Annotated in this window: 41 protein-coding genes and 1 tRNA gene (1 of these 42 only partly in view); 26 read left to right on the forward strand and 16 right to left on the reverse strand. The window is 39.1% G+C overall.

What is annotated here, in order from left to right; all coding sequences use genetic code 11:
• The first annotated feature begins 116 nt into the window (after window positions 1-116).
• The gene (locus BM179_RS03980; RefSeq protein ID WP_229632893.1) at window positions 117-1,529 is read left to right on the forward strand and encodes a vanadium-dependent haloperoxidase; all 1,413 of its coding nucleotides are present in this window, start codon (window positions 117-119) and stop codon (window positions 1,527-1,529) included.
• A gap of 66 nt (window positions 1,530-1,595) precedes the next feature.
• Here BM179_RS03980 and BM179_RS03985 read toward each other — a convergent pair whose 3' ends face one another.
• Genes BM179_RS03985 through BM179_RS03995 form a run of 3 tightly spaced genes read right to left on the reverse strand, consistent with a single transcriptional unit; the run spans window position 1,596 to window position 5,603 of the window.
• Window positions 1,596-3,191 carry an MFS transporter gene (locus BM179_RS03985; RefSeq protein ID WP_092012567.1) on the reverse strand — a complete coding sequence of 532 codons (1,596 nt, stop codon included), beginning with the start codon at window positions 3,189-3,191 and terminating at the stop codon, window positions 1,596-1,598.
• On the reverse strand, window positions 3,184-4,257 hold the full coding sequence (locus BM179_RS03990) for an HlyD family secretion protein (protein ID WP_092012569.1): 1,074 nt from the start codon (window positions 4,255-4,257) through the stop codon (window positions 3,184-3,186). The genes BM179_RS03985 and BM179_RS03990 overlap by 8 nt, the downstream gene beginning before the upstream one ends.
• 2 nt (window positions 4,258-4,259) lie before the next feature.
• Window positions 4,260-5,603, reverse strand: coding sequence for a TolC family protein (locus BM179_RS03995; protein ID WP_092012572.1), 1,344 nt, complete (start codon window positions 5,601-5,603; stop codon window positions 4,260-4,262).
• A 101-nt stretch (window positions 5,604-5,704) separates the two neighbouring features.
• On the opposite strand from BM179_RS03995, the gene BM179_RS04000 reads away from it, so the two are divergent.
• Complete coding sequence (locus BM179_RS04000) at window positions 5,705-6,487, forward strand: helix-turn-helix domain-containing protein (protein ID WP_092012575.1); 783 nt, start codon at window positions 5,705-5,707, stop codon at window positions 6,485-6,487.
• A gap of 274 nt (window positions 6,488-6,761) precedes the next feature.
• On the opposite strand, the gene BM179_RS04005 is transcribed toward BM179_RS04000, so the two are convergent.
• Together BM179_RS04005 and BM179_RS04010 are read right to left on the reverse strand one after the other, a co-directional pair.
• Window positions 6,762-8,732, reverse strand: a complete 1,971-nt coding sequence (locus BM179_RS04005; protein ID WP_092012578.1) for a M56 family metallopeptidase — start codon at window positions 8,730-8,732, stop codon at window positions 6,762-6,764.
• Between the two features lie 21 nt (window positions 8,733-8,753).
• The gene (locus tag BM179_RS04010) at window positions 8,754-9,149 is read right to left on the reverse strand and encodes a BlaI/MecI/CopY family transcriptional regulator (protein WP_092012581.1); all 396 of its coding nucleotides are present in this window, start codon (window positions 9,147-9,149) and stop codon (window positions 8,754-8,756) included.
• Between the two features lie 357 nt (window positions 9,150-9,506).
• Here BM179_RS04010 and BM179_RS04015 point away from each other — a divergent pair, with 357 nt between their 5' ends.
• The 9 genes from BM179_RS04015 to BM179_RS04055 all read left to right on the forward strand — a co-directional run bounded on the left by BM179_RS04015 (window position 9,507) and on the right by BM179_RS04055 (window position 22,408).
• On the forward strand, window positions 9,507-10,016 hold the full coding sequence (locus BM179_RS04015) for a hypothetical protein (RefSeq protein WP_092012584.1): 510 nt from the start codon (window positions 9,507-9,509) through the stop codon (window positions 10,014-10,016).
• 124 nt (window positions 10,017-10,140) lie between these two features.
• Complete coding sequence (locus BM179_RS04020; RefSeq protein ID WP_143095150.1) at window positions 10,141-11,307, forward strand: hypothetical protein; 1,167 nt, start codon at window positions 10,141-10,143, stop codon at window positions 11,305-11,307.
• Window positions 11,308-11,454: 147 nt separating this feature from the next.
• Window positions 11,455-12,519: a hypothetical protein gene (locus tag BM179_RS04025; protein WP_092012590.1), complete on the forward strand. Its 1,065-nt coding sequence runs from the start codon at window positions 11,455-11,457 to the stop codon at window positions 12,517-12,519.
• Window positions 12,520-12,584: 65 nt separating this feature from the next.
• Window positions 12,585-13,559, forward strand: coding sequence for a hypothetical protein (locus BM179_RS04030; RefSeq protein WP_092012593.1), 975 nt, complete (start codon window positions 12,585-12,587; stop codon window positions 13,557-13,559).
• A gap of 58 nt (window positions 13,560-13,617) precedes the next feature.
• Complete coding sequence (locus tag BM179_RS04035; protein WP_092012596.1) at window positions 13,618-15,210, forward strand: vanadium-dependent haloperoxidase; 1,593 nt, start codon at window positions 13,618-13,620, stop codon at window positions 15,208-15,210.
• Between the two features lie 260 nt (window positions 15,211-15,470).
• Window positions 15,471-16,781, forward strand: a complete 1,311-nt coding sequence (locus BM179_RS04040) for a hypothetical protein (protein WP_092012599.1) — start codon at window positions 15,471-15,473, stop codon at window positions 16,779-16,781.
• 128 nt (window positions 16,782-16,909) lie between these two features.
• Complete coding sequence (locus BM179_RS04045; protein ID WP_092012602.1) at window positions 16,910-19,336, forward strand: TonB-dependent receptor; 2,427 nt, start codon at window positions 16,910-16,912, stop codon at window positions 19,334-19,336.
• A 117-nt stretch (window positions 19,337-19,453) separates the two neighbouring features.
• Window positions 19,454-19,963, forward strand: coding sequence for a hypothetical protein (locus BM179_RS04050; protein WP_092012605.1), 510 nt, complete (start codon window positions 19,454-19,456; stop codon window positions 19,961-19,963).
• 192 nt (window positions 19,964-20,155) lie between these two features.
• Window positions 20,156-22,408: a CRTAC1 family protein gene (locus BM179_RS04055; RefSeq protein ID WP_092012608.1), complete on the forward strand. Its 2,253-nt coding sequence runs from the start codon at window positions 20,156-20,158 to the stop codon at window positions 22,406-22,408.
• 155 nt (window positions 22,409-22,563) lie between these two features.
• Here BM179_RS04055 and BM179_RS04060 read toward each other — a convergent pair whose 3' ends face one another.
• On the reverse strand, window positions 22,564-23,619 hold the full coding sequence (locus tag BM179_RS04060; RefSeq protein WP_092013636.1) for a sugar phosphate isomerase/epimerase family protein: 1,056 nt from the start codon (window positions 23,617-23,619) through the stop codon (window positions 22,564-22,566).
• Window positions 23,620-23,736: 117 nt separating this feature from the next.
• On the reverse strand, window positions 23,737-24,873 hold the full coding sequence (locus BM179_RS04065; RefSeq protein ID WP_092013639.1) for a Gfo/Idh/MocA family protein: 1,137 nt from the start codon (window positions 24,871-24,873) through the stop codon (window positions 23,737-23,739).
• A 284-nt stretch (window positions 24,874-25,157) separates the two neighbouring features.
• Between BM179_RS04065 and BM179_RS04070 the strand changes: the two genes are divergently transcribed.
• The 3 genes from BM179_RS04070 to BM179_RS04080 all read left to right on the forward strand — a co-directional run bounded on the left by BM179_RS04070 (window position 25,158) and on the right by BM179_RS04080 (window position 27,972).
• Window positions 25,158-26,378 carry an MFS transporter gene (locus tag BM179_RS04070; RefSeq protein WP_092012611.1) on the forward strand — a complete coding sequence of 407 codons (1,221 nt, stop codon included), beginning with the start codon at window positions 25,158-25,160 and terminating at the stop codon, window positions 26,376-26,378.
• 125 nt (window positions 26,379-26,503) lie between these two features.
• The gene (locus BM179_RS04075; protein WP_092012614.1) at window positions 26,504-27,373 is read left to right on the forward strand and encodes an alpha/beta fold hydrolase; all 870 of its coding nucleotides are present in this window, start codon (window positions 26,504-26,506) and stop codon (window positions 27,371-27,373) included.
• Window positions 27,374-27,384: 11 nt separating this feature from the next.
• Window positions 27,385-27,972, forward strand: a complete 588-nt coding sequence (locus tag BM179_RS04080; protein WP_092012617.1) for a peptidylprolyl isomerase — start codon at window positions 27,385-27,387, stop codon at window positions 27,970-27,972.
• A 31-nt stretch (window positions 27,973-28,003) separates the two neighbouring features.
• On the opposite strand, the gene BM179_RS04085 is transcribed toward BM179_RS04080, so the two are convergent.
• A complete protein-coding gene (locus BM179_RS04085; protein WP_092012620.1) occupies window positions 28,004-28,543 on the reverse strand; it encodes an NUDIX hydrolase in 540 nt (179 codons plus the stop codon).
• 110 nt (window positions 28,544-28,653) lie between these two features.
• On the opposite strand from BM179_RS04085, the gene BM179_RS04090 reads away from it, so the two are divergent.
• Entirely contained in the window at window positions 28,654-29,511 is an 858-nt protein-coding gene (locus tag BM179_RS04090) for a DUF2911 domain-containing protein (protein ID WP_092012623.1), read from the forward strand.
• Between the two features lie 80 nt (window positions 29,512-29,591).
• Here BM179_RS04090 and BM179_RS04095 read toward each other — a convergent pair whose 3' ends face one another.
• The gene (locus BM179_RS04095; protein WP_092012626.1) at window positions 29,592-30,461 is read right to left on the reverse strand and encodes an aldose 1-epimerase family protein; all 870 of its coding nucleotides are present in this window, start codon (window positions 30,459-30,461) and stop codon (window positions 29,592-29,594) included.
• Window positions 30,462-30,582: 121 nt separating this feature from the next.
• The gene (locus BM179_RS04100; protein ID WP_092012629.1) at window positions 30,583-32,274 is read right to left on the reverse strand and encodes a sodium:solute symporter family protein; all 1,692 of its coding nucleotides are present in this window, start codon (window positions 32,272-32,274) and stop codon (window positions 30,583-30,585) included.
• A gap of 522 nt (window positions 32,275-32,796) precedes the next feature.
• Here BM179_RS04100 and BM179_RS04105 point away from each other — a divergent pair.
• The 4 genes from BM179_RS04105 to BM179_RS04115 all read left to right on the forward strand — a co-directional run bounded on the left by BM179_RS04105 (window position 32,797) and on the right by BM179_RS04115 (window position 35,347).
• Window positions 32,797-33,564, forward strand: a complete 768-nt coding sequence (locus BM179_RS04105; RefSeq protein ID WP_092012632.1) for an SDR family NAD(P)-dependent oxidoreductase — start codon at window positions 32,797-32,799, stop codon at window positions 33,562-33,564.
• 66 nt (window positions 33,565-33,630) lie between these two features.
• Window positions 33,631-33,786, forward strand: a complete 156-nt coding sequence (locus tag BM179_RS25205; protein WP_177219296.1) for a hypothetical protein — start codon at window positions 33,631-33,633, stop codon at window positions 33,784-33,786.
• A tRNA-Leu gene (locus tag BM179_RS04110) sits at window positions 33,765-33,846 on the forward strand. Before BM179_RS25205 ends, BM179_RS04110 begins: the two co-directional genes overlap by 22 nt.
• 160 nt (window positions 33,847-34,006) lie before the next feature.
• Window positions 34,007-35,347 (forward strand): trigger factor, encoded by a 1,341-nt coding sequence (locus tag BM179_RS04115; RefSeq protein WP_092012634.1) that lies wholly within the window; start codon window positions 34,007-34,009, stop codon window positions 35,345-35,347.
• Window positions 35,348-35,426: 79 nt separating this feature from the next.
• On the opposite strand, the gene BM179_RS04120 is transcribed toward BM179_RS04115, so the two are convergent.
• Window positions 35,427-35,804 carry a helix-turn-helix domain-containing protein gene (locus tag BM179_RS04120; protein ID WP_092013642.1) on the reverse strand — a complete coding sequence of 126 codons (378 nt, stop codon included), beginning with the start codon at window positions 35,802-35,804 and terminating at the stop codon, window positions 35,427-35,429.
• Window positions 35,805-36,118: 314 nt separating this feature from the next.
• Between BM179_RS04120 and BM179_RS04125 the strand changes: the two genes are divergently transcribed.
• The 4 genes from BM179_RS04125 (at window position 36,119) to BM179_RS04140 (ending at window position 39,866) form a co-directional block, all read left to right on the forward strand.
• Window positions 36,119-36,829, forward strand: coding sequence for a ClpP family protease (locus BM179_RS04125; RefSeq protein ID WP_092012637.1), 711 nt, complete (start codon window positions 36,119-36,121; stop codon window positions 36,827-36,829).
• A 197-nt stretch (window positions 36,830-37,026) separates the two neighbouring features.
• Window positions 37,027-38,271 carry an ATP-dependent Clp protease ATP-binding subunit ClpX gene (gene clpX / locus BM179_RS04130; RefSeq protein WP_092012641.1) on the forward strand — a complete coding sequence of 415 codons (1,245 nt, stop codon included), beginning with the start codon at window positions 37,027-37,029 and terminating at the stop codon, window positions 38,269-38,271.
• 225 nt (window positions 38,272-38,496) lie between these two features.
• Window positions 38,497-39,084, forward strand: a complete 588-nt coding sequence (locus BM179_RS04135) for a F0F1 ATP synthase subunit delta (RefSeq protein ID WP_092012644.1) — start codon at window positions 38,497-38,499, stop codon at window positions 39,082-39,084.
• A gap of 59 nt (window positions 39,085-39,143) precedes the next feature.
• The gene (locus BM179_RS04140; protein ID WP_092012647.1) at window positions 39,144-39,866 is read left to right on the forward strand and encodes an alpha/beta fold hydrolase; all 723 of its coding nucleotides are present in this window, start codon (window positions 39,144-39,146) and stop codon (window positions 39,864-39,866) included.
• 69 nt (window positions 39,867-39,935) lie between these two features.
• Here the strand turns inward: BM179_RS04140 and BM179_RS04145 are convergent, their stop codons facing one another.
• From BM179_RS04145 to ade, 5 genes are all read right to left on the reverse strand, one after another.
• A complete protein-coding gene (locus BM179_RS04145) occupies window positions 39,936-41,384 on the reverse strand; it encodes a SusD/RagB family nutrient-binding outer membrane lipoprotein (RefSeq protein ID WP_092012650.1) in 1,449 nt (482 codons plus the stop codon).
• Between the two features lie 48 nt (window positions 41,385-41,432).
• Complete coding sequence (locus BM179_RS04150; RefSeq protein WP_092012653.1) at window positions 41,433-44,684, reverse strand: SusC/RagA family TonB-linked outer membrane protein; 3,252 nt, start codon at window positions 44,682-44,684, stop codon at window positions 41,433-41,435.
• A gap of 657 nt (window positions 44,685-45,341) precedes the next feature.
• On the reverse strand, window positions 45,342-46,784 hold the full coding sequence (locus BM179_RS04155) for a SusD/RagB family nutrient-binding outer membrane lipoprotein (protein WP_092012656.1): 1,443 nt from the start codon (window positions 46,782-46,784) through the stop codon (window positions 45,342-45,344).
• A 12-nt stretch (window positions 46,785-46,796) separates the two neighbouring features.
• Complete coding sequence (locus BM179_RS04160; protein WP_092012658.1) at window positions 46,797-50,060, reverse strand: SusC/RagA family TonB-linked outer membrane protein; 3,264 nt, start codon at window positions 50,058-50,060, stop codon at window positions 46,797-46,799.
• A gap of 633 nt (window positions 50,061-50,693) precedes the next feature.
• Entirely contained in the window at window positions 50,694-52,340 is a 1,647-nt protein-coding gene (ade, locus tag BM179_RS04165; protein ID WP_092012661.1) for an adenine deaminase, read from the reverse strand.
• A gap of 293 nt (window positions 52,341-52,633) precedes the next feature.
• On the opposite strand from ade, the gene cmk reads away from it, so the two are divergent.
• From cmk to BM179_RS04180, 3 genes are all read left to right on the forward strand, one after another.
• Complete coding sequence (cmk, locus tag BM179_RS04170) at window positions 52,634-53,317, forward strand: (d)CMP kinase (protein ID WP_092012664.1); 684 nt, start codon at window positions 52,634-52,636, stop codon at window positions 53,315-53,317.
• A 15-nt stretch (window positions 53,318-53,332) separates the two neighbouring features.
• Window positions 53,333-54,421, forward strand: a complete 1,089-nt coding sequence (locus BM179_RS04175) for an NAD(P)/FAD-dependent oxidoreductase (RefSeq protein WP_177219297.1) — start codon at window positions 53,333-53,335, stop codon at window positions 54,419-54,421.
• Window positions 54,422-54,514: 93 nt separating this feature from the next.
• Window positions 54,515-57,671 carry the 5' portion of a hypothetical protein gene (locus BM179_RS04180; RefSeq protein WP_092012670.1) on the forward strand. 38 nt of this gene lie beyond the right edge of the window, so the window shows 3,157 of its 3,195 coding nt (coding positions 1-3,157); the start codon lies at window positions 54,515-54,517; its stop codon lies off the right edge, out of view.

A 57,671-nucleotide genomic window follows, 5' to 3' on the forward strand; every position in this document is an offset into this window, starting at 1 on the left:
GGTTACAACCCATGACCTGATTTCTGGCAATGTTTTTGCTTTTATCAATAAGCAAAGCATTTTCTTTTCCCGCCGCCTGAAACCAATTCTTTATGAATAATCTGTATTAAAGTATTATGAAACAAAATCGACAAAATCTTTTCTCTCATTCCGGCCGCGGTAAGGAAAGTATTATTTATCATTACTTTTTTCTGGCAGTTATGATTTTATGGGTAACTGCCTGTAAACCCTCAGAAGATGCAACGAAAGAAGTACAGCCGAAAGTTTTGGCAAGTAGTTTTGATATGGGTGTGGCATCTTATTGGGTAAAGACGCAATTATATCTTTGTAAAAAAGGAACTGGATTTACACCGCCTGTCACATCAAGAGCATTTGGATATGCTGGCGTAACACTTTATGAATCGGTGGTAGGAGGGATGCCTTCCAATAATTCTTTGTCAGGACAATTGTCGGGTCTAAGCAATGTTCCGAAGGCAGATGCTGCCAAAGAATATAACTGGGCACTGGCTGCTAATGCCGCAGAAGCATTTATTGTAAAGAAACTGTTTGTAAACCCTGTTGATTCCACAAAGTATTATCCTAAAATTGATTCACTGGAACAAGCATTAAATGTGCTTTATAAAGTAAACGTAACCACAGAAGTGCTGGAACGATCAAAAGCATATGGAAAAGCTGTTGCTGCTGCGATTTACAATTGGTCGAAAACGGATGGAGGGGATGAAGGATACAAGCGAAATTTCCCGACTTCCTATAAAGTTCCGGTTTTTGTAGGAGCGTGGCAGCCAACTGAAAATAACATTCAGAATCCGATGCAGCCTTTTTGGGGTGCAAACCGTTTATTTGTAGAAGCGAATGGCAAATTGGCAATGCCCAAACCAATAGATTATTCTACTAAATCAAATTCTCCGTATTTTATCCAGTATAACGAGGTTTATCAGAAAAATAAGATCCTGACCCAGGAGGAAAAAGAAATATCGGTATGGTGGTCTGATAATCCTGGAGATACTTCGACACCTCCGGGGCATTCAGTTTCAATTGCAAATATTGCTTTGCAGAAAGTCAATGCTAAATTGGATAAAGCGGCGGAAGGTTTTGCGAAAACCGGCATAGCCGTTGCCGATGCTTTTATTCTGTGCTGGAAATGTAAATTCACCTACAATAATGAGCGCCCGTACACTTACGTAAGATATGCCATTGATCCTTCCTGGAAACCTTTCTGGCCGGCTCCGCCGTTTCCGGGTTTTCCTTCAGGACATGCCACACAGGCCGGAGCAGTTTGTGAAGTGCTGACAAATCTTTTTGGGGACAACTTTGCTTTTACAGATGATTCCTACGAAGGCAGAGCCAATGATCCGCTGACAGGTACGGCATTTAAAAGCCGCTCCTTTGCAAGTTTCAAAGACTTTGCCGTAGAATGTGCCAATTCAAGATTTTATGGTGGAATTCATACGCATCAGGATAATGATGAAGGGATGAAAAATGGTGTATTGGTAGGGAAAAATGTAAATGCCTTAAAATTTAAGAAATAATATTTTAGCCTGAATTTTCCGGGAGTTATCGACAAAGTGTTTGTTGATAACTCCCGTTTTTGTTCGTTAAAATGAAGCAGGGGAAGGGAGTTTGTTTCTCACATTAATGACTGTTTTATTGATAAACGGAGCTAATGAAATAATCAATAAAAGTGCAGTAATTCCCATGCAAACCCATAAATAGTAATCCATCGCAAAATGCAGGAAAGCCTGATTCTGAGTGCTTTTACTGATTAATCCCAAAGCAGCTTTATTGGCCTCAGATGAAGATACTCCCCTGGAAATTAAACCGTTACGATAAATGGATAATCTAGAAATGGTTTCCGGATTAATCAACGAGATCTCTTCACTTAAACGGGTATAATGAATACTGTCCGATTTTATCTGAAAAAAATTAATCATAGAAATACTTAAGCTAAAGCCCAGAAACCGGATAAATACTCCGGTAGTAGAAGCTGATTTACTCAGATTTTCCGGAACCGAGGAAATAATGAATAAAACAATCGGGGTCATCAGCATTCCGGCACCTAATCCTTGAACAATCAGCGGAATAATGAATGTCTCTGCCTCAGCCTGGGTATTGAAAAGCCAGTACATCCAGGCATGAAAAACCAGCAGTAACATGAAGCCGTAAATCCAGATGACCCTTATGGATTTTTGAAGAATAATCAATCTGGAAGCTAATGTAGCACTGAGTATAATGCCTGAAAGATTGGCCAGCATCATCAGGTTTACATGAATAGGATCCATCCCAAGCACTTTCGCGAAGTAAAGAGACGTAATATTAAAAGCTCCTCTGATCAGATAAAAAGCCAGCAGAAAGATTATCCCGATCCGGAAGTTCCGGTATTTAAAAACATCCAGGTGCAGAAAAGGTCTTTTCAGACTTTTCTGACGGAAAACGTGCAATAAGGTTAAGAGCAGAATCATGAACAGACAAAATCTGATGCTGTCATTTTCAAGCCATTCTAATTGTTGTCCGTAAACCAGTACCCAACCGATAAGCATCAGTAAAATTGAATATAAAACAAAACTGACCCAGTCGGTCTGATATAAAGGCATTTTTTTGCTGAGTCTGACATTGTTCATGATACCCAACAGTAAAATTGCACCGGGAATGAAAGCAAAAATTGCAAATTTATAAACTGCATTGAACTCATAATTATCTACAATCGGAGCAGTCACCAGAGAAGTAAACGGAGCCATGCAGAGAATGAGTGTATAAAAGAGAGAATATCCGATTTCTCGGGCTCTTTCAGTCCCTAACTTGCTGAAAATTAAAGTTAAACAGATACTCGTAATGCCACAGTTAAGCACTCCCTGAATAAATCTCAGGACAAACAGCAGATAAATATTTCTGGTTAAATAACAGATGAGAGTAGAAATTACTTCCAAAGACAGGCAAAGCAGAAAATAAGGTCTGGTATTCATATAGGAGAAAAACCGGCGTTCCAGCGGAACTGCTGTTGCTACAGCTACATAAAACAATAACATAGAGTATTGAATATCAGCTGGTTCTGCTCCGTAATAACCTGCCGCCGCATTTATGTTTACGGTTGAAATGGCAAATAACATGGTACTTGGTAAAATCACCAGAAAAATAGTGATTTTGATCAGCCAGCCGGGTACCCAGGACTTGAAGATAGCAGTTTGATTATCCATTTTGATGATTTCTCCCTTTTTTTACAGAAACATTCGCACTCATTCCGGCACTGAGAATTCCTAAGCCCTTTTTATCTCCTTCTAATCTGATTCTTACCGGAATACGCTGGGCAATTTTCACAAAGTTTCCTGTTGAATTATCAGGGGGAAGTAATGAAAATCTTGATCCGGTTGCGGCAGAAAGTGATTCTATCTTACCTTTGAAAATTTCATCAGGAAATGCGTCTATTTCAATCTCCACATTCTCCCCGACATACATATTTCTTACCTGTGTTTCCTTAAAATTGGCGATGACCCATTTCCCGGCTTCATGATCTACAATAAACCCAAGTGTTTGCCCAATCAGGATTAACTGACCGGGTTGTATCGTTCTCCTGCCCATTTTCCCGTCATAAGGAGCCGTAATTATCGTATAGGAAACATCCAGTTTGTTTTTACCTACAATAGCTTCCCTTCTTTTGATTTCTGCAGAGGCAACGTCTTTTTGTACCTGTGTATCATGTACTTTTGCAAGTGAAGCACTATAGGCATCAAGTGTTGCCTGGTATTCAGATTTAGCTACATCCAATGCGGTTTTTACATTCTCAAACTGTTGTCCGGTTACAGATTCTGCCTCAAAGAGATTTTTATAGCGAATATATTCCTGTTCCTGTTTCCAGAGCCGGGCTTTAGCAGCTTCTATTTGAGATTTACTTACTTTTGCCACCTGATTCATCGTATTTGTATTACTTTCCAGTACAGAAATCTGAGCTCTGGCATTAACCAGTGCCGCTTCAGCTTCCCGCTGCTGGACGATATAATCACTGTTGTCAATTACCAGCAAAGTGTCTCCGCGATGTACTTCCTGGTTTTCCTCAAATTTTATTTCTTTGATATAACCGCTTACTTTCGCCGTAACCGGATTGATATATTCATCTACCTGTGCATCATTGGTTTCTTCGTATTTATTCATGAAAAGCAATGTTCTGGTACCCCAAACCGCTAATGCTACCAGTATTACCGAAGCCAGTATGGCTGTAATATTGGTAATGATTTTGTCTGTTCTGTTACTTTTAGGAGTGTTCATAATTAGAGATTTCCAATGGTTTTTTGTAATTGATAATATTGTTCCTGTGCAATAATCTGAGCAGAAGTCAGGTCAAATCTTGCCTGAAGCACCTGCGTTTCTGCATCAAGTAAATCAGTAAGTAATGCCAGCTGATTAAAATAAGTATTGTTGATAATTCTGAGGTTTTCAGTGGCCTGTACTATATTATTTTTAGCAACTTCAATTCTGCTCAATGATTCTTTATAACGGACGTAGGATTCATGAACCTGCTGACGAATTCCATCTCCCAGGTCAGAATGTGCCAGTTCATGTTGCAGGATATTGAGTCTGGCAGCTTCTTCCTTATGTTTGTTCTGATATAATGCAGAAATCGGAAATGAAGCTTTTACTCCATACTGACCCAAAGCATAAGCTGCATTCGCATAAGGATAAAACTGAATCTGAGGATACGCATAGGTGTATTCTGCAAAAAGCCCGATTTTAGGAGCAGCGTTTGTTTTTACCTGTTTTAACTTCAGGAAACTGAGCTCTGTTTCTTTTTCTGAAATTTTGTAGGAAAATGCCTGTTTCAGTGCCTGTGCCAGATATGTTTCATATGATTCCGGTAAAAAATCACTGACATTTGTCGAATCAGATTGAACCATAATTCTGGTATTATCAGGTAAGCCTGTTATGATAGCCACTTTCCGGGAAGTAATATCTATGCTGTTCTCTATTTCAAGCAGATTCATTTTTTGTCCTGATAATTTCAGCTCCGCTCGAAGCACGTCTGTTTTCAGTACCACTCCGTTTTTATGCAGTTGTCTGATCTGTACCAGTAATTTTTCCTGTTCCGCAATATCCTGTAAAAGCAACTGTTTAAACATATAGCTCCTCTTAAGGTCAAGGAAATAAATAGCTGCTTTAAAACGGATTTCAGAAACCGTAAGATGTTGAAATTCTAAAGCAATCGCATGTTTAACTTCTTCAGCTTCAATGTTATTTCTTACTTTTCCACCGTTGTAAACATTCAGGTAAGCATCCCCTGAAATCTTATAAAAATTGTGTATTACCGGGAATTGATCTGGTGTATGAAATAAACCGTTCTCAAAAACAGGCATATTTGAAATACGGGCATATGTTCCCGATGCTCCGATTTCCGGGAACCGCTCTGTAAGCGCATCCTTTACTTCCTCTTCACTGGTTTTGATTTTAAGTTTCTGAATTTGAATTAATTTGCTGTTTTTTGAGGCTTTTTCCCAGATTTCAGAAAGAGAAAGTACGATCACATTGGTGGAATCATGAGGCATTTCAGTGGCTTTTACCTGAATGGATATTGTAAAAGCCAACTGGATAAAGTACAATATTTTGCTAAAAGGTTTCATATAATTATTCTAATAATCCTGACTGCAAATTTCCTGCAAAGAAATTTGTTTTATTTTGTCTAAATTGCCATAGATTTGTTAGAACCAGCCAATTTAACGAAATGAAAGTAGAAGACTACCTGATAGCCCTTGATGCAGAGCCCGACACTTGTTATGTCTGGCACGATAAAACAGAGAATAAATACCCCATTCACAAGCATAAAAAAGGTCAGCTGACCTATGTGGAAGGAGGAATGGCTTTCTTTTATTCGAGGGAGAAATCTTATTTTTTGCCTTCAAGACATTTTGTATGGGTTCCTCCGGGGATGGAACATTACTTTGAACTTCGTTATCCGGCAAGTGTAGTCCGGTCAATTTATTTCAATTTTGAGGGGATTGAGGAAAATGATTTCTATTTTAAAATGGGGATTTATCCGGTTAATAACCTGCTTTGGGAGATGATTTTGTTTACTGAAAAATGGAAAGGAGATATCGGAAAGGATTCACAGGCTTATCATTTTCTGATAACGCTAAAGAATATATTACCTGAAATCAGTCAGCATCCTTTGCCGATAGCTGTACCGACAACGGAGAATGAACGATTGCGCCCGGTTCTGATTTTTATTCATCGAAATATTTCTGAGAATCTTACTATTTCTAATGTAGCAGCCAGATTCGGATTCAGCGACCGGAATTTATCCAGAATGTTCCGCGCAGATCTGGATATCTCGTTTTTTCAATATCTGAAACTATTGCGTATTGTAAAAGCGATGGAAATGCTGTTACAGACTAAACAAACTGTTAGTGAAATAGCGTATGCAACCGGATATGATAGTATTTCAGCCTTCAGCAATACCTTTTTTCAGCTTACCGGAAGAAGGCCGACCGATTTTAGAAACTTATAATCATGGAGATTGAAAACATAGTTTTCCCGATAAAATACAAAAAAGAGTGTTCCATCCGGCGCACCCTTTTCCCAATCCTGTAATCTAAACGAAATTAAAAAATCTTCTGTTTAAGGCTGTTTTCTCCGGATCCGGACATAGTTATTTCATGAAGGATTTTGCCGGATAACTGTAAACGAGTATTTCCTTTAGCAAAATTCAGCCTTAATATCTGAGCGAAATAGTATCTTGATTTGTAACTTACCTGAAAGGCAAATTTATACTGGTTTGTTCTTTAGTTTTTAGGACCTTTTTCCGGTTTTATGGTCGTAGCATTTTTACGTGAAGATTTGATGGTGGTTGCTCCTTTGGTTTTGAATTGAGATTTTTGCAGATCCAATCTCAGCTCTTCCTTTGCATCCAGTAAATCCTGCTGTGCTTGTTTTAAACTTTCTGCGGCTTCTTTTCTGCTTTCCTGGGCCTCTTCTTCAGCCAGTTTAAGTTCAATAGCAGCCTGTTTTCTATCCTCTTCTGCCTGAGCACGAGCCTCAGCAGCCTCTTTTCTGGCAAGCTCCGCCTGTATTCTTCCCTCTTCCGCCTGCTTTCTGCCTTCCTCTGCCTGAATCCGCCCTTCCGCAGCTTGTTTTCTGCCAAGTTCTGCCTGTCTTCTTCCTTCTTCTGCTTGTTTTCTGCCACGTTCAGCTTCTACACGTCCTTCCGCAGCTTGTTTTCTTCCAAGTTCTGCCTGTCTTCTTCCTTCCTCTGCCTGTTTTCTGCCACGTTCGGCTTCCGCACGTCCTTCTGCCGCCTGCTTTCTTCCAAGTTCCGCTTGTCTTCTTCCTTCCTCAGCTTGTTTTCTTCCAATTTCAGCTTGTCTTCTTCCTTCTTCTGCCTGTTTTCTGCCTTCTTTCATGAGTACCTTCAGCTTGTCAATCTCAGGTTGGTAAGAAGCAAGCTGATCCTCAGGAATTTTTACATCATTGATATACAATTCGCTGATTTTGTCTTCATTTTCATTAAATCTGTAAGTTTTGCCATCTACACTAATCTGAGACGAGCCGGAATTATAAACCCAGGTTCTGCTGTGCGTTTTTGTTTTTGCCTTTTTTGCAGGAACTGAATCCACCTTTACCTCAACTACAGGCGCAGGACAGATAGCATTTGGTTTAATGGCAGCGACTTTAGCAGAAACTGATTTTACAGAGCTTACCGGTGTTACTTCGGAGATGGTCTTTGCATTGGTTTTTGTAAAAACCGCAGTAAAAGAAACGGCGACAATGAGGCAAATGGTTAATGTTGTTCTTTCCATGATATTGAGTGATTGATTATGGTTTGACACCATGCGTCTGACACGATGTAATAAATGGTTACTGTTTCCTGAGAATCCCAGAGCATAATCGGGTGTAGTCATTTTATATTCTTCACATGAAATAAGTGCTTGTATATAGGTTGTTTTGCTTCCGGTAATTGAAATGGCAATGTCATCACAGCAGTTTTCTCTTTCGTTTCTGATAAGATTTGAAATCCATAAAACAGCAGGGTTGAAAAAGAAAACTATTTCCAGAAAACGCTGTAAAATGTTAACCAGGTAATCTTTTCGGCGGATATGTGCAAGTTCATGGATTAATATTGCCTCCAGTTCCTGAGGACTCAGGTGGGAAAGCATCCCTAGAGGAATCAGAATAATCGGCTTGAAGTAGCCTATTACAACCGGCGACTGTGCCACGCCTGATTGCATAATTTCAATTGCCTGACTGATTCCCAGTTTATGGCTGAGCATTTTTAGTTTTTCCTTTAACTGATAATCTACGGCAAAAATCTTTACTTTTTTAAGCTGATAAAGACTGTAAAAACCGGCCGCCATTCTGAGAAGCTGGATGCAGATAATCAGAAACCATCCAAGGATAATTTCTCCGGAATGCTCAATGCAATAATTAACGATTTCATTGCCAATGCTTTTATCGATCAGTTCATTTCCGGTTGATAAGGCAAAAACCTTCATTGCTGCCGCATTTTCTGTAGAAACAGATTGTACAGACACAGATTTAAGTTGCCGGAAAAATGTATAGATACTGCCAGCGGCAAACAGAAATAAGGAAGCCGTAAGTAATTTATACCGAAGATCAGCACTTGACTTTTTGGTAAAAAGAATAATGATTCCAACCGTAAAGGACAGAATAAGCCCTTGCCAGAGAGAATGAATCAAAGTACTGCAAAGCGCTTTGAGTAAATATTCAGGAACGGGGTTTACAAGACTTAAATCCATTTGATTACATTTTAGAGATGATTAATCTTCAAGGTTTTTGAGCAGATTTTTGATTTCTTCCAGATCCTTTTTTGAAGTCTTTTTATTGCCCAGTAATTGCATCATCAGATTACTCGCCGAACCATTGTACATGGTATCGATAAACTTTTCGAGTAGAAAATCTTTGGTTTTTTTCTCTTCTTCGGCAACTCTGTATATATGTTTCATACTACTCTCATCTCTGAAAACCAATTGCTTATCAGTCATGATCTGCATAAGCTTTAACGTAGAGCTGTAGTTGACTTCTCTGAGGTCATTCAGTTTGTCATTTACAAATCTTACGGTTGAAGGACCATGTTCCCAAAGTACTTGCAGAATTTCCAATTCTGATTTGGTAGGTTCAATTTTTCGGGTCGGATTTTCTTTTTCTGAATTCATGTTTCAAAGGTAGGAAAAATTTCGTACGAAACAAATCCTAGCTTATTTTTTATCTCAAAAATCAGAAAACTTGAGTTAGAAGGGAGGTACTTTAATAGAGCATATTCTTATAAACAGGCAGAAATGCGTTTTTTTCAGAGGGGATTTTTCTTTATTTTTTTAGAAAATCTTTATATTCAGGCTCAAAAATGGACATTTCTTTTGCATTTTTTAAAGAACTTTCATTTTAGAGCTTATTGAGTGTTTTATTTTGGCTTAAAAGAAATTAAATTTGTGATATAAATTCTTTAATTGATACTACAATAAGGTTTGAGATTCTTACTTTCCATAACGCTCCTCGGGCTTTTGCTCTATAATATGATCGGCTATTCGGTGGTCTATTATATGGGTGGAGATTTACTGGTTGAGAGTAATGAAGTGAACGAGAATTATGGAAATATCAAAAAAGAATCTATAGTTGAAGAATTTGTTTTGATGAAAACGCCTGCCTCCAAACCAGACCAGTCAAATTGGAATGCAATGGAGTCGGTTAATCAGGAAATTGAAAAAGCCCACGGATTCTACCAGGTTGTTGAGCAAAAAATGCTGAATGATACACTTTATACTGTGTGTAAAGTAGGTAGAAATGCCAGAGATAATTTCTTCGCATTGGTAGATCACATCAATAAACATGTGAAAAATGATGATTCTGATACCCACAGGAAATCATCCAGTTTCCTCAAAAATTTCCTGAAAGAGTATATTTCTCTGAATAAGAAACATGTCATCTATGTGTTGGAATGGTTGACACCAAAATCTTTTTCTGCTTATCTCTATCCTCACTTTACGCCTCATTTTACGATTATCTCGCCCCCTCCGCGGTTTTAAATCTGATTTATAAATAAACGAAAATTCATAGTGCGTTAACCGTCTGTGATGAAAATTGGCATGACCTTCAAAAGTTATGTCCTTACCGTCATTTATTTTTTAAATAGGTTTAAAATCAGATTTTATGAAAAATCTTTACAAGATTTTGACCGCTGTATATTGCATTTTTCTAATAAATGCAGATTTACACGCTCAAGGTTGCGTAGCTGTTCGCCAGATGGGCGGCATTAATGCCATGTCAGCTTCCTCTTCATATAACCTTGGAAAAGGAGATTTTCAGGTTGGAGCCAACTACCGTTATTTTCATTCTTTTCGTCATTTCGTCGGAGATGTTGAACAGCCACAGCGCCAGACTTTAGGAAACGCTGTTAATATTTACTCTCATGCCCTTGATATAAATGTCTCATACGGGCTGACAAGCCGCATTCAATTGAATGCAAGTGTGCCTTTTGTACATAATGAGAGGTCACAAACCCTGACTTTAGACAAGGATGCTGCCAATAAAGCACTTACCCGTTACAGCGTCAGAGCAAAAGGTTTGGGCGATATTCGTTTAGGGATAAACTACTGGGTATTCAGCCCTGAGAAATCTCATAAAGGAAACCTGATGATAGGTGCAGGAATTAAATTAGCCACCGGAGCTTACGGTGCTAAAGATGATTACCTGCAAACAGACGGATCAATGAAAAATCTGGTAGTGGATCAGGCAATCCAGCCTGGTGACGGAGGCGTTGGTTTTTCACTTGAATTTCAGGCTTTCAGACAATTACACCACAGAATTTATGGTTTTGCCAATGCATATTATATGCTAAGTCCTCAGGAGTCAAACGGAATTGCCCGTTCCGCACCTGCCAAAGGATTGGAAGGCTATGAAATTTTTGCTTCGCCAGATCAATACTTCGCCCGTGCCGGAGCTATGATCGTAATCGGAAAATCTAAAAACCTGGCTTTTTCTCTGGCCGGAAGGTTTGAAGGAATTCCTGCTTATGATGTAGTAGGAGGCAGTGTGGCTTATCGCCGTCCCGGCTATGTTGTTGCTGCAGAACCAGGTATCACTTACCGGGTAGGACAGCATACCTTCAGTTTATTTGTCCCATATAACTTTTACAAAAATCGTATCCAGAGCGCGGCTGATAAAGCCAGTCAGGATCTGACTAATTCGACCATTACGGATCCGTCTAAGTTTGTTTTCAAAAACGGAGATGCTGCTTTTGCTGATTATTCGATCAGTTTAGGCTATTCGTTCAGAATCTCAAAAGCCGTAAAAGTTCCGACATGGAATGTTAATTAGACATCAGGAACGAATCAGTTTTTAGGAATCCTCCAAAATTTCAACAGAATGTGTGAATAGAAAAGGCTTTGTTGTAAAATAAAGCCTTCATAACGAGTTGATTTTAAATACAATAAAACTATCTGAAAATATCCCAAATCAAAATTTATGAAGAAAATTTTCCAAATATACTTAGTGTTTTTGTGTGCAGTTGTATTACAGCACAATGTTATGGCTCAGGGCTGTATCGCAGTTCGTCCGATGAGTAGTGTGATCGGAAATGTGAATAATCCCAATCAAATTATGCACCCGGGTCAATGGCAGGTATCTCTTGGCTATCGTTACCTTCACTCTTTCAGACATTACTTAGGAAGTGAAGAGCAAACACAGAGAATTGAACAGGGAACTCAGGTAATTAACGATACGCACAATTTTGATTTAGGCGTAAGTTATGCCGTAAGTTCCAGATTGAGTTTAGCACTTAACCTGCCGGTTTCTACCAATGATCGTTCTTCTTTATATGAGCATTACGGCAATTCACTGACTGCCAATCCTGATCAGAAACGTTTTCACACTTATTCAAAAGGAATCGGTGATTTGCGTTTGACAGCTACATACTGGCTGCTTGATCCTATGAAACATTCAAAAGGAAATATCGCTATAGGATTAGGTGTGAAAGCTCCGACCGGAGATTTCAACGTATTGGATCAGTTTCACCGTTTAGATGCTGATAAGAAAGATTACACTGTATTGAAAGCAGTTGATCAGTCTATTCAGCTTGGTGATGGCGGATGGGGTGGAAGCATTGAAGTACAGGGTTATCGCCAGGTTTTTACCAAAACGTCTCTTTATTTTAACGGATTTTACCTGTTCAGCCCTAAAGTAAAAAATGAAAGTACAGGATTTTCTGTTCCTGATCAGTTTGCAGCAAGAGTTGGTTTAGCATATGCTTTGATTCCGAAACATGGTTTTGCAGTAAGCTTAGGAGGCAGAATCGAAGGACTGCCGTCTATCGATGCATTCGGAAGCAGTGACGGAGGTCGTCGTCCGGGTTATATCATTTCTGTAGAGCCGGGTGTTACCTGGTCAGGTATCAAAAACACGTTTGCCTTAACAGTTCCGATTGCCCTTGTCAGAAACAGAACTCCGACATGGACCTCCACAGGTATGAAACCGGGAGATGCTGCATTTGCAGATTACCTGATTTCAGCAACTGTTTCACATAGATTTTAATTTATATTTTACGGATACCTGGCCTGAAAAGGTCAGGTATTACCTAACTCAAAACAAACTCCTACATGAAAGTTTTTACTAAATACAGCTTAGCGATTGTTTTTGCATTGAGTTGCTATTTCGGACAGGCTCAAACGATGACCGATGGCATTTTTATGTCTAAAAATAATATTTGCGGAGCTTTAACTTACACGCACGACTCCTGGAACAAATACTGGGAAGGCACTCATTCCAGAGAAAACAAAAACCTGGGAACAGTGAGTACTCAAAGCGTAATGGCTATGGTTAACTATGGTATTAACGACCGTTTTAACATATTGGCAGGCGTTCCATACGTTTGGACAAAAGCATCTGCGGGGGTATTGCATGGAATGAGCGGGGTTCAGGATTTAACAGCTGCTGCAAAATATCGCATTGCTCAGATCAGGGATCTTTCAATTATCGGTGTAGTAGGAGGATCAATACCAACTAATAATTATGTGGCTGATTTTTTGCCAATGGCAATTGGTTTGCAATCCAAAACGGTTTTTGGAAGAGGAATTTTATACTACCAGACAGTAAAAGGATTGTCTGCAACACTTCAGGGATCGTATATCCACCGGTCAAATGTAAAGGTTGACCGTTATATGTATTATACTGATCAGGCTTATTTTACTAATGAAATGGAAATGCCGGATGTTGTAAATATTTCAGCTAAAGCCGGACATTATTCTTATCGCTGGCAGGCAGAAGCAACCTTTGAGCAAAATATAGTTGGGGGCAATATCGACATTCGTGTGAATGATATGCCGGGTCTTTGCAATAAAATGGATTATACAAGAGTAGGAGTGGTGGCAGCTTACAGAATTCCTCAGCTGAATGACCTTCAGGTAATCGGAAATGTCAGCAGAGTAGTGGCAGGAAGAAATGTTGGTGAATCTACCACATTTACAGTCGGAATTACAAAATTCATTGACTTCAGAAAGAACAGAGCTAACGGTATTCCGACAGGACCGATCTGCCGTCCCGGAGATGTTAAACATCAGGGCCAGATGAAGTAAGGTTTATTGTATTGTAGCCTGTCATTTTGCCAAATTAAAACCCAGAAATTTTATTAAGATGAAAACTATTTTTAGTAAAAACATAGAACTATCAATATTATTATCAGCCTTTTTTGCGATTGTTTTATCGTGTAGTAAAGGGCTGGAACGTAATGGAACCGAACTGGATCCTTTAACTCCTGCAAAAGCTGATACTTCAGCCGGAAGCTGGAAAACTATTGTACTGACCTCAGTAAAAGATGTTGCTGTGGCACAACCTGAAGCGGTGACCTCAGCAAATTATATCCAGGAACTGGCTGCTGTAAAAACAGCCATGGCTAGCCTGACAGAAGAGCAGAAAACAGCTATCCGTTACTGGAATTCAGGCGGTGTGCTTCGCTGGAACCAGATTATGCGTTCATTGGTGGCTAAAAATAACCTGCCTCCGGTAGAAATTGACGGGAAATATCCGATTCCAAGTTCTGCAAATCCTGACAATACTAATAATGAGATCGGAACAACGTTTCCTTTCTCAAACCCACCTTATGCTGCACGTTCTTATGCGTATGTATCTGTAGCACAATATGATGCATTGGTGGCAGCAATGGCTTACAAGCAAATTTATAAGCGTAAAGCGCCAAATCTGACAGATGCTTCTATCGTTCCGTCATTGGTTTCAGCACCGGGCGGAGCTACTTCTTATTCTTATCCTTCTGAGGATGCAGTATTAGCAGGTGCTTCTTACGAATTGATGAAGAGATTATTCCCACGTACAGAAGATACCTTGTATTTGTATAAAATGAAAGAGCAGCAGAAATGGTACAAAGTGTGGTCCGGAGCTGCTACAAAATCTGACATTGAGGCTGGTGAAAAGCTTGGTAAGGCGGTTGCATTGAAAGTTGTGGCTCGTTTTGGTAATGACGGGATGAAAAATGCAGTCGGAAATCAGGCGAAATGGGATAGTTTATTTAAAAGAGCTGAAGAACGTGGTGATGTTGCCTGGAAATCAATGGAGGAGGCTCCACGCCCTCCGATGCTCCCTTTATTTGGAAATGTTAAAACCTGGAATATGGATTTTGCTACAATGAAAGATATCAGTACCAGATTCCCTCCTTATAATACCAAATCAGAAGAATTTAAAAAGGATCTGGCTGAAGTAAGAGCATATAGCGACAAACCCACCAGAGAGAATATCGCTATTGTTCATTATTGGGCAGACGGAGCAGGTACTCACACTCCTCCGGGACACTGGAATCAGATTGCAGAAGAATACATTGCAAATGATAGAGAGTCTGAAGTAAGAGCCGCAAGAAACTATGCTTTGCTCAATACTGCGATGATGGATGCTGCGGTAAGCTGCTGGTACACTAAAAATTTCTTTTATACCGCAAGACCATCTCAGATGGATCCGGAAATAAAAACACTTACAGGGTTGCCGAATTTCCAGTCTTATACTTCCGGACACTCTACGTTCTCCGCTTCTGCTGCAACGGTATTAGGCTATCTGTTCCCATCCGCTGCCGGCAAATTTAATTCAATGGCGGATGAAGCCTCAAAGTCACGTCTGGTAGGATGTATTCACTATCGGATTGACTGTGAAGGTGGATTGAAGATTGGAAAACTGGTTGGTGACCAGGCTGTTAAGCGTGGCCAGAGTGACGGTTCCAATTAATCAGATCATTAGAAGTTTTGTTAAGGGGAAATCTGCCATAATTTAATTTATGGCAGATTCTTATTCGAAACTCAAACGATATATTTCAAAAAGGCTGCCTGTCTGCAGGTCGCAATTTAATTTTTGAAGAAAAGCTTAGATTACTAAAAATGGTTAATGTTTCAGACTTCTGCCGATTAATAATTGGCAGAAGTTTACAGTTATCTCTGAAAAAATTATGCCGGATTTAGCCAAAATCATCTGAAATTTTCCAATACCCAATGAATTACAAGTATTTTATCCTTTTACTGATTCTTTTTGTTTGTGCCTGTAGAGAGAAAACACCTGAAAAATCGGTAGTTATTCCTTTGAAAGTGTTCAGTGACTCTGTGTATCAGGATAACCCTGAAATTGGATTTCGAAGTAAGAATTATCATGAAAAACTTTATAATGCTCTGCATCTTACCAGAAACACGGATACTTCATTTGATTTAAAATTTACTGATTCATCTGATTCAAAACGTTTTATTATTCTTAAAAATGTTGACCTGGGAGTATTGATCCCAACCGTTTCAGAATGGCTTAAACCAGATCATTATCTGACAACTATTGAAATAGCCAGCCAGGAATGGAATCATCAGCAGATAAGTTTTTCAAAAGGAGAAACAGGAATAGAGTTAAGCGGAGGGTCTTTTGAAAAGAAGGATTTCGGTAAAATAGACCTTATTCAAAATAGTCTGGGAGCAGGACTTTGGGAAGTCATTGTTTACGAAAAAAAGGACAATCAGGAGCTACCTTACTTTCATGGATGGTTTGAATTGCCTTCAGCTATTTATCAGTATCTGTTTGAACAAAAGAATAAGCTTTTCTATAAGGACTATAAAGCGTTTCTGGAAAACGGGAAGAAACCGGCTCAGGAAAAAATTGATTTATCCCTGCTGAGACAGGAACTTGATACAAAGCCGATTAATTTTCTTTCACTGAATGAATATTTTTATCCATTGAAAGGGGAGTTCCCGGGGAAAATGAAAAATGTTGTTTATCCTCTAAACCCATCAATCATTCAGGAGTTTTTAAACGATACCACTGCTTTTGCAAGTTTCGGGTCTGTCGGACTTTATGATAAAACCAGGCCTCATGCTACGGAATTAGGCAGAATGGCTAATCTGGAAAATATCCTGCAAAAGAAAATAATTGTACCTGAGTCCAGTCAGGATACGCTTACTGAGTTTGAATTTCAGTTTTCAGATGTAAATGATAACCGTAAAATAAGGATGTTTCTGGGAGGAGTTAACCTGAAAAAGATTCCCCGGTTAACGTTTGAAGAGATTGAAAATGCCTGGCAAATGCCATTTGGAATAGGTAATCATTCTTTCCGTGAAAGTTATCAGGAAAGCCTGAATTATTCCGGCAGCAAAAGTCCTTATTACGGAATTCTGACAGATGAGCATAAAAACTGGCTTGATAATAAACCTGTAGGAATAGACGGTTCTTTATTGTTTGTTGAGAAAGGCTTTCCTCATAAACTACACTTTTTACTCTTGTCTTACGAAAGGCATGCAATCGTCGGACATTACCTGATGCAAATATAGCTGAGGCCGGAATAGGATGTTTTTTGCCCTTTCCCTCGTTTGTGTCTTCACAAACGAGCCATAAACGGGGATAAATTTAGAATTTTCTTTAGAATTAGATTAAACAAAAATAGTAAATAATTACAGTTATGAGATATTTATACATTTTACTAACCCTGTTTTTAACAACAATTGCAAATGCTCAGAATCCTGAAGGTAAAATTACCGGGAAAGTTCAGAATAAAAATAAGGAAGCCATAGAGGGTGCAAGTGTTCGGATAAAAGGAAGTACTCAGGGTACAATTACTGACAAGTCAGGTGTATTTACTTTGCCAAATGCAGGAAAAGGTACACATACTTTAATTATTTCTTCTGTTGGTTATCAGACATATACCTTTAAACTGGATGGAAAATCTGATTCTTCAACTCCTGTAGAAATTAGCCTGCATGAAGCGGTAGGCAATTTACAGGAAGTTGTTATTTCCGGAAATAAAATCAATACTCAGGTGGAGTACATGCCAGATATTCATAATAATTACCTCATTGCGGGAAAGAAAAATGAGGTAATTCAGCTTAACGGTGTAAACGGTAATATTGCTGAAAAAAATGCCAGACAGATTTTTGCAAAAGTTCCGGGGGTATTTGTCTATGATATGGATGGCACCGGAAATCAGGTAAATATCTCAACAAGAGGTTTGGAACCACACCGTTCATGGGAATTCAATATCCGTCAGAACGGAATTATTACCAACTCAGATATGTACGGTTATCCTGCGAGCCATTACAGTCCGGCTATGGAATCTATTGAAAGAGTAGAGCTGATAAGAGGTTCAGGCTCTTTGCAATATGGTGCTCAGTTTGGCGGGATGATTAATTATGTTACCAAACAGGCTGATAGTACAAGGGCTTTTAGCTTTGAAAGTCAGAATTCAGGAGGCTCATTTGGGTTGTTTAGTTCATATAATGCTATCGGAGGAAAAACCGGCAAGCTGACTTATTACGCTTATTATCAGAAAAGACATTCAGACGGATACCGGAAAAATTCTAAATCTGATGCTGAATCTCAGTTTGTCAGCCTGATTTATCAGTTTAATGCCAGATTGCGTTTAAAAGCAGAATTGGGAAGATCGAAATATGTTTATCAGATTCCGGGGCCTTTGACAGATGATATGTTTTATCAGGATCCTCAGCAGTCGACCCGTTCAAGAAACTATTTTAACCCGGACATTTATGTGCCCTCTATCGTTCTGGACTGGAAACTTTCTGACAGAACTCAGTTGAGATGGACTAATTCCGGCGTTTTCGGTGACAGAAACAGTGTAATGATTGATGCTTTTGCCAACGTACCTGATGCGATTGATCCGGCTACAAATCAGTACAAAAACAGACAGGTTGACATTGATAATTTTAACTCTTTAACCACAGAGTTAAGATTAGTACATCAATATCAGATTGGCTCAATGACCAGTTTTCTGGCAGGGGGTATTCAGTATATGAACAATGATTTACACCGCAGGCAATTGGGTAAAGGTACTACAGGAAGTGATTTTGACCTGACACTGGTTGATCCGAACTGGGGGAGAGATATGCACTTCAAAACCAGTAATGTGGCAGTTTTTGTGGAAAACTTACTTTATCTGACCAGAAAACTTACTGTTTCTCCGGGATTTAGAATTGAAAACGGAGCAACGGATATGACAGGCTATATCAAAAACTATAAACCTGAAGATATTCCTAATACGATCAAACATAATTTCCCGCTTTTTGGTGTAAATGTTCAGTACAGATTAAAACCTGACTCACGTATTTATGCCGGATTCTCACAGGCTTATCGGCCAGTAATCTTTAAGGATATTATCCCGGGTTCTGTATTGGAACTGGCAGACAAAAATCTGAAAGATGCAGAAGGCTATAACCTTGAAGCAGGGATTAATGGTAAAATCGGTGATGTGTTGACTTATGACATCGGAGTATTTCAGTTGCTGTACAAAAACCGTTTGGGTCAGGTGGTTCTTAATGATGCTAACGGGCAGCCTTATATCTTCAGAACAAATGTTGGAAACAGTCTGACAAATGGTGTAGAAGCCTATATTGAGTATAAACCTGTACAAACTAAGAAGGATGGGAATATAGAAACAGAGCTTTCTTTTTTTACCTCATCCTCTTACTTCGATGCTACTTACCAGAAAGGCAGTGTTGTGGTAAACAATGAAAATAAAAGCATTGCCGGAAATCGCCTCGAATCTGTTCCGAAGTGGATTTCAAGAAACGGGATCCAGTTTGCTTACCGTAAATTCAATGCTACGTTACAATATAGTTATGTAGGAGATTCTTATGCAGACGCGTTTAACACAGAGACTCCTTCTGCAAACGGCGCTAAAGGTCTGGTGCCGGCTTATGGAATTTTTGATTTTAACAGTACTTTAAGAATTACCAGAAATTACACCCTCAGACTGGGGATTAACAACTTTACAAATGTACAGTACTTTACCAAAAGACCCACAATGTACCCTGGCGCAGGTGTATGGTCATCTGATGGCAGAAGTATTGTTTTATCATTTGGGATAAAATTATAAAATCTGTAACCGGAGTCTTGAATGCTGATCTTGAAATAAGCCTTTAAGACTCCGGTTATCCAAAAGCAATTGAAGAAGTTTCTTTCCATATTGATGTGCGGGTTACTTTTTTACAATATGATGGGTTTCGCACTCGTCTATTGGATAGAAGGGTATGCCTCAGAACAAACCAGCTCAGGTTTTGATGGTTCAACACCTGCTGAGGAGTTCCTTGTGCTGAAAGTACCTCTTTCTTTACCCTATCACAATGATTGGAAATCGGCTGAAAAAACTGAAGGGGTTTTGGAACAGGATGGAGATTTTTACCAGATGATTGAACAGAAACTGGTCAATGATACCATTTATACTTTTTGTAAACGAGACAGAATTGCCTGTGAGCGTTTTTTTGCGCTGAGTTCTCATATTAAAGACCAGATAGGGAATAATGATTCCCATTCTCCGGTTAAATCATCTAATCTTCTAAAGCATTTTCTCAAGGATTATGTGGCTTTTGGGAAAGGATTTCTCTTTTTTATTATCGATTGGCTTCAACCTTTAAGGAAGTTTTGTGATCTTCAGATTTCAGATAATTCTCCGGAACATTTTAACATTTCACCTCCTCCCGAGCAATTCACACTCAGGTTTTAATAAGGCATTATATACAGAAAAATCTTTTCCGGGATTGATCTTCCGGAAGAAATATGCTGTGTATTATGAAGAGCGGATTTCCCTTTTCGCAATTCCTCCTGCCTTTTAAAATAGCTTCCCTTTCTTAACAAATTGCTCATAAACCTCACAGGAAACTGAGATGTTTCCTGGCTGATCTAAATAATTATTGAAATGAAAATCCATGCAATCTATAAAAAATTGACAGTAGCATTTTTTCTGTGTTGCCTGCTATCCTGCTCAGAGCAATCTTCTGAAGAGAAAATGTTACAGATACTGGCTGAAACCAAACTGAAACTGTTCAGCTATCGGAATAGTTTTTGCCCGGAAGCAAAGCTTGCGTTCTGCGATTCATTGCTGAAAACGCTTACTATGAGTGATGAAACTTTGATTCAGAAAACTACTTTTCAGAAAGCACATGCTTTGCTGGAAGAAGGAATGACAGCGGAGGCAATCATTCTGCTGGAGAAACTGGCTGAAGATAAAAAGCTTCCGACTGTAATGGCACAGATTGTTGATACTGATCTGGGAATGGCCTACCTGAGATTAGGAGAACAGACCAACTGTATCTCGAATCATTCAGCTGAAGCTTGTATTTTTCCGATAAAAGGTGGAGGGATCCATAAAATACAAACCGGATCAAGAGCTGCCATTGAACAGTATCAGGCTATTTTAGGGAGAAATTATGATGATTTGGAATCCCGCTGGTTATTGAATATTTCCTATATGACTTTAGGCGAATATCCGCAGAACGTTCCGGCAAATTTGCTGATTCCTAACATGGGTGTAAGTAAAGTCACCCAGGATATCAAACCTTTTGATGATGTGGCAACAGACTTGAAAATTGATATAAAAAACATGGCTGGAGGAGCTATTCTGGAAGACTTTGATAATGACGGATATACAGATATCGTGACAAGTTCTATTTCAATTAATGAAGAAATGCACTATTTCAAGAACAACGGAAACGGTACATTTTCTGATTTATCAGAAAAATCAGGATTGAAGAAGTTTACCGGAGGGTTGAATATTATGCAGACTGATTATAACAATGACGGATTTAAAGATATTTTCGTAACCAGGGGAGCATGGCATGTTGGGATATATGGAGAACAACCCAATTCTCTTTTGAGAAACAACGGGAATGGCACATTTACCGATGTAACAATCGATGCCGGATTGCTTTCTTTCCATCCGACCCAGACTGCCACCTGGAATGATTTTAACAATGATGGCTGGCTTGACCTTTTTATCGGGAATGAAAGCCCGACTGACGACCAGCTATCTTTCGGACACCCTTGCGAATTTTACATTAATAATAAAAACGGTACATTTTCTGAGATATCGGAAAAAGCTAATTGTCATATTAATGCCTTCGTAAAGGGTGTAACCTCAGGTGATTATAACAACGATGGCTGGCAGGATCTTTTTGTATCCACTATGAGCGGCCGGAAGTATTTGCTGAAAAATACAGGACTAATTCGGGGAAAGCCTCATTTTGAAGATGTTACAGGTGCAGCAAATTTAGATAAAGAGCAAAACAGAACATTCCCGACCTGGTTCTGGGACTTTGACAATGATGGCTGGCTGGATATTTTTGTAGGAGATTATACTTTTGCCAATAAGTCCCTGGCGTATTATGCGGCCACTGATTATTTGAATAATCCTATAACATATACCGGACAACCGTTTCTGTACCGAAATAATCATGACGGAACTTTTACAAATGTAACAGAGGCAATGGGGTTGAATAAGACTGCATTTACAATGGGTTCTAATTTCGGGGATATTGATAACGACGGTTTTCTGGATATGTATCTGGGTACCGGAAATCCGGATTATAAATCATTGGTTCCCAATAAGATGTTCAGAAATAATAAAGGCAAAAATTTTGAAGATGTTACCACGCTGGCAAAAGTAGGAAATCTTCAGAAAGGTCATGGAGTGGCTTTTGCTGATATGGATAATGATGGCGACCAGGATATTTACATAGAAATGGGAGGGGCTTTCAGAGGGGACGCCTATCAGAATTCATTTTTCAGAAACCCCGGCCAAAACAACAACCACTGGCTTTCTATGGAGCTGGAAGGAACTGAGTCGAATAAGGCAGCGATCGGTTCCCGGATAAAAATCAGTTTCAGGGAAGACGGAATACCCAGAACGATTTACAGAGATGTCAATTCAGGAGGAAGCTTTGGCTCTTCTCCTTTGAAAAGAGAAATCGGACTGGGAAAAGCTACTATGATTGATGAAATAGAAATTAAGTGGAATGGAAGTGGTTTGAAGCAAGTATTTAAAAACCTTCCGGCAGACCAGTTTATCAGGATAACAGAAGGAAGTAATGCCATTCTGAAAAAGAATCCTAAAAAGTTCAATTTTAAAAACAGTGCTTTACATGATATTCCAATTTGTGCAGGAATCAGGTAAAAATTATACTTTATCAACAAACTACTAAATATCCCAACCCATGCTCTGTGGCACACAGCGCATTAAATACTGAGGCACACAGAGTATTAAAGTGTATAACTCTCAATAATCCGGCAGGATTTTAGCCCTGCCGGATTATACAGGTATTCTGCCGGTTAAGACAAGCCTAACAGTTTTTTATTCAATTCGATATCAGCTCCGCCTCCTGCAAAATCATCAAATATTTTTGAAGTTGCCTGAATAATATGCGCATCGATAAATGGTGCACCTTCAGTAGCTCCCTGAACCGGATCTTTGATAGCACATTCCCACTCAAGAACAGCCCATCCGTCATAACCATATTGGGTTAATTTAGAGAAAACTGCACCGAAATCAACCTGACCATCACCTAAGGAACGGAAGCGTCCCGCACGGTTTACCCATGACTGATAACCACCGTAAACTCCTTGTTTTCCACTAGGATTAAATTCTGCATCCTTAACATGGAACATTTTTATTCTTTCGTGATAGAAGTCGATGTACTGAAGATAGTCAAGACATTGTAAAACAAAATGTGACGGATCATAAAGCAGGTTGGCACGTTTGTGACCATTTACTTTTTCCAGGAACATTTCATACGTAATACCATCATGAAGGTCTTCACCCGGGTGGATTTCATAACAAAGATCAACTCCGGCTTCATCAAAAGCATTCAGGATCGGAGTCCAACGTTTAGCCAACTCTGTGAAACACATGTCAACAAGTCCTTCCGGACGTTGAGGCCATGGATAAACAGTATGCCACATTAAAGATCCTGAGAAAGTTGCATGAGCAGACAAACCCAGATTCTGAGAAGCTTTTGCGGCTAAAAGCAATTGCTGCACAGCCCATTCCGTACGGGCTTTAGGATTACCTTTCACAGAATCCGGTGCAAAACCATCGAAACCTAAATCATAGGCCGGATTTACGGCTACCAATTGTCCTTGTAAGTGCGTAGAAAGTTCGGTGATTTGAATACCTTTTTCCGCTAATTTACCTTTGAGTTCATCGCAATAATTTTTTGACTCAGCAGCTTTTTGCAGATCAATGGCTCTTGGATCCCAGGTAGGAATCTGAACACCTTTATATCCCAGACCACTTACCCAGTCAGTGATAGAATCCAAAGAATTATATGGCGCATGATTGTCCAGAAACTGGGCTAAAAAGATAGCAGGGCCTTTGATTGTTTTCATTTTCTTAATTTTGGATAAAGAATGTGTGAAAGACAGCATAAGTATTTTATTCTGCCTTTCACACCTTTCAGCATTTGATTGGTTTTATATTTTCAGGATTTTGGAATGATATACTATTTATACAACAAACTTTGTCCACTTGCCTTCTGATTTTGCAGAAGCCAGTACATTATTGATAAAAGCCATACCCATGATACCTTCATCGATGCCCGGGAAATCAAAATCAGGATCGACTTCCTTACCTTCCCATAGTGCTCTTACTGCAAAAGCAAAGTTGCGGTAAACACTGGCAAAAGTTTCAACATATCCTTCCGGGTGGCCTGCCGGTTGCCGGCTGTGAACCTGAGCATGTCTTGACAGATTACCAACACCTGTACGAAGATACTTGGCAGGTTCGTTTCTTGCTTTCAGAATCAAAGTATTCGGCTCCATCTGATGCCATTGAATACCGGCTTTTGTGCCGTAAATTCTGAAATTGAAATCATTTTCCTCGCCATTACAAATCTGACTGGCATGAAGAATTCCTTTGGCACCATTGTTATAGTGAATCAAAACATTACCGTCATCATCAAGTAAACGCCCTTCTACATAAATAGTAAGATCAGCACAAAGTTCGGTGATGTGTAAGCCGGTAACATATTCAATCATATTCTCAGCATGTGTTCCGATATCACCCATTGCTCCTGCGGCACCACTTCTGGCCGGGTCAGTTCTCCAGGAAGCCTGTTTGTTACCCGATGCTTCAACCAGATCAATCAGCCATCCCTGAGGATATTCAACAATGATTTTTCTGATATCACCTAACTGGCCTGTTTTTATAAGGTGGCGGGCTTCCTTAACCATCGGATAGGAAGTATAATTATGCGTCAGACAGAATATCAGACCAGTTTTTTCAATAACGACCTTTAATTCCTTCGCTTCCTCCATCGTTAAAGTAACCGGCTTGTCGCAAACCACGTGGAATCCGTTTTCCAGTGCCATTTTCGCAGCAGGGAAATGTACATGGTTAGGGGTTACAATAGAAACAAAGTCCATTCGCTCACCCTCAGGCAGCTCCTTTTCTTTAAGAATCATTTCTTCGAAGCTTCCGTAAACCCTGTTTTCGGGTAAATAAAGTGCTTCTCCTGTTGCTTTTGATTTTTCGGGATTTGAGCTGAATGCTCCGCAGACCAGGTCGATTTCGCCGTCCAGTGCTGCGCCTCTTCTGTGAACAGCACCGATGAAGGCGTCAAGACTGCCCCCAATCATGCCCATTCTGAGTTTTCTTGCCATTTTTCTTTGTGAAACAGGTAGTTTTTGAGTAGTTAAAAATTATGAATAGAAGACATGGTAACAGTTTCTGCAAACATAAAACATGTTTTTCAATCACAAATCCTCCATTACAGGGATATCTAAATACAAATTTTCATAAAAATACTGATAAACACTTATAGATGATTTAAAAATCTTTTCGTTTTTTTGCTGTATTATTTCGAGTTACATTTATACAAAACGAAGGAGATTGTCCCTAATTACTTAACTTATAAACATAATTAACTATGTCTCAAAAGATTAACCAGGCTCGCCTCTTCCAGGGAAGCTGTTTTGCACTCATCACAACGGCTATGGCCTTTGGTATTCGGGCTGGTGTACTTACCCAATTAGGGCAGGAATTTAAGCTTTCTGCTCAGGAATTAGGTTATATTAACCAAATGGCATTTTTAGGTTTTCCCATTGCCATGATTATCGGCGGACCTCTTTACAATGTGTTAGGTCCTAAACGCATTATCTGGGTTGCTTTCTTTACCCACGTGCTTGGTCTGGTAATGACAATTTTGTCAGGTGGCTTCTGGACATTGTTAATTTCGACGTTTTTTGTTGGTTTTGGAAACGGAACAGTTGAAGCTGCCTGTAATCCTATGATTTCAGATATGTATGAAGGAAACGAAAAAACCAAAATGTTAAACCGTTTCCACATGTGGTTTCCGGGTGGTATTGTAATCGGTAGTCTTTTGTCTGAATTTATGACTTCTGTAGGCTTAGGCTGGCAATTGCAGATTGGCGCAATTTTGATTCCGGCAGCTTTGTATGCATTTTCTTTCTTTGGACAGCTATTCCCTCACAGTCATGTGGAAGGAGCAGAGTCAACAGGTCAGAACTTCAAAGCTATGCTTTCTCCGTTATATATTTTCATGCTGTTGTGTATGGCTTTAACCGCAATTTCAGAATTCGGTCCGGAGCAATGGATTGGCCCTGTTTTAGGTAATGCAGGAGCAAGCCCGATGCTGATTTTAGCTTTGGTGACTGGTTTAATGGCGGTTGGCCGTTATTTTGCAGGACCAATTGTACACCGTATCAATCCTACAGGTGTTCTTTGGGCATCTGCAATTTTCACAACCATTGGTGTAGTTTTGATGAGCCAGGCTACCGGCCCTATGGTTTATGTATCAGCTGTTATTTTTGCGATCGGTGTATGTTATTTCTGGCCGACTATGATTGGGTTTGTGGCGGAAAACCTGCCAAAAACGGGTGCTTTCGGTCTTTCAATCATTGGTGGTATGGGAATGTTCTCTACTTCAATTTTCCAGCCGATCATTGGTAAATGGCTTGATAACGAAAAAGCTGCTGCTGCGGCTAAAGGACTTTCCGGTACGGCCGCTGATTTAGCTGCCGGACAGGCAACACTTGACAATATGGCTGTTTTTCCGGCTATTTTGATCGTAGCATTCGGAATCCTTTATTTCGTAATGCGCAAACGTCTGGCGACATCTCACGCTTAATATTAAAATCATAAGATATTAGAACAAAACCCCGGTAATACTCGTTATTTCCGGGGTTTCTTTTTGCAAGTAATATCTTTTGAAAAAACCACGACAGAGCAGTTTTATCAACAAATTTGACCAATATGTTTAAGAAAATCGGGAAGAGCCTTCTGATCGGGTATCTCATACTTTTTATATTATCACAAATTCTTACTTCCTGTTTTTCATTTAAGATGAACCGAAAAGAAGTTGATAAAGTATTTGAAGGGTATAAACTCAAACCAGTTCAGCATAAAATTTTCGTGGAAGGCCAGCCAATGAATTATGCTGAAATCGGGGATGATTCTTTGCCCGTTGCTTTCTTTGTTCATGGCTCACCTGGTTCATGGAGTGCTTTTGTGGATTTTATGAAAGATTCTGTATTATTGGAAAAGGTGAAGATTGTATCGGTTGACAGAGTTGGTTTCGGCGATTCGGGTTTGGGAGAGGCTGAAACCTCCCTGAGTGCTCAGGCTTTTTATCTGAAACCAATTGTAGAAAAATATAAGAAAAAAGGCAAAAAGCTGATTCTCATTGGTCATTCACTTGGCGGGCCGGTAATTGCCAGAATGGCGATGGACTACCCAGAATTAATTGATAACCTCATTATAGTAGCGGGTTCAATTGCTCCTGAACTGGAGCCTCATGAGAAATGGTTTCGGATTCCAATGGATCTTTTCCCAATAAAATTCCTTATTCCTGCAGCATTCAGGGCTTCAAACCATGAAATTTTATACCTGAAACCGGAACTCGAAAAAATGCTTCCTCTCTGGAAAAATATCCGGCAGCCTGTCATCGTCATTCAAGGGAAAAAAGACCAGTTAGTATCACCCGAAAATGCTGCTTTTGCCCCAAAAATGTTGATAAATTCTGCGAAAGTTGACCTGGTGATTGTTGACAGTATGAATCATTTTGTGCCCTGGTCGCATCCCCAATTAATAAAAAATGCTATTTTGCAGTCGATTAAGCCATAGATTTTTCAATTATGCCAAAACGATTTCTCCTTTATCTGTTAGCTATTACTTTTTTGATTGTTTCATGCAGGAAAGACATGCGTCTTTTCGGAGCAGATGTAAAGCAAACCCTTGAAAGGTTTGGCAGGGAAAATCCTGAAACACTTGTTAAAGTCCATACCCGCCTGGGGGATTTTACTATAAAACTGTTCGAAGAAACACCACTTCACCGGGCTAATTTTTTAAGATTGGTAAAAGCTAATTATTATACAGACCGCTATTTTTACAGAATTGTCTATGAAACCGGAATTCAGGGTGGAGGAGAATACTTTGATCGCCTTGACTATCTTGTTCCCGCTGAATATAAACCTGAATTTACCCATAAGAGGGGTGCTGTCGGCATGGCGCGTTATGAGGAAGGAAATCCTGAAAAAGCATCCTCTCCTTCAGAATTTTTTATCATCACCAACGAGGAAGAAGCCCGGAAATTTAATGGAAATTATGTGGTATTCGGACAGGTAACGGAAGGAATGGATGTGGTAGATAAGATTCAGCAGGCAAGGGCTTATGATGAAAAACCTGATATTCCTGTGAAATTTGATATTGAAGTGAAAGAATAGAAAAGGGAGTCATTTATAACTCCCTGAAACATTATTTAAGACTTTTTTCGACCATTCTGACAATGGAATCACTGTTGTTGTAATGTGTGACTTCTTCCAGTTTAATCCATTTCAATTCACTTGATTCATCTTCCGGAACAACCAGTACTGCATTTTTATCAGCTTCCAGCAGAAACCGTATATCGTAATGAAAATGAGCAGGAATACCTTTTCTTTCAGGGATAAGATGGATATCTACGTCAAAAATCTGTTCAGAGACCGGTTTGATATCTGATAAGCCTGTTTCTTCCTCTGCCTCTTTCATGGCCACCTTTAAAACATCAGGATCACCGTCACAATGACCTCCGGTTTGAAACCACTTATCCAGCTTCAGATGATGAGTAAGCAGGGCATAACGACGTGTCTGATCGAGGATCCAGGCAGAACCAGTGACATGCCCGATCATCAGACTCCGTTCAAAACAATCTTTATGGCTTTTAATAAATGAGATTGTATCAGACAGGAAAGATGCTTCCGCTGGATTAAAAGGTTGATGATTCTCAAGTAATTGTATAATCGTGTTCCTGTGCATGTGTGTCAGCTTTGATAGATAGCACCGCAAATTTCGGAACAATTTCCGAAAGAGCCTTTTAAAGATTGATTATATTCGCTTTTTATTCAAAACTTATTCAAAACAAAAACATGAAAAAAATATTTCTGTCGCTGTTAATTCTGTCTTCAATTTCAGTCTCAGCGCAATTAAGACTTCCTCAACCAAGTTCTGCGGCCTCTGTAAGTCAAACAATCGGGACAACTGATTTAAGCATTAAATATTCCCGTCCTAATGTAAAAGGAAGAGAAATTTTCGGAAAATTATTGCCATTTGATAAAATCTGGAGAACAGGTGCTAATGCTGCAACGCAAATTACTTTATCAAATGATGCAAGCATTGAAGGAGCTAAACTTCCGGTAGGTACATATTCAATTTTCAGTATTCCGGCTTCAGGAGACTGGACTTTGATTTTCAACAAAGATATTACTGCTTCCGAGCAATCATATTCACAGGAAAAGGATGCATTGAGAGTGACTGTAAAACCTCAGAGTATTGCTAAAGTTGAGTCATTTATCATTGATTTTTCAGATATTACAGATAGCACTGCTAATCTGAACATTTCCTGGGCAGATAAGAAAATTTCAGCAAAAGTGGCTGTGGAAACGTCAAAATTAATAGAGTCTTCTATTTCAAAAGTAAGTGTGGATAATGCGAATGCTTTAAGAACTGCGGCTGATTATTTACAGGGAAAAGGTAAACTGGATCAGGCTTTAAAACTAGCGAATGCTTCAATCGGTTTAACAGAGACTTTCAGAAATTTATGGACAAAAGCCCAGATTTTGAGCAAATTAGGCAATTATGCTGAGGCGGTTTCTTTTGCTAAGAAATCACAGGATTTAGGACAGGGTGATGCTTCTTTCGGATTCCTTAAAGAAACCATTGAAAAAGGGATCAGCGAATGGACTTCAAAAATTCCGGTAATAACTCCGGTAAAAAAGAGGAAGTAAGCAATGATCTTCTATTGAAAAATCCCGGCCTCTGTGGTCTTAACCAGCAGAGACCGGGATTTTTTCAGGCTTGTGAAAAACTAATTTAGTTCTACAGACCAGACTTTCTCAAATACTTCACCCGGATTTAATCGGTTAATGCCTTCTTTTTCTGTGAGTTCCTGATTATGGTTTTCGCTGTCAGCAATACCACACCATGGCTCGATGCAAACAAAATCGGCTTGAGGAGCAGCCCAAATTCCTAAAAACGGGAAACCTTCGAAATTGAATTTCAGCTGTGTAGAAATTTTACCGGATTGAAGAATAACATTTGTCGATTTCAAATGTTTAAAAACCAGCGCATCTTTTGCGAAAAGCTCCTTGCTGATATGAATTTCATCAGTAATTTCAAATTCCAGATACGGTGCAGTCCGGATTAAACCACCATCTGTCAAAGGCCATCTGTAAAAATCTTCTTTCCGGTTAAATTTAAGCAGATAATCCTCATATTCAGTATTTCCGACGAGAGGAACATTGAAGGCAGGGTGACCACCGACAGAGAACCACATTTCGTCAGTACCAACATTTTTTATCTGATATTTAACTTCGAGAAGATTGGATTTTAATGCATAATGAATCGTAAATTCAAAAGGAAACGGAAATACTTCCAGCGTACTTTCGTCGTGATGCAGTTGAAAATTAACATCATCCAATGATAATTCTTCCACATTGAAATGTTTATCCCGTGCAAATCCGTGTCGTGGTAATGTGTAATCTTTCCCTTTGAAACGGTAAAGGTTATCCTTTAAAGCTCCTACAATCGGAAAAAGTACCGGAGAGGATTTGCCCCAGAAAGCAGGATCAGCTCTCCACATATATTCGGTCTGATTCTGTTTATGGAAAAGACTAATTAATTCAGCCCCTTTCGGATTGATTACGGCTTTGAGAATTTCATTTTCAATAGTTATCATATTCCGGTCATTTTTGTTTCAAAAACCCTTGATTTAATTAAATAAGTTCCTGCTTTACGTCAGCGCTTCCGGTGTCAGAAACGAATGAGAGGAGAGCCAAAATAGCTGATTTTTCTGAAAATCAATTATTAAGGGTTTTCTCTTTTTGAAACAGATTAAAGAACAAAGAAAATACAACCACAAGAATACAGCCAATCAGATTTAGCCACAAAAATGCAGTCAGATCAATCCACCAGGCATAGATTACGCAGGCTTCAGCGAGTATCGCAGCCCAGAAAACGGCATCGCCCCTTACGGATCTGAAATAAAATGCTACCAGAAATACACCCAGAATAGTGCCATAAAACCATGAGCCCAGGATATTAACCGCCTCAATCAGGCTGCCGAGATTTACTGAAAATTGTGCGACAATAATGCAGAAAATTCCCCAGGCAAAAGTAATTAAACGGGAAGCATTGAGGTAATGTTTTTCATTTTCATCCGGCCTGATCATTCGTTTGTAAATATCAACAATAGAACAGGACGTAAGCGAACTGAAAGCAGATGCCATAGAACCCATTGAGGCAAGCAGAATAACGGCTATCAGCAAGCCTACCATGCCTACAGGAAGGTATCTGGTGACAAATGAAAGAAAAATGTAATTGGTATCGTTTGTATCAGCTTCAGGATGGTATTTTTTTATAAGACTTTTTGTATCTTCTCTTAACACTTTTGCCTGCTTGTCGGCTTCAAGGACTTTGTCTTTTGCTGTTGAAATCTGCCCGTTGTTGTGCTGTTTAAGCGCTGTTTGTAAATCAAGTACTGCGGCTTTCTTTGTTTCAAAAATCTGTGTGTTTCTGGCTGCAATCTGCCGGTATTCATTAGTATGTTTTACCTTATTCAGTTCAGTCTGGTTGAAAAACAGGGGAGACTCATTGAATTGATAGAATACAAAAACCAGAACTCCCACAAGCAGAATGAGAAATTGCATGGGAATTTTTAAAATCCCGTTCATAAGCAGCCCAATCCGACTTTCTCCCACCGATTCACCGGAAAGGTACCTCCCGACCTGCGACTGGTCTGTACCGAAATAAGATAATTGCAGGAAAAAACCTCCGATTAATCCGGACCATACATTATATCGGTTATTTAAATCGAATTTCCAGTCTATTACATTCAATTTTCCCATTTTCCCAGCAATTTGAAGAGTATCTGTAAAACCGATTTTTTCCGGAAGTAAATGCACTACCATATATCCGGCCAGAAACATTCCTATCATCACTACTGCCATTTGCTGCATCTGAGTGTAAGAAATGGTTTTTGAACCACCATACATGCAATAAAGCGTCACTAAAGCTCCGGTAAGAATATTGGTCCAGTAAAGATCCCAGCCAAGAATAGTAGATAAAATAATTGAAGGTGCTGAAATGGTGATTCCGGTGGATAATGCCCTTGGCAGTAAAAAAAGAAGGGAGGTAAGAACCCTGGTCTTCAGATCAAAACGGCCTTCCAGAAATTCATACGCCGTAAAAACCTTCATTTTTTTGAACATCGGAATGAAAGTAATCGACAACACGATCATTGCGAGCGGTAAACCGAAATAAAACTGAACAAAGCGCATACCGTCGGTAAAAGCCTGGCCGGGTGCAGATAAAAAGGTGATAGCACTTGCCTGCGTAGCCATTACGGATAATGTTACATGATACCAGGGCAGCTGTCTGTCTGCTAATAAGAATCCTTCAATGTTTTGTTTAGAAGCACGTCCTTTCCACATTCCATACCCAACGATTCCTCCGAGGGTAAGGAGCAGCACGCACCAGTCAATATTCGTCATTATTTAATCAAAAAATTATATGGTTAGTATGCAAGCGTAATTCCGGCCCGGAAACATCTGTTGCGAGCTACTTGAAATATTCGCCGAAGAAGTAAAAAAGAGCAATCATTACCAATAAATTTATGGTGACAATCCAATAAAACTGCTTCCAGGATTTAATGAAAGGAGGGAGAGATTGTGTGTCTTCGTTTTGCATGGAAATATTTTTAATCAATAAAGGCAGACTCAAAAAGAATCTTTACTCAAACGATTTGTAAAAATAGAGAATAATTGCTTGTCAACAGACATACTCAACTTGCTAATCTTTCAAAAATAGAAATTTGCTGATTGTTCAGAGCAATCATCAGCATTTGCCGGTAATCTTGTCCTTTAACGAAGAAACGTTGAAAAACTGTATTTCTGCCATTCTATTATAAAATAAAACTATTTCAAGTTTCTTTTTGATTTATCCATACTAAATTTCTATCTTGTTATGCTTGCATAATATTTCAACATGCTGAATTTCAACATAAAACTAAGTATATGACTGCTAATGAGATTTTTAGTCTGGAGGGGAAAGTGGCGCTTATTACCGGAGCCAGTAAAGGAATAGGGGAGTCTGTTGCCCGTTTTTTTGCAGCCTGTGGAGCGAAGGTTGTTATTAATTCCAGAAAACAGGAGGATTTGGACAAAGTTGCGGCCAGTATTACTGAACAGGGGGGAATTTGCATCGGGATTGCCGGGAATGCCGGAGATTTGGCGGGTTGTAAGGTATTAGTAGATAAAACGGTTGAATTGTATGGTGGCATAGATATCCTTGTAAACAATGCTGCCTCAAATCCGGTTTACGGTCCTGTGCTGGAATGCGAAGAGTGGGCTTTTGATAAAATCATGAATGTAAACGTTAAGGCTCCTTTCGAATTGGGTAAACTTGTACACCCGGTTATGAAGCAGAGAGGCGGTGGTTCAGTCATTAATATCAGTTCCATTGCAGGAATTACACCTGATCCCGGTTTGGGAATGTACTCTGTTTCGAAAGCAGCTTTAAATATGCTTACTAAAGTTACTGCCAGGGAATGGGGGGCAGATGGGATTCGGGTAAACTCTATTTGTCCGGGTCTGATAAAAACAAAATTCTCAGAAGCACTGTGGAAAAACGATCAGATTTTAGCGCATTTTGTGAAGAAGCTGCCTATTGCAAGAATGGGAACTGTAGAAGAAATAGCAGGTCTTGCCTTGTTTCTTGCTTCAGATGCCTCCGGATATTGCACAGGTGGAATATATGCCGCAGACGGTGGAACAACTGTTTAACAGGAGGGCATTTTAAATTTTTTTCACAAAAAAATAATTTTTTTTTCATCAGGCAGATTTTCGTAAGTGTTTGATAATGAAATGGTGATGGCTTTAAATGAGCGTTCTGAGGGTTTTTTTGAGGATTTTTCTGAAAATATTTTTGAAGAGGGCTTGCAAATTAAAAAAGCTCTGCCTAATTTTGCAACTCCAAAACGCAAGCGGGCGTGGTGGAATTGGTAGACATACCAGACTTAGGATCTGGCGCCGCGAGGCATGGGGGTTCGAGTCCCTCCGCCCGTACTAAACAAAGCCCTCTTTACCGTTACAGGTTCTGAGGGTTTTTTCTTTTTGGGTTGGTAAGTATTATTGGTTCTCTGAAATATCATCAGAGAAAGACTAACACAGTTGCAGACTCAAATCCCTGAATTTAAAATTGCTTTTTAAATCCGAAATCAAAAAAATGAATATTACGCTCGAGAAAAATAGTAGTGTAAACGCTACATTGAAAGTTGCCCTCACAGAAGCTGACTACAAGGAAAAGGTAGATAAGACCCTTAAGGATTATCGTAAACGTGCAAATATCAAAGGTTTTCGTCCGGGAATGGTTCCAATGCCATTGGTTCAGAAAATGTTTGGTAAATCGGTGTTAGCTGAGGAGATCAATAATATCTTGAGTTCTTCAGTTTCTGAATATATCAAAGAAAATAAATTAAACATCGTTGGTGATCCGCTTCCGGCTCGTGAAGATCAGGATGCGATCGACTGGGATGCTGATAAAGAATTTAATTTCTCTTACGAACTTGGCTTAGCCGGTGAGTTTGAGATTGATTTTGCTAAACTTCCGACAGTTACTTCTTACGAAATCAAAGCAGGTGACAAAGAATTGGAAGATACTATCCAAAATCTTAAAGGCCAGTTTGGAGAGCAGATTCACCCTGAAGCTGTAGAAGCAGGTGACATGGTTTTCGGAACTTTCAAACAAGGAGAATGGGTTGAAAAATCTGCTATTCCATTGAAAGCTGTTAAAGAAGATGCCTTATCAGTTTTTGTTGGTGCCCAAAAAGATGATGTTTTGAAATTTGATATCCAGTCAGTTTTCGTTGACGAAAAATCTCTTGCTCTGGCAACAGGTAAAAAAGTTGAAGAAGTTGCTGCTTTGCAGGGAGAAGTTGAATTTACCGTTGAAGATATCACACGTCAGGTTGCTTCTGAGTTGACTCAGGAGTTTTTTGACAAAGTTTTAGGAAAAGATAAAGTAGCTTCAGAAGAGGAATTCCGTACTCAGGTATTGGAAATCGTTCAGTCTAATTACAAACGTGAAGCTGAATATCTTCTGAGAATCGACGCTGAAAAAGCTATCTTAGAAAATACTTCAATCGAATTGCCGGAAGAATTTTTACGTAAATGGCTGATCGCAATCAACGAAGGTAAATTTACGCCTGAGCAGATCGATGCTGATTTTGAAAATGTTAAACGTGATTTACGTTGGACTTTGATCAAAAATGAAATCGCTGACAAACATGAGGTGAAAGTTGATTATCCTGAAGTTGTTGAAAAAGCGAAAGATATGGTTCGCAGCCAGTTCGGATTCCAGGGTGGAGCAGAAATGGAAAACGGCATGGAAGAAATGATTGAGAAAATCGCAACAGGATATTTGACAGATAAGAGCAAATCTGATAATTTCATGAACATGTTCAATCAGGTTTATGCAGATAAAATCTCTAATGTTATCCTTGAGAATATTAAAGCTGATACAAAAGTTGTTGATGTTGAAGAATTCAAAAGTGTAATCGGAGCTTAATCAGCCTTGAAAGATAAACAGAAACGCCTGCCGGAAATTCCTTTCGGCAGGCGTTTATTTTATAGACCTTTCTGAATATTTAAAAGCCGATTTTCTGGCGTTCATGCTGATTTTGCAAGGTTCTGAAAACTTCTATGAATAACTGACGTTCATACCTTTCCTTCCAGAAATCAGATTCCTCCCGGAGTTTTTCCAGATCGGCAGAAATTTCTTCCGATTTCGAAATCACAGGATTTTGAATTATTGCTTTTTGAGGGAATGTCTCCGTTTCCAAAAGCTCTGAAAGAGAAACTTCCATAATACCGGCAATCTGCCTGGCTCTGTTGATAGTCAGATCCGTTTTATTTCTTTCAATATCACCATAAGCAGTAGTTGAAAGATTCAGCATGTCAGCCATATTTTCCTGAGAAAGCCCTTTCAGCAACCTCAATTGCCTTATTTTTTCACCAATTGTCATTTCCTTATTGTGTTTGATAGTAAGAAGATGTTCATCCTTTTCCCGAAGAATTATGGATATATTTTGAGTTTTTAACATCATAAAAGCATAAAATGTTCATGATTCCGACAATTTATCAGTTAAACCGATTAGGATTATATTATACTTTTTGCATCTTTGCTGTCAGAGTTATCAATCACAGAAGATGAATAATACGAGTAAAGGTCGATAAAAAGCTCGTCGAACTATTTTTGCCTGAGGAAGGTTTTCTTTCGGGAATGTGAGGTAAATAATTTAAACTACTATTTTAAAATTTAAAATTCATATAATTAACTATGTTTCCTAAAGACTTAAGTTCAGAAGAATTCAGAAAATATGCGGTTCATCACCGTGGCTTGAATGGTTTGGCTGTTGATCAATATATGAACCAGACAAATCAGATAGGAGGGGTTTCCCGTCCGTTTGTAGAAGATATGACTCAGTATATCATTGAAGAGCGTCCGATGCGTTTTGCCCAGATTGACGTGTTTTCACGTTTAATCATGGACAGAATCATTTTTATGGGTGTTCCGGTTGATGATTATATGGCCAATATTATCGTGGCACAAATGTTATTCATGGAGTCAACTGATGCTAAAAAAGATATTGTAATGTATATCAACAGCCCGGGTGGTTCTGTTTATGCCGGTTTGGGTATTTATGATACAATGAATTATATCCGTCCGGATGTAGCAACGGTATGTACTTCTCTTGCAGCTTCCATGGGGGCAGTACTTTTAGCAGGTGGTGCTGCGGGAAAACGTTCTGCCTTACCGCATGCACGTATCATGATTCACCAACCTTCAGGAGGTGCTCAGGGTCAGTCAAGAGATATTGAAATTACAGCACGTGAAATCGTGAAAATTCGTAAAGAATTATACGAAATCCTTGCCCTTCATTCAGGAAAGTCTTTCGAAGAAATTGAAAGAGATTCTGATCGTGACTACTGGATGCGTTCAGAAGAAGCGAAAGAATATGGTTTGATTGATGAAATTCTTACCCGTTAAAAAATAATGAGGCATGACAAATCTGAATCAGATCATTGAGAATGAGATAGAAAGATTTCATATTTGTTATTGAATCCTTATATTTGTCATCAATAAAAATGCTTACTACCAAGTTCAGAAGTAGTAAGCATTTTTGTTTAAAATTGAGTAAATTTACGTGCAGTAATCAGGTTTAAGAATATACCAACATAAAAACAATGCCAAAACAAACCAATTGTTCGTTTTGTGGACGAGGTAAAAATGAAGTTCAGCTATTGCTTTCAGGAATAGACGGACATATTTGTAATGACTGTTTAACGCAGGGTTATCAGGTCATTCAGGAAGAGTTGGCTCCTGAGAAACGAACTAAAGAGCGGAAAAAAGCTCAGAAATTTCAGGTAATTAAGCCAATGGAGATGAAAAAGTACCTGGATCAGTATGTAATTGGTCAGGATGAAGCTAAAAAACATCTTGCAGTGGCAGTATATAATCATTACAAGCGTTTGACGCAGACAAAATCAGAAGATGAAGTTCAGATTGAGAAATCGAATATCATTATGATTGGTGAAACCGGAACGGGTAAAACCTATCTGGCCAGAACAATTGCTAAAATGTTGCAGGTTCCTTTCTGTATTGCTGATGCTACTGTAATTACCGAAGCCGGATATGTGGGAGAAGATGTGGAAACAATTCTGACCCGTTTATTGCAGGCCGCTGATTATGATGTTGAAAAAGCTGAAACAGGAATCGTATTCATTGATGAAATTGATAAAATTGCCAGAAAATCTGATAACCCCTCTATTACAAGAGATGTATCCGGTGAAGGGGTTCAGCAGGCTCTTTTGAAATTGCTTGAAGGCTCTATTGTAAACGTTCCCCCGCAGGGCGGACGTAAACACCCGGATCAGAAGCTGGTAGCAGTAAATACAGAGAATATTTTGTTCATTTGCGGAGGTGCTTTTGACGGAATTGAAAGACATATTGCCAAACGTCTCAACTCCCGTCCGATTGGTTTCTCCGGCGATGATACATTCTTCGAGGCATTTGATAAAGATCAGATGATGAAGTATGTTTCTGCTCAGGATCTCAAATCCTTCGGTTTGATTCCTGAACTTTTAGGAAGACTTCCGGTAGTTACTTTCCTTAATTCTCTTGATAAGGAAGCATTGCTTTCGATTCTTGAATCGCCTAAAAATGCTTTGATTAAACAATATTACAAACTCTTCAAAATGGAAGGAATTGATCTTTCTTTTGAGAAAGAGGCGCTGGAATATATTGTTGATCAGGCCATGCAGTTTAAATTGGGAGCAAGAGGTTTGCGCTCAATTTGTGAAGCGATTATTGTTGATGCAATGTATGAATTACCTTCTTCTACTGATGTGAAGGATTTCACGATTACCTTGTCATATGCCAGAGAAAAATTTGAAAGAACAGTATTCCATCAGATGAAACGTGCTGCATAAGATTTCTTCTTAAAGAGATATATCATAGAACAGACCCTTTTCCAACCCGGAAAAGGGTCTGTTGTTTTACAAAAACAGGACGGCCATAATTTTGGGGAAAGAACTTTCGGCTTATGGCCGGATCAATGAAAATCTGAGAAATTTTACTAAAACTATTGTTCTTTCTACAACATGAGCATGTATATGTCGTTGTAAAAATGTGTTATTTTAATCCTGTATTTTATCATGAAAAGATTTACTCCACAATTTACCTTATCTATTATAGTTTTTGCATTTTTTCTGGTAAGCTCTTGTTCCAGCAGAAGAGTTATTGTTCAGAATCGCCCGCAGCCAGAGCTGGCATCTTCTCCGCCTGAGGATTATACTGCCTATAAATCTGCAGAAAACCTGAGTGGATTTACGACAAAGGAAGAGTCTGAAAGTGTAAAAAATGTTCCTGAATTGCTTGCTTCAGCAGATTTTAAAAAGATTGAGGAATCAGCCAGAGGAACAAAATATGAAGCAAAATTCGCAAAAATGAGAACGATTCTGGCTGACCTGGAAAGTAAGAAGAAGGTTTCCGGAATGAATAATAAGCCAGGAGCTAAATTGAACTTTGCCCAGAAATCAATTATTAAGAATCTGGAGAAAAAAGTCTCAAAAATGGCTAAAACCAATGACTTCAGTGACATGGACGGAACCCTGAAAATTGGTCTTATTCTCCTTGCAATCGCCATTTTATTAGCTATTTTTGGGCTTGGATTAATATCAGGAATTGCCGGACTTGTGGGAATAATCTGTACAATTATCGGTTTGGTTAATACTTACGGATGATAAGGTACTCAAATTGAGAGGATGATTATGTCGACCCGGAGAATAAAAATGGAAATTTAATGGAAAAGAAAGCAGTTGTGTTGCTTCATGGCTTTGGGGAAGATTCTTCTATCTGGAGTAGTTTTGTTTCGGCGTTTCAGGACGAATATCTGGTGTTGACACCTGATTATTCCAGAATTGATTCGTTTAAAAATATTGAGGATTATGCAGATTTTGTCTATGAAGAAATCAAGGCAAAAGGTGTGGAGAAATGTGCTGTTATCGGACATTCTATGGGAGGATATATAGCTCTTGCTTTAGCCGAAAAACATCCGGAAATTATGAGAAGTTTAGGGCTTTTTCACTCTACAGCTTTTGAAGATTCGGAGGAAAGAAAACAGATGAGGTTGAAAAATGTTAGTTTCCTTGAGAAAAACGGAACAGAAGCCTTTATCCGCAACTTTACGCCAAACTTGTATGCTGAACATTTTGTAAAGCAATATCCGGAGAAGATCAGTAATCATATTGAATCTTCATCAACACTTCCTGTTACAGCTCTGATTGCCGGGATGAATGCTATGAGGTTGAGACCAGATAGAAAACATGTCCTGAAAGCAGCTAAATACCCTGTTTTATTTATTATCGGGGAACTTGACAAAAGTGTTCCACCTGAAGATTCAAAAGCTCAGATGATGATTCCTAAGTTTTTCAGTGTTTCAATTCTTGACCAGGTAGCCCATATGGGAATGGTAGAAGAGCCGGAAAGTACATTGGCAACCCTGGAAAAATTCCTGAAGAAATAATGGTTTTTAAGCTGTCTAAACAAAAAATGCGACTCAACTGAGCCGCATTTTTTGTTTGATCAGAAGATCTTATTTTTTATCCCACCAAACACGGGTGTCGAAGCTGTCTTCACCTTGTACAGCCTGAACAGCCTTGTAGTTAGCACTGTTCAAATCACGTTCTGAAACAGGATAACCAAGTCTTCTTGGAATTTGCTTGCTTGGGTTAGCAGCACCAGGACCAGGAAGTAATGCAGGATAACCTGTACGTCTCCATTCAGCCCAGGCTTCATGTCCTTGCATGTAAAGAGCAACCCATTTTTGCTTACCGATCAACTCAAGCGCATTCGCGTCATTATATTTAACATCATTCTGTGCAATGAAAGCAGCAAAAGCAGCATCAGTATAAACGCCCCACTGATCCATTGAAGCTTTAATAGCAGCCTCATATGAAGATTTGGCATCGTCGCTGATCCAGCCCAATTTAGCTGCTTCGGCTTTTGAGAATAAAATCTGAGGATAGCTCAATACATAAGCAGGAGCATCTTGTTTTTTGATGATTTTTGCTGTAGGAAGAGAAACATCCGCAGGTTTAATTCCCGGGTTTTTCAATCCGTAAGGCATACCAACATAATCAAGAGAGTTAACAGTTTTATCGGCATAAGCACCTAAACGAGGGTCATTCAATGGTTTCATATAGTTAACCATTGTAGCACTTACTGCAAAATCCAAACGTCCGCTTGTAACAAAACTGGTGTACCATGGGTTTTCGTTTTGTGAATCCTGCTGATATTTGTAAACAAGGTTATCATCATTTGAAGTAAAAACACCATCAGCCAATGCTGCATTAAATTCTGTTTTTCCTTTAGCAGGATCTACTTTAGAAAGACGCAAAGCCAAAACCAGACGCAATGAGTTAGCAAATTTCTTCCATTTTGCATTATTTCCAGCGAATAAGAAATCTCCTTTTACCGGATTTCCTGAATCGAACTGTGCCTGAGCTTCTTTCAATTCTTTGAACAGGTCGTTATAAATATCCTGTTGTTTGTCGAATTTAGGACGGAAGTTATTATTCCCTTTCAATGCTTCTGAGTAAGGAATATCGCCCCAACGGTCAGTAACAACACTGAAATAATATGCTTTAAGAATACGGGCCAAAGCAATCTGGTTAGCATTTGAACCACCGGCAGTAGCAAGTCCTTTTGTTGCCGGATCTGTATTATAATTGATGATATACTGTAAGTTATTCATCGTTGTGTAAAAGATCGCATAATCAAAAGGTAAACCTGAGTAAGTTGAGATAGTCGTATAAGTAATCTCAGACCAGTGCTGTGCATAAAGAATCTGGGTAGCAGATCCGTCAGAAACACCTAGTCTGACAGTTCTCATGGCTCCCGTTAACATACTTGTAATATTGGGTTTGGATGCGTTGTTCGGGTCAACGTTCATATCACCGAAATCATCGACTTTGCAGGCTGAAGCTACCCAAATGAGGGCTGCAAGTACAAGCCAAAGTTTTCTGTTCTGTATATTTTTCATTTTAATAAAAGTCTTTAAGTGAAAATAACTGCGTTTTGATTACGGTTGTTAGAATGAGAATTTCAAGTTAACACCATAAGAACGTACCGGAGGCAGCTGACCACCTTCACCCCACATGCTTGAAGTTTCTGAAGGGTCAACACCACCACCCACTTTGCTGTAAATAAGGAACGGGTTACGAACAAGGAACGCAATACTTGCAGTTTTAAAAGGAGTCTTTCTCAATAAAAGACCCGGAAGGCTGTAGCCTAAATTGATTTCACGCATTTTAACATAAGTCTTGTCGTATGTCCAGTATTCGTTCAGGTCGAAAAGCTTAGTTTCATATAAAGTCTGCGCATCAACATAGATATCATTCGGAGAACCGTCAGCTTTAACAGCATCATCCAATCTTACACCACCACCAGTTGAAGGATCATCACGTTTTGGTTTACCACGGTCGTTAAGTCCGGCAGTTTGCTCACTAAGACCAGAACCTGCGTTGAACATACGGGTAGTAGAGTAGAATTTACCACCAACTACGAAATCAAACATTACTTTCAAAGTAAAGGCTTTGTATTTGAATGTGTTAAACACACCACCTTTGAAATCAGGAAGAACAGAAGCAATATCCTGACCGGCATCGTACAGATAGAATCCGTCAGGACCAACCATACGTTTTCCGTTGCTAGGGCTGTCGATTTTATTACCAGCTGCATCCAATGCCTGATAAGTTCTGATTTTCTTACCGACAATAACACCCCAGTCAGAACCTTCACGGGCTACTAAGGTCAATCCACTACCACCAAAGATAGGTACACCTGCAAACGGACTTGACTGAGCACCCTGGTTACCGTAAGTAGCTCCGATGTTGTCCAAACGATAAGCTTTAAGGTTATCTGCCAGTTCAATAACTTTAGAGCGGTTTTTGTCAACGTTTACGTCAATTTCCCATGAGAAATCTCTTGATTTAACAGCCATTGCATTAAGGTGTAATTCAACCCCGCTTGAACGGATGTTACCGGCATTAATCAAAGCACTTGTATAACCGCTTGATGATGGAACTGATAAAGGAACGATCTGGTTAACGTTGTCGGTGGTATAAACCGAAACTTCAAGGCCTAATCTGTTTTGGAAGAACTTCAAGTCAAAACCTCCTTCATACGAAGTAGAAAGACCTGGTTTCAGGTTAGTGTTTGGTAAACGGGCAGGGTTATACTGAGTCGGGTTTCCGGCAATTGTCGTACCTGTTCCTGTTTCAGCAGGGTTAATAGCAAGGAACGTCGGGTTGATCTGGTAAGGTCCGATATCAGAACCAACCTGTGCAACCGAACCACGGATTTTACCGAAAGAAAGAACTCTTCTGTTATCCATCAATTCAGTGAAGATAAAGCTCAATGAAGCTGATGGGTAGAAATATGAATTGTTTGCTTTAGGAAGTGTTGAAGACCAGTCGTTACGAGCGGTAGCTTCCAGATAGATCATGTCTTTGTAATCGATACTTGCAGAACCGTAAACACTGCGTACTTCTCTTTTCGACATGAAGTTAACAGTTGTAGGACGACCGATTGAGTTACCGATATTGTACAGGTCAGGAGTAGCCAAACCACCTGCTGTTGATTCAGAAATGAAGTTCAGGCTGTTTTGTCTGATGTTACCACCACCATTTGCATTAACAGTAATGTCTCCGAATTTTTTGTTGAATGACAACAAACCTTCGTAGTTATCTTCCACAGCAAATACAGAACCGATGGTATAGTTAGCAAGACGTTTTGTGCCTGAGGCAATTTTACTGTCGAAATTGTAGTTGTTGATATCTTTACGTGCCACAACAGAAGCAGAAAGGAAATCTGTCAATTTGTAAGTTAAACCTAAGTCTCCGAAGATTTTGTCATTGCGTACTGTACTGTTGTTCTCATAAACCTGAGTATAAGGGTTATCCCAGTAAAGCGGAGTAGTATTTTCAGGACCTGTGATGTTCCAGCTGCGATAAGTTCCGTCCGGATTACGATAGTTTTTCAACTGAGTCATATCCAATTGACGTTGGAACCATTGGTTAAATGAACCTACTGTCTGGTTAGAACCACTATATCCATCCGCAGGACGGTTTAAAGTTCTTTCATTTGCGTAGTTCAGGTTCAGGTTCATGGAGAACTTTTTAGACAGGTCATTTTTAACTTTTACCGAAAGATAATCTCTTTTCTGATTACTGTTAGGAATGATACCGTCAGCTGTAATATTAGTGTAAGATACGCGGAAGCTGTAATTGTCTCCTCTTTTTGAGAAAGCAATGTTATTGTTTATCGTTACACCAGTGTTAAAGAAGTCTCTTACGTTGTTAGGGTTTGGTGATAATGGAACTTGTTTTCCGAAATCAGGATCACTTGGAATCCATGAATACCAGGGTCTGTAAAGTGTTCCGTCCATTTTTGGTCCCCAGCTTTCATCTGCAGAATAGTCAAGAATTTTCTGACCATTGAAAGCTGCCCATGAAGCAGGGTGAACAGCCGGATTAAATTTGAAGATACCATAATCCTGAGAGTAACCTCCTCCATATTCGTTTTGATAAGTTGGTAATAAACTTACCTGATCAAAAGTAGTACTGTGGTTTACTTCAATACCGACACCATCCTGTTTGGTACCTTTTTTAGTAGTGATAACAATTACACCACCGGAAGCACGGTTACCGTAAAGTGCTGTAGCACTTGGTCCTTTCAAAACGTTAATGCTCTCTACATCATCCATGTTAACATAGTTGATATCAGTAGGAGTACCGTCAACTACATACAATGGATCAGCCCCTGTTAATGAGTTGATACCACGGATACGTATAGTAGGTGTTCCGAATTTGGCCCCTGATTGTCCGAATACCTGAACCCCTGAAACCTTACCAGCCAGGGCATCGGCAACGTTTGTGTTACGGGTAGCATTCAGCTTTTCAGTACTAACACTTTGTGAAGAAGAACCTAAAGATCTTTTGTCACGGCTTTGGTTGAGGGCAGTAACAACAACTTCTTCGAGTGCAGCAACATCTGCTTCTAATTTAACATCAACTGAATTTTGGGAGCCAACTGCGATTGATTGTTTTTTGAAACCAACAAAGGAGAAGACTAATGTTCCACCACTTGGAACGGAGATTTTGTAATGACCCTGAGCATCGGTGTTGGTACCTTTGGTTGTACCCTTCAATGTTACGCTTACTCCTGGTAGAGGTGAACTATCATCTGAGGAGACTACCTTACCTGTAACCTGCCTGTCTTGTGCTATTGCTTGCCCAACAAGAGCCATCAATAGCAGTAAATTGAATAAAAATTTTCTCATTTTTTAATTTGGTTTTAAGGATTGAATGAAATGGAAATCCTGCGCAAAAATAAAATTTTATTTGGGTTAAAACAATTTTATGTTTCGACTAAGTAAATATTACCAAATAATCTATTGCTGGCGTAGGGTTTTAACGAATAATAATCCAATAGTTGCAAGTATTTAAAAATATCTGAAAAATGCAACCAAATTATCTTCTGATAATAAAATTGTTCTTTGAAATGGCATTATTTTTAGTTCAGTATCTCGTTTACAGATTTGATTTTTGTCAATGAAAGCTGTCTTTTTTTGATAAAATCAAAAAAAATATTGTTAATAATTGTTAAAAATTTATTAAAATCTTTTTGGGGCTTTTTTTATTTTTTTAATAAAAAAAGCTGAATTCTTAAGAAAATTTAATCTTGAGAGAGAGGAATTTTGAGGTTGAGATTGGAAAAAGGGGATGATATGGAAGCTGATTTTCACAGAAAGATTCCTGAAAAAGCAGAGAAAAAAAATATCTGTATAACAAAAAACACCTAATCGCTATAGCTATACGTATGGAACTCAGGGGCGTAATAGTTATAAAAAAATTTAAAAAAAAGAAAATTTTAATTCCGGTAAGTAAGAAATGCAACCCAAGCGGGTTGCATTTCTTGTAATAATGCCAATGGCAAATCAGAATTTATCCCAGAATAATTTGGTAGAAAGCTTATCGTTACCAATTGCTGCTGAGGCAGCTTTATAATTTGCACCGTTCAAAGTTTGTTCCTTAATCGGGTAGGTAAATCTTACAGGAATATCGGCATAAGTCTTACCGGCCGGAGGGTTGAAAACCGGATAATCCAGACGTCTCCACTCGGTCCAGGCTTCAAAACCTCTGTTATAAAGTGCAAGCCATTTCTGCGTACCGATTTTCTGTTTGAAAGAACCTGTTGCTGTGGTATAGGCTACTTTCGGATTAGCCAGATATGTTTTAGCATCATCATCAGATCCACCCCAGTAAGCAATTGAAGCAGAAATTGCTTTATTATAATGTGCTTCCGCTGTTCCTCCCACATTGAATCCGCGGGCAGCAGATTCGGCCAGAGAGAATTCAACTTCCGCATAATCCATCAAAACACCTTCCAGCGTCGGATCATTGAATTTATCACCAATCTGTGAAAAGTTCGTGTAGTTCCCACCTCCGGCATATGGGCCGCCAATATAAGCATCATTTAGTTTAGTAAAATAAACAGCTCTTCTTGGGTCCTCCACAGCATTCATAATATCAACAATCGTATTGGCAGGAACAAAGTCATGTCTTCCGCTTTGTACCAGGTCTAACCATATCGGATTGGTATTGGGCACATCACCCCCGTATTTTAAAGTGGTATTATCTCCGTTTGAAGCAGGCAGTCCATTGGTAAAAGCTGCTTCAATCATCGTTTTGGCAGTTGACGCATCAGAATCGGCTAAAGTCAGGCCCATTTTAAGTTTAAGGAAATTTCCGAATTTCTTCCATTTGGCCATATCTCCGCCATAGACCAGATCTCCCGAACCAAACGATCCTCCTGAAGTATTGATTGAAGCAAGTGCTGCGTCCAATCTTTTGGCAAGATCGGTATAAATGGCTTTAGCATCATCATATTTAGGATTTACATTTGAAGGAGCAAGTGATTCAGCATAAGGAACGTTACCAAAGCTGTCAACCAACACCTGATAGCTGTAAATGGAAAGGAGTTCAATGGCAGCCAGTTTGTTCTTTTGTGCAATTTTATCGGCATCACTTAAAGGAACTTCAGCAGAAACCAGGGATTTAGCCTCCTTCAGGTTATTCAATACGCGAACGTACATTTGTAACCAATGTGCATCAGCAATCGCTCTCGAAACAATATCGTAATTGCTTTCGTCCAGATACGTAGTTTCTGTCCATTGCTGGGCAAATAGTCTGAATACGTTTCTGTTAACATTGGTATTTACAATCTGCTCAAATAAATTGGCTTCGGAAGTGGCAAAAACTGTAGCAGAAGGAACAGTTCCGGCACTTGGATGTTTGATATCTATATTAAGCTCCTCGATGTTACTCGTACATGCGGAGGCTAATAATAAGACTAATATGTATGAATATATTCGTTTCATGATAAATTACTTTTAGAATGAAAATTTAAGACTTGCTCCTATTTCTCTTACGGCAGGATAGACCCCCGACTGGAAACCCTGAATGTTACCGGAACTTAAACCATCTTCCGGATCGGCATAAGGAAGGTTTTTGTGGATGATCCAGAGGTTACGACCTACAATCGATAATGTAGCGTTTTTCACTACACCGGATTCTCCTCCGAATAAGCTGACAGGTAATTTGTACGAAATAGCAACTTCTCTTAATTTAACATAACTGGCATCATAGATAAATGCACTATTCGGGTTTCTCACATAACCGAACAAACCATAGTTCTCAGCACTTACGCGTTTCGTATTAGCTGATCCGTCCGGCAATACGCCGGGTACAATATATCCGCCACCTGAAGCAATAGAGCTTCTGACAGGATTTCCTTTGTCATTCAGGAATACAGTTTCAGGATATAAACCTGTTGCAAGACCGTAGGCCTGATCGAGTGAGAATACATTTCCTCCTTTTTGAATATCAATCAGGAAGCTGAATGAGAAATCTTTGTAAGAAACCGCATTGGAAATACCCATTTTCCAATCAGGATTGATATTCCCGATATTGTTATCAGCTCCTGTTCTCGCATAATACCCTGTATTATTACCTTCAGCATCCAATGCGATTACTTTCTGTCCTTTATCATTGAAAACAAAGTCTGTTCCCTTTAATACTCCGTAAGGCTGGCCTACAGTGGCATTAAGCGTTACACCTTGCTGGAATGATCCGATCTGTAAGTTATCGACACCGTCATATAGTTCGAGAACCTTGTTTCTGTTCATCGTGAAATTGACCGTAGTTTTCCAGGTTACATTTTTAGTCTGGATTGGGGTACCGTTCAGGGCAAGTTCAATACCTTTGTTCTCAATTGTACCGGCGTTAACATATTTACGGTCATAACCAGTAGCCTTGGATACTGAAACAGGCAGAATCTGGTCAACGGATAAAGTTTTATACAAAGCCAGGTCAAAACCAAGTCTGTTTTTCAGGAATTTCATTTCCAAACCAACTTCGGTACTTTTTGTACGTTCTGGTTTAAGATTCGGATTGTTTAATGTAGCATTTACCTGAAATAATGGTTGTCCGTTGAATGAATCTCTGTTATCCGAATTCAGGTTAGTTGGTTTAATGTACGTATTTACGATACTGAGAGGAGGAGCAGTGTTACCTACTTCAGCATAGTTAACTCTTATTTTACCAAAGCTCAGCCAACTGTTATTGGCCATAGCATTTGAGAAAATAAAACTACCTGATACCGATGGATAGAAATATGCATTATTAGAAGCCGGTAATGTTGAAGAACGGTCTCTTCTGGCTGTAGCGTCCAGGAATAACATATCTTTATATCCTAAAGAAGCACTTGCAAAAATACCGTCCTGGTATAATTCATAGAAATCTTCAACCGGAGCACTGATTGCCGAGGCTGAGTTGCCCAGTGAATAAAGACCCGGAACAATCAGACCTCCCTGAGTACTGGCCCGTATTCTGTCATCCTTGGTTCTTCTTACGTTAGCTCCGACTAAACCTTTCAGGTTGAAATTCTCATTAATGTCTTTATGGAAATTAGCAATCAGGTCATAGTTGATTTCGCTGAAAGTATGGTCAAAACGGCCATAGCGTGCTGTGCCGTTATTGTTGATTGATCCGACCGCTACACGTTCTTCCTGCAACTCTGTGTATGAGTCCATCGAAACCCTGCCTAAAACATCAAAAAAATCGGAGAATTTATAATTTAAAGCGGCATTTCCGAAAAGACGGTTTCTCCAGTCTGTTTCGTAGTTGTTATAACGCTGGAAATAAGGGTTGTCCCAGTAAATTGGTTTCAGATCAGTCGGATCGGCCCAGTTCCAGGTAATATTTTTGCCGGTTCTGTCATAAGCATCTCTCAATTCAAGAATGTCAACATTTCTTTGGTTCCATTGGCGGGCGCTTGACATAATGTTATCGTTATAACCGTTTGTATAACGTCCTTTACCATCCTGACGAACAAAATTGATATTAGTTGTGGCAGTGAGTTTCTTGCTGAAGTCATAAGAACCTCCAAAAGAGAAACTGTTTTTCTGAAGGCTTGAGTTAGGTAAAATACCGGTCTGATCGAAACGGGTATATGAAACTCTATAGTTACCATTTTCATTTCCGCCATCTAATGCCACACTTCCATTGAATGTTTTAGAATCATTAAAGAAAGCAGAATAGTCATTTTTAGCAGCAACCCAGGGACGGGCTTTACCGTAGTTTGGTGAAGTCGGATCAAAGGCAGTCCAGTCATATACCATTTTACTCGGATCAAAAGCAGCCCCGTAAGAAGCATCCTCACTGGTTGGAACTACCAGATCATTAACACCATCACCGTTAATATCACGATAAAGGAATTTCTTATCAGGCGATTCATAATAATTACCATAACCTCCTCCATACTGGTTTTGATATTTAGGAAAAGTGCTTCTGTCGATTGATCCGACGGTATAGCCGGCACTTACTGTAACCCCGATTCCTTTATTTTTTCTTCCTTTTTTGGTAGTAACCATTACTACGCCATTTGCGGCTCTTGAACCATAAAGTGCGGTTGCAGCAGCACCTTTAAGTACGTTGATTGTCTCAATGTCATCCGGATTAATATCCGCAGCAGCATTTCCGAAGTCATAACCACCACGTCCATTTTGTGTATCAAGGGAGTTGGTGTTGGTATTATCAATAGGAACGCCATCAACAACGAAGAGCGCCTGGTTATTTCCGGAAAGCGATTTGAACCCGCGGACAACAATGTTGGTAGAAGCTCCAAGGTTATTATTACGTCTGATTTCTACCCCGGAAACTTTACCTGAAAGGGAATTCAGGAAGTTGCTTTCTTTGGCTGTATTTACGGCATCTCCTTTAATTTCCTGAGTCGCATAGCCCAAAGATTTTTTTTCACGGGTAAGACCGAGAGCTGTCACTACAACTTCATCTAATGATGCTACATCAGCCTCTAATTTAATGCTGATGGATGTTTGGGAACCAACCAAAACAGATTGCTTTTTGAATCCGACAAATGAAAAAACCAGTGTTGATCCACTTGGAACGCTGATTTTGAAATTACCCGATGCATCAGAGTTGGTACCTTTGGAAGTACCTTTTAAAGATATGCTTACACCTGGTAAAGGAGAACTGTCATCAGCAGATACTACCTTACCGGTGACCTGCCTGTCTTGTGCCATTGCTTGCCCAACCAGGGTAATTAACAGCAGAAAGTTGAATAAAATTTTTCTCATTTTAAAACTTTGGTTTTAAGTATTGGATGAATAGAAATCTTCGCAAAAATAAAATATTATTTGGGTTAATACAATCTTTTGATTTAGTTGTATACGTTATGTCGGAATAATATATCGCAAATGTTTGATTATGGCAAATAATAGTTTGTTTTCCTAAATATTGAAGAAAAGGATAAAAATTCAATAAATTCAATATTGTATGATAATAAAACAAGATATTTTTGTACTATATCTGGATAAGAAAAAGGCTTGAAAATTTTCTTTTTGTTAAAAAAACACCCTTTTTTTTGATAAAATCAAAAAAGAAGCTGCTAATAATTATAGAAAAAATAATGGAGTCGTATATTGTTCTTTTTATAGGATAACATTGTTTTTTATGGAAAATCTCATTTTTAGTGAATAATCTGTGAAAAGAGGGGCTTCTTCATCAATTCATTTTTTACGAAGAATATTTTTTTCCTGCAAAAGAAAAAATTATTTCGGGGTATTGTGAATCTTTGAAAAGTACAGTGTAATCTTTGAAAAAATATATGAAATTTTATGAAGAAATACGAATAGTCGTTGTTAGTGAAGATTTTCTAGGTTCAGTGTTTTCGGGTTCTGTGAAGAGCGATCACAGAACCCGGTACATTACTATACGAGAAGCTTTGTAAATTGAAATTTTTGCCCGTCAAAAAGTCCGAGATCAGAGAGTTTTAAATTGGGAATAACGAGTAATGCCATGAAAGAAAGACTCATAAAAGGTGAGTTTAAGGTGCAGCCTAGTTCCCTTTTTGAGAAATGGTCAATCGCTGCGTAATTTCCGGCAACTTCATAACCATCTTCTCCGGACATCAGCCCTGCGATTGGCAGAGGAAGTACTTTTAACGCTTGGTCATTTACGGCGGAAACACCGCCTTTTACTTCGATAATTGCATTGACGGCCTTAGATATCGAAGCGTCGTCAATACCTACTGCTATAATATTATGGGAATCATGAGCAACTGATGAAGCGATAGCTCCTGTTTTCAGGCCAAAATTCTTAATAAATGCAATGGCAGGCGGGGAATCGGCATAACGATTTACCACCGCAATTTTCAGTAAATCATTTTCGGTATCAGAAACAAGAGCTCCGTTCCTGACTAATGCCGGCCATTCGGAAGCTAAGGTGATCAGCTGGCCATCTAAAACTTCAATTACTTTAATATTGGCATCGGCATTTACTCCCTCAGTTTTACAGATAAAGTCCTCAGGACTTTTCAAATTACAGTTGAAGTTGTTCACAATTTCACTGGGAAGATCGGGGATTTTTGAAATGCCGTTTTCAGAAACGAGTTCTCCGTTCAGGAAAGTCTTTAAAATATTGAAATTTTCCGGATTGTCAATCAGTATAAAATCAGCCGGATCGTCTGGTCTTAATAAACCTACCGGAAGTTTGTAATGCTGTACCGGGTTGACGCAGGCCATTTGTAAAACCTGAAACAAATCAAATCCTTTTGCCAGAGCTCTTTTTACTAATTGATTGATATGGCCTTCTACCAGATTATCAGGATGCTTGTCGTCGGAACAAAACATCATTTGTTCAAAATGCCCGGGGAGGAGATTAATCAGAGCTTCAAAGTTTTTGGCAGCAGATCCTTCACGGATCAGGATTTTCATGCCATATTTCAATTTATCAAGGGCTTCTTCTGCTGTAAAACATTCGTGGTCTGTCTGACAGCCTGCTTCAATATATCGTCTGGCCTCTTCACCTCTGAGACCCGGTGCATGACCATCTACAGGTTTTGAGTATTTTTGAGCTATTGCAATTTTAGAAAGCATATCCGGATCACCCATTAATACCCCCGGGAAATTCATTACCTCTGCCAGATAGCCTGTTTTCGGGTAATTTTTAAAAAGATATTCTACATCTTCCGGACTGATAACAGCCCCGGCGGTTTCAAAAACAGTAGCAGGGACACAGGAAGGAGCGCCAAAGCAAAACTTAAATGAAGTCTTTTCTGCATTTTCAAGCATGTATTCCACCCCTTTTACCCCTAAAACATTACCAATTTCATGAGGATCCGAAACTGTTGCCACTGTTCCGTGTACTACGGCCAGTCTTGCAAACTGAATCGGGGTAAGCATAGAGCTTTCTATATGAACATGGGCATCAACAAAACCCGGGAGCAAATAAGGAAAGGAAGGATCCGGATTTTCAGAAGATATTTCTATTTTATGAACCAGACCATTTTCGATAAAAACTTCTCCGAATTGAATATTTCTGTTAAAAATGTTGATGATATTGCCAATTATTCTCATGTTTAGCTTTAATTTGATATTTAGATAATCATAGAAACCGTTTGGGATTCTTTCATGCTATTTCTTGTTTCTGAATCCAAACATCTGACCAAGTTACTTATCTTTGCACAAAAACCTAAGGGGTTCATTTAAGAAATCATATTTTCCGTAGAGAATCATCTATCTTCATTTAATAAATTCCTGAAAAGAGAAATTGTTCATTAAAAATGAAGAGGAGGGTATGTTTTGTGAAAAATCAGACGTTTACCTTTTATAAAAATACAAGGATCCCCACACTACTGATATTATATTTTATGCAAAAAATTATTATTGCCCTCGACGGACATTCTTCCTGTGGAAAGAGTACCACAGCTAAACGTGTTGCCTCGCAATTAGGATATGCTTTTATCGATACCGGAGCAATGTACCGGGCTGTAAGTTTGTATTTTCATGAACATCATATTGCTTTGACAAACCCGCATGAAGTGGATGAAGCATTAAAGAAGATTCAGATTACTTTCCATTTCAATGAATTAAAAGGCAAAAGTGATACTTATCTGAATGGACTTAATGTGGAGGATGAAATCAGGAAAATGTATATTTCTGATTTGGTCAGTGAAGTGAGTGCTATTACTACAGTCAGAAAAGCAATGGTTGCCCAGCAACAGAAAATGGGTAAACACAAAGGTATTGTGATGGATGGAAGGGATATTGGGACCAAGGTTTTCCCTGAAGCCGAAGTAAAGGTTTTTATGACAGCTGATTCTGTGATCAGAGCGGAGAGAAGACAAAAAGAGCTGCTGGAAAAAGGGGAGCTGATTGATCTGGATGAAATTCTTGATAATCTTAAGAAAAGAGATGTTATGGACTCAACAAGGGAAGAAGGACCGCTTCGTCAGGCAGAAGATGCGATTTTGATGGATACTTCTTTTATGACGCTGGAAGAGCAGGTTGACTTTGTGATTAATTTACATGATAAGAAACTGGCCGGTAAATAGGGCCATTATTTAATATTGGGGAATATACAGGAATCTTTGGAATACGTTGATTTTATAATAGTAGGTCAGGGACTTGCCGGAACGGTTCTGGCCAATGCTTTACAGGAAGCAGGTCAGACGGTTCGTATTTTTAATAATGCGGAACTTCCTTCTTCGTCAAGAGTAGCCGCCGGAATTTTTAATCCGGTCACAGGAAGAAAACTGGTTAAAACCTGGCTGGCAGATGATATTTTTCCTTTTCTGGAGAAGTACTATGCAAAGCTTGAAAACAGATTCGGTCAAAAGTTTTTTCATGAAATTCCGATTTACAGACCATTTCCGAATGAAGAGGTCCGGCGGTTTTTTCAGAATGAGGAAATTATCAGAGAATTTGAAGCGTTTGCTACCATTGAGTTTGAAAATTCAAAGTATCAGGGAATTGTAAACAATGAGTTGGGAGGTGTAACTACTTCACATTCAGGCTGGGTTGATTTAAATACCTTTCTGGATGTCTTTAAGGCTTATTTCTCTTCAAAGGACATGCTTGTCAATCAGGCATTTGAGATTGAATCTATTCAGCTTACAGAAGATAATCTTGTGATTTATAAGGGGTTGAAGGCCGATAAACTAATTTTTTGTGAAGGATTTCATGGGAAAGATAACCCTTTTTTCAACTGGCTTCCATTCAATCCGGTGAAAGGGGAAGTGCTGGAAGTTGAAATAGAAGGTGTTCATTTACAGGAAATTATTAATCAGGGAGCATTTGTTGTTCCCTTACCGGATGGAAGGTATAAAGTCGGGGCAACGTATAGCTGGCATGAATTAGACTGGATTTCCACCATACAGGCCAGAGAAGAGCTTACCCTCAAATATGGTAAATTGCTGAAACCGCCCTTTAAATTCATTGCACAAAAGGCTGGCGTGCGACCGGCAACAAAGGATAGAAGACCGCTGATCGGACTTCATCCGGCGTTTAAACAATTGGGTATTTTCAATGGTTTGGGATCAAAAGGAGTATCCCTCGCACCCTACTTTGCGAAACATTTTACGGAATTTCTGACTGAAGAAAAAGAACTTGCTTCGGAAGTCAATATAAATCGTTTTGCTTCGTTATATTTAGCGTAGTTTCCCGTTAGAATGGCAGTTGAAGCTAGTTTTTGTAAAAATGTCATTCAAATAATCCTTAGAAACAGGAAACTCTAAACTGTTCTATAAACGATGAAAAAGTCTTTACTTATTCTATTTCTTTTGTCGGGCTTCTTTGCTAAGGCACAGAATTATTTCCCAACCCAGACGCCATTCGGGAAAAACCGGATTCAGTATCGTCATTTTCATTGGAAAGTGTTGACCACTCAGAATTTTGAGGTGTATTTTTATGATGATGCCCTGCCAATGGCCACCGTTACGGCACAGTTTGCAGAATCAGAATTTGACAGAATCACAGAAATGCTGGGATATTCTCCTTTTAGCAGAACAAAAATCTTCGTCTACAGCTCGGTTCAGGATATTAATCAAAGTAACATCGGGATTACTTTGTCAAGTGATAAGGAGGTTTCAGATGAAAACCTTTCTAAATCAAGAATAGAAATTGCCTTTTCAGGAAATCAGGTTGCTTATAAAAAAGAATTGGTAAGAGAGATTTCCCATGTGTTTGTATATGATATGCTTTATGGTGGAAGTCTGAAGGATGCTTTGCAAAATTCCTTGCTTCTTTCTGTTCCGGAATGGTTCATGAATGGTGTTACTGCCTATATCGCTGAGGGATGGAGTGTGGAGATGGATGATTTTATGAGAGATGCATTACTGAATAAAAAACTTCGTAAACCAAATCTTGCTACCGGAAAAGAGGCGGCACTTATCGGCCAGTCGATCTGGAATTACATTGCTGAGAAAAACGGAAGGGATAATATCTCAAATATCCTTAATCTTACCCGGATTATCAGAAATGAGCAGACCAGTATCGCCAGTACACTTGGTATGCCTTACAGCCGTTTTTTGCGGGAGTGGCATGAATATTACTCTTCAATGGCCGACAATGTTAATTCTTCTTTTCAGGCTCCCAAAATTGATCTGAAGGTTAAACAGGTAAAAGTAGGAGATACCGAAAAACTGAATAAATTCAAAATCAGTCCTGATGGCAGTATGGTTGCTTTTTCAACCAATAACCTCGGCCGCTCGGCAGTTGAAGTATATAATTTTAAGACTAAAAAGACCCATACTTTATTTAATATCGGGTATAAAACACTGAATCAGTCTATCAATTATAATACGCCATTACTTTCCTGGACAAGAGGTAATTCTCTGGCTGTTATTTTTGAAAACGGAGGTTCTACCGAACTGGATGTTTTTACCGATTTTTCTGATAAAAAACCAGCCGGAAAGTTATCAATCTACAGATACCTCGATTTTGATCAGGTCAGTGATTTCGATATTTCAGATGACGGAACCAATATTGTATTAAGTGCTGAGAAGAAAGGTCAGAATGATTTATTCTTATATAATATTTCAAGAAAGAACACGGTTCAACTGACCAACGACCTTTATGATGATCTTTATCCTCAGTTTGTCGGAAATGCAGGGAAAGTGATTTTTACGTCAAACCGCCTGAAAGACAGCCTGGATGTGGATAAGGGCTCTTTTAAAAGTATAGGTTCTAAATTCAGCCTTTTTGTGCACGATGGCAAGCCGAAATCGGAATCAGTAAGAAGACTGGTGGAGTCGAACGGTATGATTACCCGTCCTGTTGTAACAGATGGAAGCACTGTTTATTTTCTCAATGATGAGAAAGGGGTAAGAAATATTTACCGCCTTGTTTCCGGAGATTCTCTTGCTACTCAAATGACTGCTTACCGGAATAATATTATCGATTTTGATATAAATGTTGCGAAAAACCTTGTTTTTCGTACAGCCGAAAATCAAACCGATTATATTGCTTATCAGAATCAGGCAGATTTTAACGCCACCGGAAATTATTCTATTACACCCAGAATTTCCAGAATAACAGGAGTGCCTATGACGGAAAAGCAGGAGGCAAAAACCAATAATGCAACTCCGCTTACCAATGTTCCTGCTGAAGTTCCGAAACCTGCTGAACCCACTATAGTCCTGGCTCCCGGAGAGGTAGATACAGATAATTATCAGTTTGATAACCTTACTGTTACAAAACCTGCGGATAAGAAAACGGATGTTAAGAAAAGCCGTAATGAAAGAAATAATATAGCCAGACAAACAAGAAAAGATAACATCAAAATAAAAGGGCCCACTGATTATACCAATCCTTTTGTTGTAAACGGTACAGACGGAAATTTTGTGGTAGATCCCGTAAGAGGTTTAGGTTATTCTTTTGCGGTAACTATGAATGACTTACTGGAAAATCATCAGTTGAAAGGTGGGATATTCATTACACCAAATCTGAAAAACTCTGATTTATGGGCTGAGTATTCTTATTTACCGAAAAGAGTTGATTTTACCGTACGTTTTGACAGGAAGGTGTTATCACAGGAAACAGAAACGCTGAGCCAGAAAGTCAGATTTAACAGATTGAGTGCCTCTGCTTCTTATCCTTTTAATGCAAATGCCAGACTGACCATTTCACCTTCTTATACAAGTAACAGAGCTATTAATTTATATTCTGTTTCTACACCGGAGATTTTCTCTGATTATCTGGGTGCCAATGCCGAGTTTGTTTACGATAACACGATTTCTTCGGGAGTTAATGCTTTGGAAGGAACAAGATTTAAAGTGAAATATGAACATTTTACCGGATTGGCCAGTGCGAAAGATGGATTTGAAAGATTTACGGCTGATATCCGTCATTATTTGAAAGTTGGTCAGTACATGATTCTTGCAGGCCGTCTTTCCGGAGGACATTCTTTCGGAGATTCTCCGAAACAGTTTATTATGGGAGGGATGGATAACTGGTTATTTATTGAAAGAGAATCAAGAAATACCAACAATCCACTTGGAACAGGAATCGCCAGTAAAGATATTTTCCTGTCAGATTTTGCGACAAGTCTGAGAGGATTTAATGTGAATAAACTCTCCGGTGTAAGTAATTTATTGTTCAATGTTGAATTGAGAATCCCGATTGTGAGGTATCTGACTAAAAATCCGATTTATTCGAATTTCTTCAAAAACCTTCAATTGTCTGCTTTTACAGATGTAGGAACAGCCTGGACAGGAGCGAGCCCGTTCTCAAGAAAAAACGGATTTAACACTATTGTTTATGGTGGAGGAACTAACCCGTTCCAGGCAACTGTTACGGATTTCAGAAATCCGTTTTTGGTTGGTTACGGGGTAGGAGCGAGAACAACTATGCTGGGATACTTTGTTAAATTTGATGTTGGCTGGGGAATGGAAAACAAAGACATAAAAT

Source organism: Pseudarcicella hirudinis (genome assembly GCF_900115665.1).
Lineage (GTDB): Bacteria > Bacteroidota > Bacteroidia > Cytophagales > Spirosomataceae > Pseudarcicella > Pseudarcicella hirudinis.

What these genes read in the sequence shown, in the direction of transcription:
- BM179_RS03980 (WP_229632893.1), top strand. Translation starts at nt 117, where the DNA reads ATGAAACAAAATCGACAAAATCTTTTCTCTCATTCCGGCCGCGGTAAG.
- BM179_RS03985 (WP_092012567.1), bottom strand. Translation starts at nt 3,191, where the DNA reads ATGGATAATCAAACTGCTATCTTCAAGTCCTGGGTACCCGGCTGGCTG.
- BM179_RS03990 (WP_092012569.1), bottom strand. Translation starts at nt 4,257, where the DNA reads ATGAACACTCCTAAAAGTAACAGAACAGACAAAATCATTACCAATATT.
- BM179_RS03995 (WP_092012572.1), bottom strand. Translation starts at nt 5,603, where the DNA reads ATGAAACCTTTTAGCAAAATATTGTACTTTATCCAGTTGGCTTTTACA.
- BM179_RS04000 (WP_092012575.1), top strand. Translation starts at nt 5,705, where the DNA reads ATGAAAGTAGAAGACTACCTGATAGCCCTTGATGCAGAGCCCGACACT.
- BM179_RS04005 (WP_092012578.1), bottom strand. Translation starts at nt 8,732, where the DNA reads ATGGATTTAAGTCTTGTAAACCCCGTTCCTGAATATTTACTCAAAGCG.
- BM179_RS04010 (WP_092012581.1), bottom strand. Translation starts at nt 9,149, where the DNA reads ATGAATTCAGAAAAAGAAAATCCGACCCGAAAAATTGAACCTACCAAA.
- BM179_RS04015 (WP_092012584.1), top strand. Translation starts at nt 9,507, where the DNA reads ATGATCGGCTATTCGGTGGTCTATTATATGGGTGGAGATTTACTGGTT.
- BM179_RS04020 (WP_143095150.1), top strand. Translation starts at nt 10,141, where the DNA reads ATGAAAAATCTTTACAAGATTTTGACCGCTGTATATTGCATTTTTCTA.
- BM179_RS04025 (WP_092012590.1), top strand. Translation starts at nt 11,455, where the DNA reads ATGAAGAAAATTTTCCAAATATACTTAGTGTTTTTGTGTGCAGTTGTA.
- BM179_RS04030 (WP_092012593.1), top strand. Translation starts at nt 12,585, where the DNA reads ATGAAAGTTTTTACTAAATACAGCTTAGCGATTGTTTTTGCATTGAGT.
- BM179_RS04035 (WP_092012596.1), top strand. Translation starts at nt 13,618, where the DNA reads ATGAAAACTATTTTTAGTAAAAACATAGAACTATCAATATTATTATCA.
- BM179_RS04040 (WP_092012599.1), top strand. Translation starts at nt 15,471, where the DNA reads ATGAATTACAAGTATTTTATCCTTTTACTGATTCTTTTTGTTTGTGCC.
- BM179_RS04045 (WP_092012602.1), top strand. Translation starts at nt 16,910, where the DNA reads ATGAGATATTTATACATTTTACTAACCCTGTTTTTAACAACAATTGCA.
- BM179_RS04050 (WP_092012605.1), top strand. Translation starts at nt 19,454, where the DNA reads ATGATGGGTTTCGCACTCGTCTATTGGATAGAAGGGTATGCCTCAGAA.
- BM179_RS04055 (WP_092012608.1), top strand. Translation starts at nt 20,156, where the DNA reads ATGAAAATCCATGCAATCTATAAAAAATTGACAGTAGCATTTTTTCTG.
- BM179_RS04060 (WP_092013636.1), bottom strand. Translation starts at nt 23,619, where the DNA reads ATGAAAACAATCAAAGGCCCTGCTATCTTTTTAGCCCAGTTTCTGGAC.
- BM179_RS04065 (WP_092013639.1), bottom strand. Translation starts at nt 24,873, where the DNA reads ATGGGCATGATTGGGGGCAGTCTTGACGCCTTCATCGGTGCTGTTCAC.
- BM179_RS04070 (WP_092012611.1), top strand. Translation starts at nt 25,158, where the DNA reads ATGTCTCAAAAGATTAACCAGGCTCGCCTCTTCCAGGGAAGCTGTTTT.
- BM179_RS04075 (WP_092012614.1), top strand. Translation starts at nt 26,504, where the DNA reads ATGTTTAAGAAAATCGGGAAGAGCCTTCTGATCGGGTATCTCATACTT.
- BM179_RS04080 (WP_092012617.1), top strand. Translation starts at nt 27,385, where the DNA reads ATGCCAAAACGATTTCTCCTTTATCTGTTAGCTATTACTTTTTTGATT.
- BM179_RS04085 (WP_092012620.1), bottom strand. Translation starts at nt 28,543, where the DNA reads ATGCACAGGAACACGATTATACAATTACTTGAGAATCATCAACCTTTT.
- BM179_RS04090 (WP_092012623.1), top strand. Translation starts at nt 28,654, where the DNA reads ATGAAAAAAATATTTCTGTCGCTGTTAATTCTGTCTTCAATTTCAGTC.
- BM179_RS04095 (WP_092012626.1), bottom strand. Translation starts at nt 30,461, where the DNA reads ATGATAACTATTGAAAATGAAATTCTCAAAGCCGTAATCAATCCGAAA.
- BM179_RS04100 (WP_092012629.1), bottom strand. Translation starts at nt 32,274, where the DNA reads ATGACGAATATTGACTGGTGCGTGCTGCTCCTTACCCTCGGAGGAATC.
- BM179_RS04105 (WP_092012632.1), top strand. Translation starts at nt 32,797, where the DNA reads ATGACTGCTAATGAGATTTTTAGTCTGGAGGGGAAAGTGGCGCTTATT.
- BM179_RS04115 (WP_092012634.1), top strand. Translation starts at nt 34,007, where the DNA reads ATGAATATTACGCTCGAGAAAAATAGTAGTGTAAACGCTACATTGAAA.
- BM179_RS04120 (WP_092013642.1), bottom strand. Translation starts at nt 35,804, where the DNA reads ATGACAATTGGTGAAAAAATAAGGCAATTGAGGTTGCTGAAAGGGCTT.
- BM179_RS04125 (WP_092012637.1), top strand. Translation starts at nt 36,119, where the DNA reads ATGTTTCCTAAAGACTTAAGTTCAGAAGAATTCAGAAAATATGCGGTT.
- clpX (WP_092012641.1), top strand. Translation starts at nt 37,027, where the DNA reads ATGCCAAAACAAACCAATTGTTCGTTTTGTGGACGAGGTAAAAATGAA.
- BM179_RS04135 (WP_092012644.1), top strand. Translation starts at nt 38,497, where the DNA reads ATGAAAAGATTTACTCCACAATTTACCTTATCTATTATAGTTTTTGCA.
- BM179_RS04140 (WP_092012647.1), top strand. Translation starts at nt 39,144, where the DNA reads ATGGAAAAGAAAGCAGTTGTGTTGCTTCATGGCTTTGGGGAAGATTCT.
- BM179_RS04145 (WP_092012650.1), bottom strand. Translation starts at nt 41,384, where the DNA reads ATGAAAAATATACAGAACAGAAAACTTTGGCTTGTACTTGCAGCCCTC.
- BM179_RS04150 (WP_092012653.1), bottom strand. Translation starts at nt 44,684, where the DNA reads ATGAGAAAATTTTTATTCAATTTACTGCTATTGATGGCTCTTGTTGGG.
- BM179_RS04155 (WP_092012656.1), bottom strand. Translation starts at nt 46,784, where the DNA reads ATGAAACGAATATATTCATACATATTAGTCTTATTATTAGCCTCCGCA.
- BM179_RS04160 (WP_092012658.1), bottom strand. Translation starts at nt 50,060, where the DNA reads ATGAGAAAAATTTTATTCAACTTTCTGCTGTTAATTACCCTGGTTGGG.
- ade (WP_092012661.1), bottom strand. Translation starts at nt 52,340, where the DNA reads ATGAGAATAATTGGCAATATCATCAACATTTTTAACAGAAATATTCAA.
- cmk (WP_092012664.1), top strand. Translation starts at nt 52,634, where the DNA reads ATGCAAAAAATTATTATTGCCCTCGACGGACATTCTTCCTGTGGAAAG.